The organism is Lactobacillus sp. UCMA15818 (assembly GCF_030400225.1).
Lineage (GTDB): Bacteria > Bacillota > Bacilli > Lactobacillales > Lactobacillaceae > Liquorilactobacillus.
Genome location: NZ_VJYB01000003.1, coordinates 115343 through 173013, shown reverse-complemented (window position 1 = coordinate 173013; position 57671 = coordinate 115343). Strand labels below are relative to the sequence as shown.

General features: G+C 35.4%; 55 protein-coding genes, 2 tRNA genes and 1 pseudogene (2 of these 58 running past the window's edge). 14 read left to right on the top strand and 44 right to left on the bottom strand.

Going from position 1 to position 57671, the window contains the following annotated elements; genetic code table 11:
- Positions 1 to 1002, bottom strand: the 5' portion of a protein-coding gene (mnmG, locus tag FFX44_RS06185; RefSeq protein ID WP_289978962.1) for a tRNA uridine-5-carboxymethylaminomethyl(34) synthesis enzyme MnmG. The gene continues 903 nt to the left of window position 1, outside the view; only the first 1002 of its 1905 coding nucleotides appear in the window; it begins with the start codon at positions 1000 to 1002; the stop codon falls past the left edge of the window.
- Between the two features lie 28 nt (positions 1003 to 1030).
- Positions 1031 to 2425, bottom strand: coding sequence for a tRNA uridine-5-carboxymethylaminomethyl(34) synthesis GTPase MnmE (gene mnmE / locus FFX44_RS06180; RefSeq protein WP_289978960.1), 1395 nt, complete (start codon positions 2423 to 2425; stop codon positions 1031 to 1033).
- A gap of 599 nt (positions 2426 to 3024) precedes the next feature.
- Between mnmE and FFX44_RS06175 the strand changes: the two genes are divergently transcribed.
- The 4 genes and pseudogenes from FFX44_RS06175 to FFX44_RS06160 form a co-directional block, all read left to right on the top strand.
- Entirely contained in the window at positions 3025 to 4071 is a 1047-nt protein-coding gene (locus tag FFX44_RS06175) for a branched-chain amino acid aminotransferase (RefSeq protein WP_289978959.1), read from the top strand.
- A 41-nt stretch (positions 4072 to 4112) separates the two neighbouring features.
- Positions 4113 to 5198, top strand: a complete 1086-nt coding sequence (locus tag FFX44_RS06170; RefSeq protein ID WP_289978954.1) for a PTS sugar transporter subunit IIC — start codon at positions 4113 to 4115, stop codon at positions 5196 to 5198.
- Positions 5199 to 5227: 29 nt separating this feature from the next.
- Entirely contained in the window at positions 5228 to 6145 is a 918-nt protein-coding gene (locus FFX44_RS06165; RefSeq protein WP_289978953.1) for an L-lactate dehydrogenase, read from the top strand.
- 370 nt (positions 6146 to 6515) lie between these two features.
- Positions 6516 to 6668: pseudogene (locus FFX44_RS06160) on the top strand (transposase); the annotation flags it as partial.
- A gap of 141 nt (positions 6669 to 6809) precedes the next feature.
- Here the strand turns inward: FFX44_RS06160 and FFX44_RS06155 are convergent.
- The 5 genes from FFX44_RS06155 to FFX44_RS06135 form a co-directional block, all read right to left on the bottom strand.
- Complete coding sequence (locus tag FFX44_RS06155) at positions 6810 to 7268, bottom strand: universal stress protein (protein ID WP_289978949.1); 459 nt, start codon at positions 7266 to 7268, stop codon at positions 6810 to 6812.
- 103 nt (positions 7269 to 7371) lie between these two features.
- Positions 7372 to 8325: a type II CAAX endopeptidase family protein gene (locus FFX44_RS06150; RefSeq protein WP_289978947.1), complete on the bottom strand. Its 954-nt coding sequence runs from the start codon at positions 8323 to 8325 to the stop codon at positions 7372 to 7374.
- 121 nt (positions 8326 to 8446) lie between these two features.
- Positions 8447 to 9181, bottom strand: a complete 735-nt coding sequence (locus FFX44_RS06145) for a deoxynucleoside kinase (protein ID WP_289978946.1) — start codon at positions 9179 to 9181, stop codon at positions 8447 to 8449.
- A 146-nt stretch (positions 9182 to 9327) separates the two neighbouring features.
- Entirely contained in the window at positions 9328 to 10464 is a 1137-nt protein-coding gene (locus FFX44_RS06140; RefSeq protein WP_289978944.1) for a DUF3114 domain-containing protein, read from the bottom strand.
- A gap of 31 nt (positions 10465 to 10495) precedes the next feature.
- Positions 10496 to 11083 carry a maltose acetyltransferase domain-containing protein gene (locus FFX44_RS06135; RefSeq protein WP_289978942.1) on the bottom strand — a complete coding sequence of 196 codons (588 nt, stop codon included), beginning with the start codon at positions 11081 to 11083 and terminating at the stop codon, positions 10496 to 10498.
- Between the two features lie 59 nt (positions 11084 to 11142).
- On the opposite strand from FFX44_RS06135, the gene FFX44_RS06130 reads away from it, so the two are divergent.
- The gene (locus FFX44_RS06130; protein WP_289978940.1) at positions 11143 to 11721 is read left to right on the top strand and encodes a sugar O-acetyltransferase; all 579 of its coding nucleotides are present in this window, start codon (positions 11143 to 11145) and stop codon (positions 11719 to 11721) included.
- On the opposite strand, the gene pepI is transcribed toward FFX44_RS06130, so the two are convergent.
- Together pepI and FFX44_RS06120 are read right to left on the bottom strand one after the other, a co-directional pair.
- Positions 11718 to 12611, bottom strand: a complete 894-nt coding sequence (pepI, locus tag FFX44_RS06125) for a proline iminopeptidase (RefSeq protein WP_289979063.1) — start codon at positions 12609 to 12611, stop codon at positions 11718 to 11720. The two genes, FFX44_RS06130 and pepI, sit on opposite strands and share 4 nt — an antisense overlap.
- 394 nt (positions 12612 to 13005) lie before the next feature.
- Positions 13006 to 13425, bottom strand: coding sequence for a MarR family transcriptional regulator (locus FFX44_RS06120; RefSeq protein WP_289978938.1), 420 nt, complete (start codon positions 13423 to 13425; stop codon positions 13006 to 13008).
- A gap of 130 nt (positions 13426 to 13555) precedes the next feature.
- Between FFX44_RS06120 and FFX44_RS06115 the strand changes: the two genes are divergently transcribed.
- Together FFX44_RS06115 and FFX44_RS06110 are read left to right on the top strand one after the other, a co-directional pair.
- Complete coding sequence (locus FFX44_RS06115) at positions 13556 to 14518, top strand: MFS transporter (RefSeq protein ID WP_289978934.1); 963 nt, start codon at positions 13556 to 13558, stop codon at positions 14516 to 14518.
- A 60-nt stretch (positions 14519 to 14578) separates the two neighbouring features.
- Entirely contained in the window at positions 14579 to 14860 is a 282-nt protein-coding gene (locus FFX44_RS06110) for a hypothetical protein (RefSeq protein ID WP_289978932.1), read from the top strand.
- 370 nt (positions 14861 to 15230) lie between these two features.
- Here the strand turns inward: FFX44_RS06110 and FFX44_RS06105 are convergent, their stop codons facing one another.
- From FFX44_RS06105 to yycF, 9 genes are all read right to left on the bottom strand, one after another.
- Entirely contained in the window at positions 15231 to 16700 is a 1470-nt protein-coding gene (locus tag FFX44_RS06105) for a hypothetical protein (protein WP_289978929.1), read from the bottom strand.
- Entirely contained in the window at positions 16700 to 17896 is a 1197-nt protein-coding gene (locus FFX44_RS06100; RefSeq protein ID WP_289978927.1) for a hypothetical protein, read from the bottom strand. The genes FFX44_RS06105 and FFX44_RS06100 overlap by 1 nt, the downstream gene beginning before the upstream one ends.
- Positions 17897 to 18065: 169 nt before the next feature.
- A complete protein-coding gene (gene rlmH / locus FFX44_RS06095) occupies positions 18066 to 18545 on the bottom strand; it encodes a 23S rRNA (pseudouridine(1915)-N(3))-methyltransferase RlmH (RefSeq protein WP_289978923.1) in 480 nt (159 codons plus the stop codon).
- Positions 18546 to 18986: 441 nt separating this feature from the next.
- Positions 18987 to 20309 (bottom strand): trypsin-like peptidase domain-containing protein, encoded by a 1323-nt coding sequence (locus FFX44_RS06090; protein ID WP_289978919.1) that lies wholly within the window; start codon positions 20307 to 20309, stop codon positions 18987 to 18989.
- A gap of 145 nt (positions 20310 to 20454) precedes the next feature.
- Positions 20455 to 21273, bottom strand: coding sequence for an MBL fold metallo-hydrolase (locus FFX44_RS06085; RefSeq protein WP_289978917.1), 819 nt, complete (start codon positions 21271 to 21273; stop codon positions 20455 to 20457).
- A gap of 35 nt (positions 21274 to 21308) precedes the next feature.
- Positions 21309 to 22118 (bottom strand): two-component system regulatory protein YycI, encoded by an 810-nt coding sequence (locus tag FFX44_RS06080; RefSeq protein ID WP_289978915.1) that lies wholly within the window; start codon positions 22116 to 22118, stop codon positions 21309 to 21311.
- Between the two features lie 19 nt (positions 22119 to 22137).
- Positions 22138 to 23490: a two-component system activity regulator YycH gene (gene yycH / locus FFX44_RS06075; RefSeq protein WP_289978912.1), complete on the bottom strand. Its 1353-nt coding sequence runs from the start codon at positions 23488 to 23490 to the stop codon at positions 22138 to 22140.
- Complete coding sequence (gene walK, locus FFX44_RS06070) at positions 23480 to 25339, bottom strand: cell wall metabolism sensor histidine kinase WalK (protein WP_289978911.1); 1860 nt, start codon at positions 25337 to 25339, stop codon at positions 23480 to 23482. Before walK ends, yycH begins: the two co-directional genes overlap by 11 nt.
- Positions 25340 to 25362: 23 nt before the next feature.
- Positions 25363 to 26073 (bottom strand): response regulator YycF, encoded by a 711-nt coding sequence (gene yycF, locus FFX44_RS06065; RefSeq protein ID WP_289978909.1) that lies wholly within the window; start codon positions 26071 to 26073, stop codon positions 25363 to 25365.
- Between the two features lie 205 nt (positions 26074 to 26278).
- Here yycF and FFX44_RS06060 point away from each other — a divergent pair, with 205 nt between their 5' ends.
- The 3 genes from FFX44_RS06060 to FFX44_RS06050 all read left to right on the top strand — a co-directional run bounded on the left by FFX44_RS06060 (position 26279) and on the right by FFX44_RS06050 (position 27842).
- Positions 26279 to 27118 carry a pyridoxamine kinase gene (locus FFX44_RS06060; RefSeq protein ID WP_289978907.1) on the top strand — a complete coding sequence of 280 codons (840 nt, stop codon included), beginning with the start codon at positions 26279 to 26281 and terminating at the stop codon, positions 27116 to 27118.
- Between the two features lie 11 nt (positions 27119 to 27129).
- Positions 27130 to 27681, top strand: a complete 552-nt coding sequence (locus tag FFX44_RS06055) for an ECF transporter S component (protein ID WP_289978904.1) — start codon at positions 27130 to 27132, stop codon at positions 27679 to 27681.
- Between the two features lie 88 nt (positions 27682 to 27769).
- Positions 27770 to 27842, top strand: a tRNA-Lys gene (locus FFX44_RS06050).
- Between the two features lie 378 nt (positions 27843 to 28220).
- Here FFX44_RS06050 and FFX44_RS06045 read toward each other — a convergent pair.
- From FFX44_RS06045 to FFX44_RS06000, 10 genes are all read right to left on the bottom strand, one after another.
- Positions 28221 to 29477, bottom strand: a complete 1257-nt coding sequence (locus FFX44_RS06045) for a polysaccharide biosynthesis C-terminal domain-containing protein (RefSeq protein ID WP_289978902.1) — start codon at positions 29475 to 29477, stop codon at positions 28221 to 28223.
- A 58-nt stretch (positions 29478 to 29535) separates the two neighbouring features.
- Positions 29536 to 29790 carry a hypothetical protein gene (locus tag FFX44_RS06040; protein ID WP_289978899.1) on the bottom strand — a complete coding sequence of 85 codons (255 nt, stop codon included), beginning with the start codon at positions 29788 to 29790 and terminating at the stop codon, positions 29536 to 29538.
- A 165-nt stretch (positions 29791 to 29955) separates the two neighbouring features.
- On the bottom strand, positions 29956 to 31026 hold the full coding sequence (locus FFX44_RS06035; protein WP_289978897.1) for a dipeptide epimerase: 1071 nt from the start codon (positions 31024 to 31026) through the stop codon (positions 29956 to 29958).
- A 16-nt stretch (positions 31027 to 31042) separates the two neighbouring features.
- Positions 31043 to 32050 (bottom strand): serine hydrolase domain-containing protein, encoded by a 1008-nt coding sequence (locus tag FFX44_RS06030; RefSeq protein WP_289978894.1) that lies wholly within the window; start codon positions 32048 to 32050, stop codon positions 31043 to 31045.
- An 11-nt stretch (positions 32051 to 32061) separates the two neighbouring features.
- A complete protein-coding gene (gene murQ, locus FFX44_RS06025) occupies positions 32062 to 32952 on the bottom strand; it encodes an N-acetylmuramic acid 6-phosphate etherase (protein ID WP_289978892.1) in 891 nt (296 codons plus the stop codon).
- Between the two features lie 319 nt (positions 32953 to 33271).
- Complete coding sequence (locus FFX44_RS06020) at positions 33272 to 33679, bottom strand: PTS sugar transporter subunit IIA (protein WP_289978890.1); 408 nt, start codon at positions 33677 to 33679, stop codon at positions 33272 to 33274.
- A 32-nt stretch (positions 33680 to 33711) separates the two neighbouring features.
- A complete protein-coding gene (locus tag FFX44_RS06015) occupies positions 33712 to 34527 on the bottom strand; it encodes a PTS system mannose/fructose/sorbose family transporter subunit IID (RefSeq protein ID WP_289978889.1) in 816 nt (271 codons plus the stop codon).
- Complete coding sequence (locus tag FFX44_RS06010; protein ID WP_289978887.1) at positions 34511 to 35434, bottom strand: PTS sugar transporter subunit IIC; 924 nt, start codon at positions 35432 to 35434, stop codon at positions 34511 to 34513. Before FFX44_RS06010 ends, FFX44_RS06015 begins: the two co-directional genes overlap by 17 nt.
- A 29-nt stretch (positions 35435 to 35463) precedes the next feature.
- Positions 35464 to 35946, bottom strand: a complete 483-nt coding sequence (locus tag FFX44_RS06005; RefSeq protein WP_289978886.1) for a PTS sugar transporter subunit IIB — start codon at positions 35944 to 35946, stop codon at positions 35464 to 35466.
- A 243-nt stretch (positions 35947 to 36189) separates the two neighbouring features.
- On the bottom strand, positions 36190 to 37056 hold the full coding sequence (locus FFX44_RS06000) for a MurR/RpiR family transcriptional regulator (RefSeq protein ID WP_289978883.1): 867 nt from the start codon (positions 37054 to 37056) through the stop codon (positions 36190 to 36192).
- A gap of 615 nt (positions 37057 to 37671) precedes the next feature.
- Here FFX44_RS06000 and FFX44_RS05995 point away from each other — a divergent pair.
- Positions 37672 to 38169, top strand: a complete 498-nt coding sequence (locus tag FFX44_RS05995; protein WP_289978882.1) for a GtrA family protein — start codon at positions 37672 to 37674, stop codon at positions 38167 to 38169.
- 393 nt (positions 38170 to 38562) lie between these two features.
- Here FFX44_RS05995 and FFX44_RS05990 read toward each other — a convergent pair.
- Positions 38563 to 38634: transfer RNA gene (locus FFX44_RS05990), tRNA-Asn, on the bottom strand.
- A 279-nt stretch (positions 38635 to 38913) separates the two neighbouring features.
- On the opposite strand from FFX44_RS05990, the gene FFX44_RS05985 reads away from it, so the two are divergent.
- Positions 38914 to 39414 (top strand): acyl-CoA thioesterase, encoded by a 501-nt coding sequence (locus FFX44_RS05985; protein WP_289978880.1) that lies wholly within the window; start codon positions 38914 to 38916, stop codon positions 39412 to 39414.
- 14 nt (positions 39415 to 39428) lie between these two features.
- Here the strand turns inward: FFX44_RS05985 and FFX44_RS05980 are convergent, their stop codons facing one another.
- The 3 genes from FFX44_RS05980 to FFX44_RS05970 all read right to left on the bottom strand — a co-directional run bounded on the left by FFX44_RS05980 (position 39429) and on the right by FFX44_RS05970 (position 41950).
- On the bottom strand, positions 39429 to 39551 hold the full coding sequence (locus FFX44_RS05980) for a hypothetical protein (protein WP_289978876.1): 123 nt from the start codon (positions 39549 to 39551) through the stop codon (positions 39429 to 39431).
- 254 nt (positions 39552 to 39805) lie between these two features.
- Positions 39806 to 41098: an adenylosuccinate synthase gene (locus FFX44_RS05975; RefSeq protein WP_289978872.1), complete on the bottom strand. Its 1293-nt coding sequence runs from the start codon at positions 41096 to 41098 to the stop codon at positions 39806 to 39808.
- Positions 41099 to 41374: 276 nt separating this feature from the next.
- The gene (locus FFX44_RS05970) at positions 41375 to 41950 is read right to left on the bottom strand and encodes a TetR/AcrR family transcriptional regulator (RefSeq protein ID WP_289978869.1); all 576 of its coding nucleotides are present in this window, start codon (positions 41948 to 41950) and stop codon (positions 41375 to 41377) included.
- A 267-nt stretch (positions 41951 to 42217) separates the two neighbouring features.
- Here FFX44_RS05970 and FFX44_RS05965 point away from each other — a divergent pair, with 267 nt between their 5' ends.
- Both FFX44_RS05965 and FFX44_RS05960 read left to right on the top strand, forming a co-directional pair.
- Entirely contained in the window at positions 42218 to 43339 is a 1122-nt protein-coding gene (locus FFX44_RS05965; RefSeq protein ID WP_289978866.1) for a Xaa-Pro peptidase family protein, read from the top strand.
- A gap of 12 nt (positions 43340 to 43351) precedes the next feature.
- Entirely contained in the window at positions 43352 to 44221 is an 870-nt protein-coding gene (locus tag FFX44_RS05960; RefSeq protein WP_289978865.1) for a YitT family protein, read from the top strand.
- A gap of 181 nt (positions 44222 to 44402) precedes the next feature.
- Here the strand turns inward: FFX44_RS05960 and dnaB are convergent, their stop codons facing one another.
- From dnaB to dnaN, 12 genes are all read right to left on the bottom strand, one after another.
- Entirely contained in the window at positions 44403 to 45788 is a 1386-nt protein-coding gene (gene dnaB, locus FFX44_RS05955; RefSeq protein ID WP_289978863.1) for a replicative DNA helicase, read from the bottom strand.
- A gap of 32 nt (positions 45789 to 45820) precedes the next feature.
- On the bottom strand, positions 45821 to 46270 hold the full coding sequence (gene rplI, locus FFX44_RS05950) for a 50S ribosomal protein L9 (RefSeq protein ID WP_289978862.1): 450 nt from the start codon (positions 46268 to 46270) through the stop codon (positions 45821 to 45823).
- A gap of 24 nt (positions 46271 to 46294) precedes the next feature.
- Positions 46295 to 48298: a DHH family phosphoesterase gene (locus FFX44_RS05945; protein ID WP_289978860.1), complete on the bottom strand. Its 2004-nt coding sequence runs from the start codon at positions 48296 to 48298 to the stop codon at positions 46295 to 46297.
- Between the two features lie 261 nt (positions 48299 to 48559).
- Positions 48560 to 49318 carry a nicotinamide riboside transporter PnuC gene (pnuC, locus tag FFX44_RS05940; protein ID WP_289978859.1) on the bottom strand — a complete coding sequence of 253 codons (759 nt, stop codon included), beginning with the start codon at positions 49316 to 49318 and terminating at the stop codon, positions 48560 to 48562.
- Positions 49319 to 49607: 289 nt separating this feature from the next.
- The gene (rpsR, locus tag FFX44_RS05935) at positions 49608 to 49844 is read right to left on the bottom strand and encodes a 30S ribosomal protein S18 (RefSeq protein ID WP_289978857.1); all 237 of its coding nucleotides are present in this window, start codon (positions 49842 to 49844) and stop codon (positions 49608 to 49610) included.
- Between the two features lie 19 nt (positions 49845 to 49863).
- Positions 49864 to 50394, bottom strand: a complete 531-nt coding sequence (gene ssb / locus FFX44_RS05930) for a single-stranded DNA-binding protein (RefSeq protein WP_289978855.1) — start codon at positions 50392 to 50394, stop codon at positions 49864 to 49866.
- A gap of 35 nt (positions 50395 to 50429) precedes the next feature.
- The gene (gene rpsF / locus FFX44_RS05925) at positions 50430 to 50717 is read right to left on the bottom strand and encodes a 30S ribosomal protein S6 (RefSeq protein ID WP_289978853.1); all 288 of its coding nucleotides are present in this window, start codon (positions 50715 to 50717) and stop codon (positions 50430 to 50432) included.
- 184 nt (positions 50718 to 50901) lie between these two features.
- Positions 50902 to 53373 carry a DNA gyrase subunit A gene (gene gyrA, locus FFX44_RS05920; protein WP_289978850.1) on the bottom strand — a complete coding sequence of 824 codons (2472 nt, stop codon included), beginning with the start codon at positions 53371 to 53373 and terminating at the stop codon, positions 50902 to 50904.
- 42 nt (positions 53374 to 53415) lie between these two features.
- On the bottom strand, positions 53416 to 55365 hold the full coding sequence (gene gyrB, locus FFX44_RS05915) for a DNA topoisomerase (ATP-hydrolyzing) subunit B (protein ID WP_289978847.1): 1950 nt from the start codon (positions 55363 to 55365) through the stop codon (positions 53416 to 53418).
- Between the two features lie 39 nt (positions 55366 to 55404).
- Positions 55405 to 56529, bottom strand: a complete 1125-nt coding sequence (recF, locus tag FFX44_RS05910) for a DNA replication/repair protein RecF (RefSeq protein WP_289978844.1) — start codon at positions 56527 to 56529, stop codon at positions 55405 to 55407.
- A gap of 3 nt (positions 56530 to 56532) precedes the next feature.
- Positions 56533 to 56760 carry a S4 domain-containing protein YaaA gene (yaaA, locus tag FFX44_RS05905; protein WP_289978842.1) on the bottom strand — a complete coding sequence of 76 codons (228 nt, stop codon included), beginning with the start codon at positions 56758 to 56760 and terminating at the stop codon, positions 56533 to 56535.
- Between the two features lie 248 nt (positions 56761 to 57008).
- A protein-coding gene (gene dnaN, locus FFX44_RS05900) for a DNA polymerase III subunit beta (RefSeq protein ID WP_289978838.1) crosses the window boundary here: on the bottom strand, positions 57009 to 57671 show its 3' portion. It continues 477 nt past the right edge of the window; only the last 663 of its 1140 coding nucleotides appear in the window; its start codon lies beyond the right edge, outside the window; its stop codon occupies positions 57009 to 57011.

The window sequence follows — 57671 nt, the reverse complement described above, 5'->3', positions numbered from 1 at the left end:
AGAATGCACCATTTGCTGTTGAATTTCTTCTGGCATTGAAGTCGACAAACCTTGAACATAAAACTCATCGGTATTGCGTCCTTCTGGTTCAATAAACAATTGATGCCGCGGTTTATCAGCAAATCTCACAATCTTATCTTCAATCGATGGACAATACCTTGGTCCAACTCCCTCAATCACGCCTGAAAACATCGGCGCACGATCAAGATTTGCTCGAATCAACTCATGTGTTTTCTCATTAGTATATGTTAACCAGCATGATAACTGATCCTTTGCATTCAAGTAATCATCATCAGAAGTCTCAAAACTAAAATGATTTGGTTCCTTGTCACCCGGCTGTTCTTCAGTTACTCCATATTCAATCGTATTTCCATCAACTCGTGGTGGAGTTCCCGTCTTAAAGCGTTTCAGTTCAAATCCTAATTTTTCCAAATTACCTGATAGTTTCATCGAAGGCTGTGTATTATTAGGACCAGAGGAATACATTAATTCACCTATAATAATCTTTCCACGAGCTGCTGTTCCAGTCGTCAATACGACACTTTTAGCACCATATCGTGCGCCTGTATTAGTAATTACACCTCTAACAACACCATCTTCAACAATTAAGTTATCAACAATTCCCTGACGTAATGTTAGATTTGGTTCCTTTTCGATAGTGTGCTTCATTTCGATTGAGTATGCACGTTTATCAGCCTGTGCTCTCAATGCCCTTACAGCTGGACCTTTACCAGTATTCAGCATTCTCATCTGTACATACGTCTTATCAATATTACGACCCATTTCACCGCCAAGTGCATCTAATTCCCGCACAACAATCCCTTTGGCTGGTCCGCCTATAGAAGGGTTGCATGGCATAAATGCCACCATCTCAAGATTGATTGTTACTAAGAGAGTTTCATTCCCCATCCGGGCTGCAGCCAATGCAGCTTCACAGCCTGCATGCCCCGCTCCAACTACGATTACATCATAGTCTTTGCTAGCATATTGCTTTACGTCCATTACGATCTCCTATCTTCCATCTAATTATTTATTTTCCTAAACAAAATTGACTGAATAATTGCGTCAATAGTTCGTCTTGATAACTATCTCCTGTAATCTCGCCCAATAAATCCCAGCAATTAGTCATATCAATTTGAATTAAGTCTACTGGCATATTAGCTTCGATTCCGCTTAAAACAGAATCTAATGAGTCTCTTGCTTGATTTAAGAGACCAATATGTCTTGCATTTGTAACCATGATCGTTGTCTGACTATTCTCAATTCCGCCAAAGAACAATTTTGCAATTTTTTCTTCTAGCTTGTTAATTCCTTCATTCTTCAAAACGGAGATATTCAGCAACTCATCTTTACCTACTTCCTTCGTAAGCTGTGTAAAGTCTATTTTTGAAGGCAAATCCACCTTATTTAGTAAAACGATTCTTTTCTTATCTTTAGTTAAGTCTATTAATTGTTGATCTTCAACAGTTAATGGTTCACTTTGATTCAACACCAACATCACTAAATCTGCTTGCTCAATTGCCCTTTTAGAACGTTCAACTCCAATTTTTTCTACTTTATCTGAGGTCTCACGAATCCCTGCAGTATCAACTAATTTAAGTGGAACTCCTCTAACATTTACATATTCTTCAATCACATCGCGTGTTGTTCCCGCGACATCTGTCACAATCGCTTTGTCTTCATGCAGTAAGTGATTTAACAAACTAGACTTGCCAACATTAGGTTTACCAATAATCGCCGTTGCCAATCCTTCACGTAAGACCTTGCCTTGTTTAGCGGTTTGTAATAGTTGTTCTATCCGTGCTTTTGTATCTTGTGCCTTTTCTTTTAGTAACCTTGTTGTTATCTCTTCAACATCGTCATATTCCGGATAATCAATATTGACCTCGACCTGTGCTAGGACATCTAATATGTCTTGACGTAAATTCCTGATTAGCTGTGAAAGATTCCCATCCAATTGGTTCAATGCAACTTTCATTGATCTATCCGTCTTAGCTCTGATAAGATCCATCACTGCTTCTGCTTGTGAAAGATCAATTCTGCCATGTAAAAAAGCACGTTTGGTGAATTCACCCGGTTCAGCCAACCGAGCACCATTGCTTAATAGTAGCTGTAGAATTTCGTTAGTTGCAACGATTCCTCCATGACAATTGATTTCTACAACATTTTCCCGTGTAAATGTTTTGGGTGCCCTCATTACTGAAACCATAACTTCATCAATTTCTTGCTTAGTTCTCGGATTAATAATATGACCATAATTTATGGTATGACTCTCAACTTTAGTTAATTCTTTCCCAGAAAATATACTTTGTGCAATCTGTAATGCTTCTTCTCCACTTAAACGCACAATTGAAATTGCACCTTCACCAGGTGGAGTTGAAATCGCTGCAATCGTATCATATTCTGTAATCGTATTTGCTGCCAACTCTCCACTACCTCCTTTTAGACAATAAAAAAAGCGCCACTCCACGCCTTGAAAACGTGGATAAAGCACTTTGACTACTTCATCAATTAAGATAAGAATGATTGCCTATAATATACTTTCAATTATTGAAAAAGTCAATAAGACAATCTTTTTCTCATCTTATGGAAAGATTTTAATCTCACCTTTTCCACATGATTTGTATGTTTTATTAAACAATTCTGGCATTAAAAATAATAAAATTACATTTTTATTAAAAAAGAGGTTGCTTTTTTAATGACAATAGTTATAATAAGAAATATCAATTATGAAGTCACGTTATAGCAATCAATTATTGAGAGGAGTTGAGCAACATGTCACGTACAATCACTGTTTGTAGTAATACCGCCCAGTATCTAGTGAGCCTAGTCATTATTAGCACGCGCGATGTGTTGCTTAATGTCTCGGCTGATTAGATTGTTCAGACATTAAGTCCATCGCGCTAGGATAACTAGGCGATGGATTTTTTTAAGCACCCACCGCCGAATTATATTCTTGGCGGTGAGTGCTTTTTGTTTTAACTTCAAACGGCTCTCATGATTCAAAAATAAGGAGGAATTAAAATGTCACTTTCAACAACACCAAAAGCAAAGGACCCATCTGAATTAGACTGGAGCAATCTTGGTTTTACTTATATGAACTTGCCTTATCGTTATCGCGCTTACTGGCGCGATGGTGAATGGCGTGATGCTGGTCTTACAGATGAAGCTACAATTACCATTAATGAAGGATCAACATGTCTGCACTATGGTCAAGAGGTTTTTGAAGGACTTAAGGCTTATCGCTGTAAAGATGGGAGTATCAATCTTTTCCGCCCAGATCAAAATGCCCAAAGAATGCAGAACAGTTGTGAAAGACTAATGATGCCTAAGGTTCCTACTGAAATGTTTGTCGCAGCATTAAAGGAAGTTGTGAAAGCCAATGAAAAATATATTCCTCCATATGGCACAGGTGCTACACTCTATCTTCGCCCATACCTTGTCGGTGTTGGTGGCAATATTGGTGTTCATCCCGCTGAAGAATATATTTTTTCAATCTTTGCCATGCCCGTTGGAAACTACTTCAAGGGTGGCTTGACACCTACAAACTTTATTGCTTCTGAATATGACCGTGCTGCCCATAAAGGAACTGGGGCAAGTAAGGTTGGCGGTAACTACGCAGCTAGTCTCTTCCCTGGTCAGCTTGCACATAATGCTGGTTTCTCGGATTGTATCTATCTTGATCCAATTGATCACCAGAAAATTGAAGAAGTTGGTTCAGCTAACTTCTTTGGAATCACTAAAGATGGTAAATTTGTAACACCTAAGTCACCATCCATCTTACCAAGTGTAACTAAGTTCTCGTTGCTGTACCTCGCTGAACATAACTTTGGTATGAAAACAGAACAAGGTGATATTTACATTGACCAACTTGATCATCTTGCTGAAGCCGGTGCTTGCGGAACTGCTGCAGTTATCTCACCTATTGGTGGTTTCCAATACGGTGATAACTTCCATGTATTCTATAGTAAAACAGAAGTCGGCCCTGTCACTCGCAAACTATATGATGAATTAATTGGTATCCAATTCGGTGATATTACAGCACCTGAAGGTTGGATTGAAAAAGTTTAGGACAGTATTAGGACAAAAAAAGGAATAGGAGTTGTTCAACAATGGAGAACACAGGTGCTACAAAATCAACGACAACAGTTAAGGACTATGTATATCGAATCTCAGCTGCCGTTTCCAATGCCATCTTAGTCACATTAGGGATCGGACTGTTGCTGCAGACAATTGCCTCGTTTATTCACTGGAATGCCTTATATCAGGTCGGTGTTATTGCTAATGATTTATTAGCCCCCGCTCTTGGTGTTGCAATTGCATCTCAATTAGAGACAAGCTCGCTCGTCATTTTTAGTGCAATGATTTCTTCAACAATTGGTGCAAATGCGGTGCACTTTACTTCAACAGCTGTCAATGGAACAACTGCAACCGGCACATCTTTAATGCAAGCTGCCGGAAGTGCAACTTTTGCAACAGGTCAGCCAGTCAGTGCTGTCTTAGCTGGATTGATTGCCGCCTTAATTGGTAAATATCTATCTGGTAAGACACCTTTAGATATGATGCTTGTTCCTTTCACTGCAACCTTGGTAGGAGGAATTTGCGGGTTAGGCCTGGCTGCTGTCACTACTCCATTGTTGTTAAACGCCAGTGCATTCATTGCTGAGACAATGCAAGTAAATCCATTAGTAGGCTCAATTTCAATTTCTGTAGTCTGGGCACTCTTCTTAATGACCCCAGCGTCATCAGCAGCTTTAGCAATCGCTTTAACATTGGATCCAATTTCGTCAGCTGCTGCTTTGATTGGAACAACATCACAATTTGTTGCCTTTACAGCAATGTCATTTCGCCAAAATAACTTAGGAGCTAATATTGCGCAAGGAGTTATGACACCAAAAGTACAATTTCCAAATCTTTTGATTAACCCATATCTATTAGTCCCTTCGCTGCTCTCAGCTGTTGTCTGTGCCCCAATTGCAACGATTATGTTTGGCTTCCGCTCAACCTATAAACTGGCCGGTTTAGGATTAAATTCCTTTATTGCACCCTTGGCCTATGCCGCACAAGGATGGAGCCAATTCGCAATCTACATGTTTACAGGGGTTGTCTTACCTATGGTTATTTCACTGGTGGCATATGGAATGATGAAAAAAGCTGGTTTTATCAAAGAAAATCAATTACACTTGGAGATCGTTTAACTAATTCTAATTAGCAAGGGATGTAAAAAATGAGTAGAAAATATGCAATCATCGGTGTAGGACATGTTGGAGCTGCAATCGCATTCTCACTTGTAATTCAAGGCTTTGCCGATGAATTGATTCTAATAGATAAAAATAAGAAAAAAGCAAGAGCAGAACAACTTGATCTTCAAGATGCAACAGCACGACTAGGCAGCAGACCCAAAATTAAAATTCAAGATTATTCAGAACTAGCAGATACAGATATTCTTTTTGTTACTGCAGGAAATATTCATGCACTTGACAATGCAAGCGGTAATAGATGGGCCGAATTCGAATATACTCGTGAAATTGTAAAAGATATTGCACCTAAAATTAAAAAAAGTGGATTTAGCGGCATCTTAATTGATACGATGAATCCTTGTGATGCAATTACTCAATATCTTCAAAAAGAAATCGGATTGCCTGGTTCACGTGTACTTGGAACAGGGACTTTCCTAGATACTGCTCGTATGCAGCGTGTTGTATCAGAGAAATTTAATGTTGATCCTAAAAATGTATCTGGTTTTGTATATGGTGAACATGGTGAATCTCAATTTGTAGCATGGTCAACAGTCAGTGTTAATGGACTTCCGCTTGAGACCCTTGCTCCAAAAATGAATCTAGACTTAGACACACTTGAGGATACCGCACGATCAGGCGGTTGGGCTGTTCATTCAGGTAAAGGCTATACTAGCTTCGCAATTGCAACCTGTGCAATTAAACTTAGTCGCGCAGTCCTTGATGATGCACAACTAATGTGTCCTTGTTCATCTTACAATGTCAAATATGACTCATATTTAGGTCAACCAGGAATAATCGGAAAAAATGGAGTTGAAGAACTCATTGATATTCCTCTCCAACCTGAAGAAGAACAAAAACTAGCAACTTCTGCAGCTACTATTAAAGAAAAGTTTGCTACAATGTAATTTTCGTAATAAATAGAAGGAGCGCGCCATAAGTCAGGAAAATTTGAGTATTAACTCGAAATTACGAACATAGCGAGTACTTTGTTATGAGTAATCCGAAGTTAGACGGAGAGTTTTGACTTACGAAACACGTTTATACGGAATAAATAGAGGCGCTGAATCAAAATTTGACAGCTCTACAATATTAGGTGTTGATGGAAGTTCATCAACACCTAATTTTCATGTACAATAAAAGAACAAGTTCCCAAATGCACCACCAAATACCGACCAAAGTAAAAGTAAAGGAAAATGAGAAAACGTGTTCCAAGACTATTCTATCGAAAATATACTTCAAATCCAAGGCCCAAATATCAAATGCATGATGGCAAGTAACTATTCAAATGGCCCACTAGAAGGCATTAATTGCAAAATCAAACAAATTAAACGCATGGCATACGGCTACAGAAATTGGTCACATTTTTACACCCAGATTAGAATTGAATTTACGATTCGAATAAAAAAAAGAAAACCAATTCGAAAATGAATTGATTTTCTTATAAAAGTTTCTCATCAACAGCGATTGACAAAGAACCAAAGTTTATTTAACCCAGCACCTCTATTTGTATTCTAGAACACAATTTTAAGATTATCTTCAGAATCTCTTTATTATTTTTGCTCCGAAAAACTAGTTACGAGCCATAAGCACATCACATGATGCATTCCTAATAACATAAGACGCAACTGACCCAATCACTAGTCGCTCAAAGAAATTCTTTCCTGTCGAGCCAACCAGAATCAAATCATTACCATATTCAGGCTGAAAATCATGCGCAATCACAAGTTTTGGATTTCCAAAACGTAAGTGAACATGTACAGCTTCTTCATTAAGCCCATTTTCTTTAACTAACTTTTGTTTCAAACTAAACATGTATTCCTCATTAGCTTGTTCAATTCGGTAAACTTCACTGCCATCTAAAGCAATTCCAGCTCCACCATATTCTAAGGAATTCAAGTCAAGCACACGTAAAACATCTAATGTGGATCCTTCATTATTCTTCACTGTTTCTATCGCCTTAGCTAAAGCAACTTCGGAACCTTTAGAACCATCTATTGCTACCAAAACTCGTTTATAATTTTGCATCATCTCAACCACCCGCCTTTGGGGAAAAATATTTCTAATATCATGATAGCCCTTGAATTTATAAACTTCAAGTAATCACACAAAAGTTGTGATTAAATTAACATCTTTATATTTTATCTAATCCCAAGCAAGAAATAATAAAAATTATAATAGTGATTAAAATTAAGCTTTTCCCTGTGAACGCAAGCTTCAATTCTTTTCCAGTTGGTTTATTGCTTCTATACCATTTACGTATTGCCCCTTTGTAAAACCATAGAATTACCATTCCGATAACTCCACCAGTCCAAATCAGAGTACTACTGACAATATCCGCTTGCCTGTCATTGAAATTCTGTAAAAAATAATTGAGAGTATCTCCTAACACAAAGTTATTAAAAATGTGCAGTAAAATTGACCATTTGATACCATAGGTCAGCGCCACGTATCCTAAAATCAGCCCTACAACAAATGCAAATGGAGTTTGAAGAAAATTACTGTGGTACAGTCCAAACATGTAAGCCGAAATTATAATTGCAAATCCTTGACCATATTTCTCTAAATTACGTAACAAAAAGCCCCTAAAAACAATCTCTTCAGTAACGGGACCAAGAAATCCAGCATATAACAACATCGAAATTGTTTTACTGGTTCCTGTAGCTTCTTTTAGTTGTTCCGTTGAAGTGTAGCCTATCAGGTTGACAAGGTGTTCAAAAAGAGAACCATAGACACTTAGAACAACTTGACCAGTCATTACTACTGCGACAAGCGCAAGAAAGATTCCACCTGTCATCTTTCTTGTACTTACTGCAAAGGTTTGTTTCCTTATGCTAGGAGTCATACTTACAAAAATCACGAAAAGTCCTAACCCAATTGCAACTAAATATGGTAATCCACTATTACTAAGAAAATCATTAACTGCAGCTTTACTTTCTTTTCTCATAGAAGATAATATAAGTGATGAAACAAGTGCTGCAAATTGAAAAACTATGAAATAAACAAAAATTATCGTAGTGACCTGGCGTACATCTTTTTTTAATGTCTTATCTGTGATATCACTCTTTTTATATTCCAAGAATTTCACCTTACCATTTCTGGTTCTAGATTATTATGCAGATTGAAAGGTTATCTCATCTATTACTTTAACGTGTTTCATGTTTCATTCTCTTTTTTACTCTAACGGTGTGTTTCAGAAATAAGTTGCCTTAAACCAGCTTCTGATGTTCCTCATGAAAATTCTGTAACTGCTCATCTGTAAGCTTACCCAACTTATACAACTCTTTTTCGATTAATTCCAATATGGTAATTCTATCACTAACATTACCAACAAAATCGAATTGATCACCCTCTACAACTAGCAACGGTGAGATAGTGTATGACTCAACCCACTCATCGTAATATTTCAAAAGTCGTTTGTAATAATCAACTAAAGAAGGATCATTTTCCACTAGTTCATAATCACGACCTCTTTTAGTAATTCTTTTAATCATTGTTTCATATGAAACATGAATTGTAATCATCAAATCTGGTGATTTCTTTTTTGCAGCAAAAGGTAATTCCTCCATCATATTGGCCAGTAAGCTCTGATATATTTGATATTCCACTTCTGTTGCATTACCCATTTCAGTATTCATCTTCATAAATAGCTCGTCTTCATAGATTGAGCGATCTAAAATATTATTGTCATCTTGCATGGCTTCCTTAATCATTTTAAATCTCTTATTAAGAAAATATGTTTGTAGAAGATATGCATAGGGGTTAGTTGCTTCATTATCCCCTTCTGCCCTTTTTTGAGCTGCAATTTCATTTCCCTTATAAAATAATGGTAGAACAGGATTATCCTCAACTGGTTCAAAAAAAGCCTTCGTCCCGAGTTCTTTTGCTAATATTTCAGTCATACTTGACTTACCCGATCCAATAATCCCCGATAATGTAATCAAAATGATTTATACACCCTTTCTTTGTTAACTTCATTCTATTTCCAAAAAACGACCAATTAATATCATACTAGCTTTTTAAGAAAAAATAAAGAATTGCTTTTAAACTAATAATCGCAAAAAGTTCAATAATATCAGTACATAATGTTTCAAAAATCTTTTTTGCTTTTTTTTAAGAAACAGTAAAAGCCGGGATTCCTTTTAGGATAAATACTGCGACAATATGCAACAAATTTATAATAAACCTTTTCTTTTTCCCTTACTGAATTCCAAGCATAATAATCCCTATAACCTTTTTTTACGATATCTGCATACTGGCCCGCATATCGACCGCTACCATCCTTTTTATAATAGGATTCTTCAAACTTCCAGTAATAGGAAGTACTTTGTTTTTTGGTCAATCTCCTGCGAGTTAACGAATCACGCGGATGACTAACATCTAAGTTATTGTGGCTATCTCTATCAACAAAAAAAGCAAGTTTTCTACCGCCTATTGGTATTCCATAATTAAAGGACTCTGTATTGACGATATTGAATTCCTTAAAAGAAGTTTTATTTTGTTCTGCTTCATTAGCCAAAAAACCATATCCAATCCACTCACTAACAAAGTTACCTGATTCTAAATTAATTATAAATTCAGACATTCTTGTCCTACTAGTAACCTGCACTTTCATGTTTTGTGGATACTTGAAGCAACCATCACTACGAAATCTATTGTGAAAATTGGCATCTGATCTATAATCCAGCTTAATAAAATAAAATTTTTTCCCATATTTGAGCAATTTTTCATAATCAGTCGTTCCCTTAAAAAAGGAACGGATATATTGAATATTATTGAAATCTAAATAACTTCGAAAAAGATGAACTTTATTTGCAAGTTCACCCAAATCATTTGTCATACTATATTCCTTTAAAGTTTTCCCGGGAAATACTTTTTGAACAAGCCTACGAAAATAGCGTAAAAAGTTGCTATGCGGAGGCATGGCAGAATCTAAATAAAAATCTCCATTTAACTGTAAAAAGCCAGTGTGATCAATGTTTGCACCTAATTGCCACAAGACCAATTCAATCTTTTGGTGCGCTGTTAACTTTGATTTTCTGAGCATTTTAGTATATAAATTTGAACCAACAGCGTGCAAATTACAGTTTATTGTTCCAAAGTCATCGCTGGCACTATTCAGCATTACTTGCCACTGCAGCTTCCTATTTATATATTTAATAACCGGTTTATCCCATCCGCTGTGTATCAAATCACTTAAAATTTTATTGATGTCCGCATGATTCACTATCTTTTGCCTCCACTCACGTCGCCTGAAATTACAACACAAGAGATTCACACGGATTACCATTTGCAACCGTATTAGCAAGTATATTATGAGTTACTACACTTCCTGCTCTGATAATCGCTCCTTCACCAATCTCAACGCCTGGTGTCACAATCACATTATCTTCAATGATAACATTATCTGTGATTAATATTGGCTGCTCACTGCACCAATGTGCTGCACGTAATTCAGGATTTTCAGCATGATTAGATGTGTAGATTCCAACTTGTGCACCAATTGAAACATTGTCTCCAATTTCAACTTTGTTACAATCGATAACTTTAAAATCCCTTCCCGCGCTGAAGTGGCTTCCTACAGTTAGATTGAATCCAAACTCACACGTAAATCCTAAGTTAATCTCGGCATGATGTCCCAAATGAGCAAAAAGGGCCTTCATTATTTCTATCTTTTTTCGTCCATTCCTAAGTTCATTATCATATTTCCTACATTCAAAATATGCATGATTCCTTGCTTTGGAAATTAAGGGATCATAGTCGTAATAGAGCTCTCCAGAATTCGTAATTTGTTTAACATACTCTATTTCAAAATTTGTTAATGCACTATGTTCGCTTAAATCCATCTGGTTATCCTCCTTATTTGGTCTATAATTAAATTATATACTATACTTGAGGTGAAAAAATGGACATTGAAAAAGTTAAAAGGCTAACAATCAATGAAAATACATTTAGTGCATCTACTCCAGAAATTACAGCCGCTTCCAGACATGCTTTTGAACAATGTTGTGCCTTCAATCAACTAGTTATTACTAAAAACAGTTATGACTTTGCAATACTTGAACAACTCTTTAAAAACATTGGTGCTGATGCCTACATCGAACCTAACTTTATGTGTACATTTGGTTTTAATATCTCTATAGGAGACAATTTTTTTGCAAATCATGATGTTACAATGCTTGATTTCGCAACAATTACAATTGGTGCGAATGTTAATGTTGCTCCAAAAGTTGGCTTTTATACCGCTAGTTATCTTGAGGATCCTACAGAAAGAATAGCAAAAAAAATGATTGCAAGACCCATTACACTTGAAGATGGTGTTTGGATTGGCGGCTCTGCAATCATTCTTGGTGGTACAACAATTGGAAGAAATTCAATCATTGGTGCTGGAAGTGTTGTAACACATGACATCCCCGCAAACGTGATTGCTGTAGGAAATCCCGCTAAAATCCTGCGTCCAATTAAACTAACTAATCATTTTTAATCATTTCTTTTGAGCCATTCTGTAAGAATCTCCGCATATTTTTTATTCTCTTCTATGAATGGCATGTGCCGCGAAGCTGCAAAGAGATGCCATTCTGAGTTTGCCAAGGCATCAGCCATTGTTTTTGAAACTACTGGTGTACTTAAATCATTAATTCCGCTCATTATTAACGCAGGTATTTTTATCTTTGATAATTTCTCTGTATACTCATAATCACTCAAATTACCTTGTGGTGTATATTCATTTGGTCCCCATGCGGTTATATAAGATTCGATGCCACTTTTTTTAGGACGCTTTAGCACTTCTACCTGACTTTCTTTTGGATCATCACTGGCATATAACTTCATAAAATGTGCATTCGCTCTAAGATACAAAAGATCTTTAAAGTCTTGCTGTTCTTCCGCCTGCCTGATAGCCTCCTGCTCATTACTTGGTAAATATTTTATAAGCCTATGAAGTTCCCTAGTCCATAATTCAGCTGAAGAAAGCGTACTGGATAGGACCACGCTTTTAACTGCACTTGCATCCCTATCACAAAGATACATGATTGCTAGCATTCCACCCCATGACTGGCCTAAAAGATGAACCTCTTTCAATCCTAAAAAAGTAATGAGATTCTCTAATTCATCAAGCCATGTGCTGGCCTTATAAAGATCTCGTTTATCATCTGGAATTGAAGAATTTCCGCAACCTAACTGATCATACATTATTAATTGTCTTTGACTCGTTTCTGCAATCTCATCGAGCATTTCAAAATAATTATGTGTTGAACCTGGTCCACCATGTAGCAAAATCAATGGTGGATTTGTCGTTTTTTCTCCTACTACTCTGTAATACGTTTGGTACTTGCGAAAAGGAATAAATCCTTCATTTACATGTTTATTCTTTATTCTGACCACTCACTAACTTATTATTCTTTTATTAGATATATATTACACTTTTCACAGTTCTTTTGCACAAAAATGAACTGAGTCATAAATAACGTAATTTCATTTGAATTCGTTTTATGTTGTTCTGAATAAGTGTGGTATTAAACCAACTCCCAAGCCTTTAACTTTTTAAAAAGCCTCTCCGTATAGGCACTATCTAACCAGATTGCCCATCAGAACATGCATGCTTAGCATAATATTTTATTATCATCTAACTACATCATTTGTGATACGGACTACTGTATCACTTTTACCAGCGGTTTTTTAACTTGCTGAACCGCATTACTTGTGATACGGAGATATATATCATATCTAATCGCTATCCATTTCATCACTCATTACTGACATCCACTAGTTACCCTTTTTTACTCTCAAGAAGGTTCAATAATTTAGAAAGTTGCGCTGAATCTTTCAAATGTACTTCATCAACAACGTCATTTAGCTCATGAAAGATTGCATTGATTTGTTTAGCTACTACTTCACCCTGAGGCAACAAAAACAATTGCCGTTGATGTGAATCATCTGGATCAACATGTCGGATAATCAGCTCTTGCTTTTCAAGCTTTTTAATCATATTCGTCAATGTTGCTGGTTGAACATTCAAGTAATTAGCCAAGTTAACAAGATTAGTACCTGGAACATCACTTACATAGTGCAATAGCCGAGCATGTTCCATTCTGATGCCAATATCGGCTAGACAATATTGGATAATTTGACCCTCCATCTGGCCGATTTGATAAATCAATTCTGCAGTTGTTACCTTGTGTTGATACATTCTTTTTCACCGACTTTCACGTTATAGTTAAAACTTAGAATAATTGACTTATAAAAAAGCAAGCGTTGTAATATATCATTGCGCCGAGATTGTAATTACAATCTATATCACAAAACTTTGGAGGCCACTAATGTCATCAACTAAAACTTACCACGTAAAAACAATCCTGCTCATATTTATGCTAGGCACATTCATCTCCATTCTCAACCAAAATTTACTGTTTACTGCGTTTCCAGATATTATGGCGACTTTTTCGGTTGACAACAACACGATCCAATGTCTGACCACTACATATATGCTAGTGAATGGTGTCTGGATGCCTGTCACTGCCTACCTAATTAGTCGTTTTAGTTCACGTCAATTAACATTTTTTGCTTTAAGTACTTTTACCTTTGGAACCCTATTGTCAGCACTTGCACCAAATTTCACACTATTATTAATTTCTCGGCTCATACAAGCAATTGGTGCTGGTATTCTCATTCCGCTAATGCAAGTAGTCCTATTCACGATTGTTCCTAAGGAAAAACACGGAACTGTCATGGGTATTATTGGCCTGACAACAGGATTTGCACCTTTAATTGGACCAAGTATCACTGGCATTATCTTTAGTCGCCTCTCTTGGAGATACCTTTTTTGGCTAGTTTTCCCTATTGGCCTCATACTAGTCGTCGCAACTGTACTAGGAATGCAAAACGTTGGAACTTCTGATCGTACACGTAAACTGGATTATCAATTAGTAGCCTATTCCACACTTGGGTTTGGTTGGCTACTTTATGGCACTGGTGTTCTTAATCAACAACCTGAATTAGGCGGAATATTTGTTACACTTGGTATTTTATTTATTATTGATTTTATCTATAATCAATCATCTTTAGACACTCCCATGCTCGACTTTCGTGTCTTTAAGAATCGCCAATTTTCGTTATCACTCATACTAGTCGTCTTATCTTTTGTCACATTAATCGGACCCCAAGCCATAATTCCATCGCTGGTACAGACTGCAATGCATCTTACCGCGCTAACCTCGGCACTTGTCTTGATGCCTGGGGCCATTGCCAGTGGGGTTACCTCACTTATTTCGGGACGCCTATAATACGATCACGTAGGTGGGAAGATTCTCGCTATTATTGGTAGTCTAACTGTATCAGTTTCAATGATTCCTCTTCTATTTCTAACCACATATAGCTCTCTAAGCATGATGGCAGTTTATCTAGTGTTTAAAATGATTGGCAATGCCTTAGTGATGACACCACTAACAACTGAGGCATTAAATGTGTTACCTGATAACCTACTGAAACACGGCACCGCCATGGTCAACACGCTTCGACAGGTTGGCGTTCAATTGGTACAGGTCTCTTGGTTACGATTCAAACATTTTTCAGTTCACACTCAGTCTTCATTGGTGCCCGTGCATTTTTCATTGGAATTATTATGATGGGTATAATTCGACTCATAATTGACTTGATGTTGAAGCCAACTGAACAACTAAAGAGCTAATCATAGATAATATTTGAACTAACTCCGTACATTCTGAATCGAAGTTAACAACTCATTGAATAGAAAAAAGCCGGTGCTCCTATGTAAAAGAACACCGACTTCTCGTTAATATGTGGTTGCTTGACAACGGCCTACTTGAGGGAAATTACAACAAGGTAAAGATTCTAAAACGAGTAAATTAGAGTTTCAGAGAACTTCTTTAATTTCAAATTACGGATTCATCTGATTTTCAATGTACAAGAAACAAAGAAAACCTATTTAAAGGTAAACAAACCGTAACTACAAAAACGAATCACTCAGCGCCTAAATTAGTCTCGTTTATTAACGTCTCTAGAATTAAATTGGGTTTCAAATATTTTCTTTTGCAACACTATCTCTTTAACGTTATCTAACTCATACTTGTTTATAGATGCAATTATTACTTGGTTCTCTTTAAAGTAATCATTTAGAATGCTAATTACATCAGATATATTTCTATTGGTAACTTCGCGACCACTCGGAGAATCTAAAATAATTGGCAAGCTAAGCCCCGTATGTTCCTCAATGATTTTTATATATGCCATCTTAAACGAGAAAACAACTTTATAATAAATTGTACCGCTTATAGATTTCAGATCTCTTGTAAAAATATATTTTTTATCTTTAACTACATCAGATATTCCTAATTTTTCAGCAAATATATTAACCCATTTTCTTGTATCATCAATCAATTCATTACTATCTGTGAACTTGGCCTCAATATCAAAATTTAACTTTGATATTGATTTTTTTAACTCTTCTTCTCTAACCTCTAAAACAGAATCATTAATATTAATCTTCGCAATATCATTCAATGTTCTATCTACTACATCAATATCACTAAACAAGTTCGAAGTATGGTCTTCTAATTTATTTGCTATTTCCGAAATTTCAATTTGTACTTTTTCCAAATCTTCCTGTAACACCGCTGATCTTTGCTTCAAAAAATCAAGATTATCTCTAAAATTAAATAGATTTTCTTTATTAACAATAATGGATTTGCCTTCAACCTTGACCATAATATTTAATGAAATTAAATATTCAGCTAATCCTTGTTCATTAGAAATATTTCTCTTAATATTTTTTATTTTTTGCTTAATGGCACCCTCTCTTAATTTTAAATTTTTATAGCGACCATTTAATTCAATATCATCCGGTTCTCTTAATGATTCAATATCACTACTCTTATATTCATCTGTACTTTTACTTAAATCTCTTAATTGTCTAGTTCGCGTTAACATCTTCTTTTGACTTTCCAAACGAACCAGATTACCATCTAAATCTTCTCCATTTTTAGACAGGCCAATTAAAAGATCTCTTATATTAAACCTAATATTACCAATAACTTTTCCTCGATTAAGAAGAGTCCATCCTTTGTCTTGATCCATATACACTGCACCCAGTATATTTTTTAAAACACGGATAGAATCAATTCCCCAAATATATGAAAACCAAGAATCATTGTTTCCAGTCAATGTACATGATGAAATAAATTTATCATTCTTGTATATTTCTATATAATCATTTGACCTTTTAACAAAATAAAGTTTCTCGTCTCTCTCAAAAAAAACTTGCGTATCCACTTTATTGAACTTTAGTCCATAAGTTCCAGGAATAGGGTAGCCTAGACCGTATAACAATAGCCGTAACAACGTACTTTTGCCAACACTATTATCATCACTATATATTAGTGTTTTATCAAAGAAATTTATTTCCTTAGTATTGCCTTCGTAGGTAATAAATAATTTTCGAAAACGCATTATAAATTCACCCTCTCTTTTACCTTTTCAATAACTCTCTTCCCATTAAGTATTCGTAACATAATCATTTTTATCCCATATTCCTGAACTGATTGATCGTTATCTAAGGGGAAAATTTCTGTATATTTCATCCACTTGTCTTCAATAAATTTTTTAACTTCTCTTTGCTTTGGAAAAGCACCTTTTGCATACGCATTTAATCCTGCTATGATTTTGTTAATAACATCAATATCTTCTACTTGCTGCTTAATAAAACCGTCTTCATATACCTCTAGTTCATCTTTAATTCCAGCGGGTAAATCATCGTAAAAATATTCTGGAACTTCATCTATAATTTCAAAAATCATTCTCCAAACTAAAATTCCCTTAGTTATCTTTTCATGTTTTTCTTTAGACTCCTTAGAACCCGCGTTAGCTAAATATCGGTCTACTAGCATAGACTTAATATTATGCACCTTAGATTGACTTAAGTTAAGTTTTAAGCCACCAAACAAGTTGCCGATAACTCCTTCTAGAACAGAATAATTTTGTTCATCTTGATCATCAGAACTAACCAATATAGTCACTAAATAAAGTTTATTCAAATCAAAATAATCCGTCGTATTTAAGTACTCACCTTTAGCCAATTGTTCCTTCGCAAGCTCTATTCTACCCTGAACAAAATTTTGTGCATCATCTGGTAAAGAATTGTACGATCTAATAAATGGCTTATCCATTCGTGGTAGCCAAAAAGCATTTAAAATAGCCTTACTCAATCCCAACGGATTCATGAAGTTAGCCACATATACAAGTTTTGAGTATTTTCCAGTAGTGATATTACTGGTATTAATAAGCGTATTCATTGCCAAAGCAGCCTTATAGTCATCTTTTGCATCAATAGGATTACTCTGAACTGCCTTAACTTGTATATACTCCGGATTTCTATCATAGAATCGTAGCTCTATGTCTTCCGTTTCGCCTTCAATTTCCACTGACTTTAATTCCTTTATATTGTGCAAGGATAAAACAATTCCAACAATGACCTGAAAACGCCATCCAAAAGCAGACGCAGATGCATCAGTATTTTTTGTTTTACTTTCTGCTGGAATATTCTTGGGACGTGGCTTTTTCTTAGAGTCTTCAGCTATTTTATCAGAAAATAATTCCAATTGATTCACATCAACATTATTCTCTTCGTTATCTTTTTTTCTAGTCATATTATCACTCACCAAGCTTAAATTTTATCACCGTAATCATATTGTTTTATATTGATTGAATAACTCAGAAAATGGATTCTAACAATCCACTGCTAAGCTCATATTTGAACATTAATATTTAGTATAAGCACAGATACTATACAAAATTGATTCCAATAAATTAACTCTATCATTTATGATACGGACTCCCAATATTAATCATAAATGCACGATAAATCTGCTCTGTCAAAACTAATCTCATTAACTGATGCGGTAATGTAAATCGCCCAAAAGAAATTTGCGCGTTTGATCTATCCATAACATCTTTACTCACTCCCAGAGACCCCCCTATAACAAAAGTAATATCACTATTCCCATAAGTAGCCAACTTGCTTAATTCTGCTGAAAACCCCTCTGAGCTTCTCTCCTTGCCTTCAATGGCTAAAACAAATACGTATTCCTTATGCTTAATTTTATCTAATATCCGATTACCCTCAAGCATCTTCACTTGTTCCATTTCAGCAATGCTCAATTTTTCAGGAGCTTTCTCATCATTGACTTCGATGAGCTCAAACTTACAAAATTTGCCTAGGCGCTTAACATACTCTGCAATTCCCTGTTTCAAGTACTTCTCTTTCAGTTTCCCAACAACAACAACCTTTATGTTCATAACTCTCCACCTTTTCACATCTTATCCACAAAGTTATCCACTTATCCACAGTTCCATAATCAATATACTGGGCCGAACATATTTTCGTCACAATATTTATTTAAATTGAATTTGTCAACCTTTAGTATATTATCCACAAGAAAATTTCAATTCTACTCTATTAACTATATGCTATAAAGACTATTAACTCAACGTTTATATCTACTATAAAATAATTCATCAAAAGATATCAACAGCTTAATGCACAGCCTGTGGATAACTATAAAGAGAGAAAACTCCTTATTCTATACTATCTTTTTTAGTTTTTAACAACTATCTCCAAAGTTTCACACATTTTTATCCACATTGTATAATTAACACTTATTTCTTACACAAAAAAAGTATTTACCTTCCTCATTTCAAGGATAAATACTTTTTTGAGTAAATTATGAATTATATTTATTAATTTCCAGAATTTGAAGATGTCGTCGTATTTGAATCATTTGCCTCAAGTGTTAATTTAATGTTTGCGGTCTTTAGTGTACCATCATGGTAATACTGAATTTGCACCGTATCGCCTAATTTGTGAGCATAAAGAGCAGTCCGTAAGCTAGATAATCCCTTAACTTTCTTACCACCTAGCGATGTAATAACATCATATTTTTGTATTCCTGCAACCTTGGCAGGTGAATTGCTGGAAACCTTAATAACAACTACACCACCAGTTACACTGCTTGGCAACTTAAGTGTTGATTTTTGTTCACTGTCAGAAACATAACTCAGATTAATCAATGATATTCCAAGAGCGGGACGTTTAATTTTACCATCTTTAACAAGTAGATTAATTATCTTTACAACTTCATTACTTGGAATTGCAAAACCCATTCCTTCTACAGACGTCGAAGAACTTGAAGAACTCGTACTAGTACCAGTACTTGTCAGCTTCATTGAGTTTATTCCTACAACTTGACCCGCTAGATTGACTAATGGTCCACCTGAATTACCAGGATTAATAGCAGCATCCGTTTGGATTACAGTTGTCTGCCCTGTGCTCGTGCCATTACTGTCAGTTGTCTCGATTGTTCTCTTTTTAGCAGAGATAATTCCTTGCGTAAGTGATGTTGCATACGTTGAGCCCAACGGGGAACCGATTGCCAGTGCCGTTTGTCCTACATTAATACTATTTGAATTACCAAATGTTGCAACTTGAGTAACATCTGACGCATTTATCTTTAAAACTGCCAAGTCAGTAACTGAATCATGTCCTACTACTGTGGCTGATAATTTTTTCCCACTATTAAGCAATACTTTGACTTTGTCAGCACCTGAGATAACATGATTATTAGTTACAATAAACGCTGTATTCCCTGTCTTCTTATAAATTACACCAGAACCCTCACTTTCTGAGGTAGTTTCCCCTGATGAGCTCTCACCGAATAAATCATTCAGGGAGCTAGAAGAGCTACTACTCGTTGTATATGCCTCAACGGAGACAACTGCATTTTTTATCTTATTGAAGGCTTTTGTTGATTGTGTACTTACATTTACCTTAATATTGCTAATTTTTGCAGTTCCTTTTGAATTTTCACCAGTGACTGTTGTACTTTCATAGGCTTGATATGCAGCATATCCACCAAATGCAATTCCGCCACCTAGAAAACCACCAACTAATGCGATTAAAAAAATTCTCCCAATCCGAGGCTGCTTAGATGATTGCTTTTTCTGAGAAGAATCATCCTTGATTACTTTATCATCATTCGTTTCTCTCTCTTCGTTATTATCCATACGAGCAATTGCACTGTCTCACAAAGAACAGCACACTCCTCCCTTCTCAGTTTAGAATACCAACATCTTATTACATTTTATCAATAAATTTTGAAAAAACCGTGAAATAAATACTATGTTTATTTAAAATAAACTATTTCTGAAATTAGATTATCACTAATCCTGTTGCCTTTTCCGGATCCGTATCATAGATCCCAAAATCTTCATTAACACCCAAATCTTGTTGTTTCATTGCAGATTCTACAGTTAAGTGTGCCAATTCCTTTACATTATTGTCCTTACTTAAGTGTCCCAAATATATTTGCTTAGTCCGATTACCGAGTACATCTATCAATGTTGCTGCACCATCATCATTTGATAAATGTCCACGATCACTCAAAATTCGTTGTTTTAAGGACCAAGGGTAAGCTCCCATTCGCAGCATTTCGGTATCATGGTTGCATTCGATCAAGTACCCATCAGCATTCTTAATGATCCCCTCAGTACGTTCGGAAACATACCCTGTATCAGTTAAAATTACAAATGAATGTCCATTATGATGGAATTGATAGAACTGTGGCTCTGCAGCATCATGAGACACTCCAAAACTCTCAACATCAAGGTCAACAAAATTTTTTGTTTCCCCCATCCCGAACAAATGCTTTTGGTCATTGGGGATATTACCTATTTTATTAGACATTGCATCCCAAGTACCCTTATTGGCATATACATCCAAGTCATATTTTCTTGCTAAGACACCAACACCTTTACAATGATCAGTATGCTCATGTGTAACGAACAAACTATCAACATCAGCAATATTTCTACCAATCGATGTCATTAGATTCGCAATTTTTTTACCACTTAATCCAGCATCAACTAAAATCTTTCGCTTTGGAGTTTCGATATAAGTGACATTTCCACTACTTCCGCTAGCCAAAACACTTATCTTCATATCATCTTTTCCTTGAGCCACTAAATCCATACTCCTATCCTTCTATCTTTTAAACACTTTTCATTTTAATTTATACTATCTGATTCGTCCATTATTGCACCTGAAAAAGCATTTATTCTTCGGTATTGCGTATTACCAGTTGAGTTACTCTTAACCGCTATTACCCATGTTGGGATATATACAATATTGTTATTAACCGACAGTAACTTCGTATACCCCAACTTCACCCACTCAACAGAGCTGTTATTTATTATTTTGTTATATTGATATAACCAGATAACTGCTCTTTCTTGACTGATTATTGGTCGCTCTTGCAAAACCTCTATATCGCTAAGTACTCCCTGTGAATATCCGGTCACATAACCATTCCTTATATTAAATCTTATTTGTCCGTTTGTCATATAAACAGGCGTTCCATGAATAATTTGAGTATAAACTACAGTATTTTTGGTAGAAAGATTTTCATTATATCTATACTTCTGCCCCTTCACAATCTTTGTTTCATCACTAACAATACTATTAAGTGTAGTTTGCGGCCTACTAGTTTTTTTGATTTTTATCGGATCTCCAAATAATCCTACTATTTTATGATTCGTATACGATACGGTTTGACCTTGCAGCGAACTAATACTTTCTTGGAGATTATTTCTAGTAGAACTCGAAATATAAAAACCTTCCCCTTTTTTATTGGAAAGTTCCCCATAAGTAATCTGATCTCCCTTAATGCTCTTTAACACTGAGGAAAGCGAATTTTCATTTGTAGACTTTGTTGTCGAAATAACAGCATCATCTTTTTGTGAATAGGATACGAACAAAAAGATATCCAGCACTATAAAAGCTATAAAGAAAATTGCTTCGATTCTCTTGAAGTTCATATCTTCACGTCCCTTCTAGTTAATTTGCAGATAACAGACTTTCTAGCTCGCTCCAATGTCCATCTGCATAGACATAATAAACAGGTATCATATCAACAACAAGCTTAGATGATTGATTTTTTTGCCACTTATAAGCAACTCGAATATCCTTTATTTTATTTAGCGTATACCCTTTATTCTCTAATTCTCGCAAAACAGTGTAGGTGGAAGGTAGATTTTCCTTATACTGGCTGGATGGCACAGGCACTTGTAAACTATTCAACGAAAAATTATATTCTTTGCCACCAGTACTCATCAGCTTAATCTTATAAGTACCATAATTATCATCACTAATAATTGGGAATCCGGCAATATAGCTTCGATATGTGACTGTTCCATCGTCAGAGTTGGCTTCATCAAAGCGCAGGTTATCTGGTGCAACTCCAATTTTATTCAGCTGATTTAAACTTTCTGTTAAGTGTGTGTAATAATTCAATTTTTGTGTCCTTATTTTTCCACTACCTGCATCATCGTAATAGTCTAAAGCAGAATAGTTTTCATATTGAACTGCACTCGTTGTATCATTCAATGTCAGTCGATTATCTGAGCCGTCTAAATAGATTGTCTTGTTCTTTTGTAATTTAGTCGTAATTGAGGTTTGTCCACTTGGATTCAATAACTCACTTACATATGAACTGATGTTTGTCTTGTTATAAAGATAGCTGTACTTGGGAAACTGCACCGAATTGACATAGAAATTGATTATTTTATTGTTGAGTTGATAATAATCGATTTCTACCTTATTTTTTTCGAGACTATTGCTCTTCAAATATGTTTGTATCTTTTTTACAGACTTCATATTATTGACAACAACCTTGCAAACAGCCCTTGTTTGATCATTCATCAGATAAAGGTAGCTTCCATTTTTTACGGGAATCATAATTCTATTAAATTTGAAATTCTGAATACCTTTTATTTTCTGTGAAAAGACTTTGTTAAAAATCTTTACGGTTATTGGACTATTGTAGTTTAACAATAAAACATTGTTTTGTTTTAAAAATGTTAGATAATCCGTCTCACTCTTATATGACTTTATTGAAGTTGAACCACTATTCCAGTTCTTCATAATTTTCGAAACTTTGCCAATCAAGTAGTCTTCCGAACTTGGAAGTTGATATTGCAAATCATTTACATTATAAGTGGCTTGCAACGGCAAAAAAATGTCACTTAAAGTCTTCTTGCTGACACTTGTCGTATTTTCCCCTGTATCGGTAGTTTCCTTAGAATCATGCTGTAGCATTGCAGGATTAAACCAGATAAGTGCTGAAAACAAGATACTGATTATAATCGTAATTATCAGCCCTGTATGCAATAAAATTCTTCTAACCTTCATCCCACAATTCCCCCTCATATTCTTCATACGGCAGCGAAATATAGAAGGTTGAACCTTTGCCTTCAATACTATCAACCCAAATCTTTCCACCATGCATTTCAATAACTTCTTTTGAAATTGCGAGTCCTAATCCAGTCCCGCCTTGAGCACGTGAACGCGCTTTATCAACGCGGAAGAAGCGATCAAAAATATGAACTACATCTTTCTTAGGAATACCCAATCCTTGATCAGAAATACTCAAAATAACATGATTGTGGGTCTCTAAAAGACGGCAAGTAATTACCCCTCCATCAGGTGAATACTTAATAGCATTATTTATAATATTATCGACAACTTGCATAAACTTATCGGTATCAATTTCAACCCACAATTCTCTTTTGGTAAAATCTCGCCTAATCGAAGAGCTTTTCTTTCCTTCTTCATGTGCATCGTTAGATTTCAACATCATATCAAATCTATCCAAAATATAGTTATACAGTTCATTCAAATTAACAAGTTCCAATTCGAGCTTAGATGTTCCCGAATCCATTCTAGAAAGGCTCAATAAGTCATTAATCATTCTTATCATCCGCTGCGTCTCATCTTGGGTGACTTTCAAAAATGAAGGTGCAACTTCTGGATCTTTCCATGCTCCATCATTCAATGCTTCAATATAGCTCCGTACACTTGTCAATGGTGTCCGCAACTCATGTGAGACATTCGAAACAAATTCTCTTCGCTCACGATCAATTCGCTGTTGTTCCGTAATATCATGTAATACACAGACTAATCCGCTAATGAACCCTGATTCTCGCTGAATTAAAGAAAAATAAGCATTCAAAATTTCATCATGATCGCCATCAGATAAGTCAATGATAATTTCATCTTGATTCTCAAGTAGGTCACGTAATGTATATTTATCCCGAATTCCCAAAATATCCAATACTGATTGGCCATCAGCTATATTCGGATCAATATTCAGTGCTTGTGAAGCCATCTCATTCATTATAATAACATTGCCACGTCGATCGGTCGCTAAAACACCATCAGACATGTGTGATAAGACACTGTCCAACCTCCGACGCTCTGCTTCAGACGATTCCTGTGCTTCCTCAACTCTGACTGATAGGTTGTTAACAGCTTGTGCTAGCTGCCCTAGTTCATCGGAACCATAAATTTTGACTTGCCCTGAATAGTCCCCGCGCGCAATTCTTGTCGTTTGTTTCTTCATCTCGTCAATTGGGCGCGTTATTGCACTAGAAATAAAAATCGCTAAAATCAGTCCCAGCCCAGTTGCTATCAGCGCTGCAGTAGCAAAAATAAGCGTAACTTTATTGATCGAACTGTATACAGACTCCAAACTCGCACGCAAATAAACTGCACCTACTAATGTATTGGTGTTTCCAGTTGTACTAAAAAGTGGCGTAATTGAGACATAGTAACGCTTGTTGTCTGTTCTGTCATATGCTGATTTTGCATACGAACGTTCATTATATAAAACTTGTTTAATATCATTATCGGTTGTCTTTTGGCCTATCGAATCTTGACTATTTACATCGCTATCACCACGGATTGTTCCTTTTGTATCAACAACTTGAATCTTTGTAATATTTGCATTATCTACATCTTCCAATATATCCTTGATATTCGAATTAGACTTAGTCGTGTCACTACGAGAAAGACTGCTAATTAAGGAGCTATCAATATAACTTGATAATTCAACCTGCTGTTTGAATGACTTCAAGTTATCCTTCTTTAATTGTTGCACAAAATAAGCACCTACTATTTGAAATGTTATCAATAATAACAGAGCAAAAACTAGTGCTATTTTAAAATGGATGGATTGGAAAAAATGTAGTTTTTTATTCATTATTACTCCACTAAAAATCTTATTTATTCTGTTTCTGGATTGCGCAGATAATAGCCCACTCCGCGTCGTGTCACTAACCAAATTGGCCGGCTAGGATTATCCTCGATTTTTTCTCTTAATCTTCGAACCGTTACGTCTACCGTTCGGACATCTCCAAAATAATCATATCCCCAGACAGTCTGTAAAAGATGTTCTCTAGTCATAACTTGTCCAATGTGCTTAGCCAAATAATAAAGTAGTTCAAACTCTCTGTGTGTCAATTCGATTTTTTCATCTCTTTTTGAAACCATATACGCTTCTGGGTGGATTATTAAATCACCAATAGTAATTTCATTATTCTTTTCTTCTTCATTCTGTGCAGAAGCTGAAACTGCTGTCTGCCTTCTCAAGTTAGCCTTAACACGAGCAACTAATTCACGATTAGAAAATGGTTTCGTAACATAATCATCGGCCCCTAATTCTAGCCCTAAAACCTTATCGATTTCTGCATCTTTAGCTGTAACCATTATAATCGGCATATCATATTTTTTACGAACTTCTCGTGCTACTTCTAGTCCGTCCATCTTGGGCAACATAATATCTAACAAAATTAAATCTGGTATTATCTCTTCAACTTGTTCAACGGCTTCTTGTCCATCAAATGCCGTATAAACGTCAAAGCCTTCCTTCGTTAAATTAAACTTAACTATATCGGAAATTGGTTTCTCATCATCAACTACTAAAATCTTCTTCACTTTGAAGCTCCTTTCCTAAATCCACTTTATGTGGTTTAGAATTTCTAGGTGTTCCTCTGTGGAATGCTTCCGTTATCAAACAGGGTACAACCCTTTATATTATAACCTATCGTTGGATTGATGCCAAACACGCATCAGAAATGTTATCACAACTTTAATTCGTGCTATAATATCGTTAATTTATTTGCATAGACAAGGAGTTAAAATGGAAAAAACAATCTTAATCTCACAAGACCTCTCCTGTGCTGGACAGGTATCTATGGCTGTCGCACTACCGATTTTGGGAGCGCTTGGCTTTAGTCCCACAATTCTGCCAACTGCTATTCTCTCAACACATACAGGAGGGTTTGGTAATAACACTTACTTAGATCTCAGTTCAGAAATGGAAAAAATTATTGCACACTGGGAAACCATCCCACTTTCTTTTTCTGCTATATATTTAGGCTATTTGGGTAATAAGCCTCTCGATATTCTTCTAAACAACATTGACAGCTTAGCTACCGATTCTTTTTTACTCTTAGATCCCGTAATGGGTGATCACGGAAAATTATATCGCGGCTTTAATTCAAATTATGTTCATCAAATGCAGCACTTGGTACAAAAAGCCAATCTCATTACTCCAAATGTAACAGAAGCACAATTGTTGCTGGGTAAAGAATGTACAACAACTACACTTTCTTCAGCCGCAGCACTCAAACTGGCAACTGAACTTAATAAGAAGTACAAAAACAAACAAATCCTTCTAACAGGAGTTCCCAAAACTGATGAAAAGATTGGAATTGTAGGAATAGATAATATTTCCCAGGAAATATGGCAGCTCGAAACACCCAAAATTGGTTCGAGCTTTTTTGGAACAGGAGACATCTTCGCAAGTGTCTTACTCGGTGCATTATTACGTGATAACACATTGAAAGCGGCCACAAAAATTGCAATGGACTTCATCAGCAATACAATCCAAAAAAATATGCAATTCAACTGCTATAATTCACGTTTTGGTCTTGATTATTCACTTGAATTGCCTGTATTATTAAAACAATTAAATTAGGAGGTTAGAAAATGCAAAAAAATAAAAACTCACTCAGAATGATTATCCTGACAGGTTTATTTGCCGCTATTATATATTTAGGCATTTTTATCTTAAGGATACCTATTCCTGCAATGGTTGGACGACCATTCATTCATTTCGGAAACACACTCGCCGCTTTAGCTATTTTATTTTTAGGACCAAGAAACGGAATTATTGCGGGAATTATCGGTCTTGGCGGCTTTGATGTACTAAATGGTTATGCTTTAACATCTTGGTTGACTGTTCTTGAAGTAATTGTAGTTGGTTTGACCATTGAAGCTGTTTTTAAGTATCTTCATCATAATGACAGCAAGCGTAACATTATTATTGTTGCGATTACTGCTGGTGCTATGAAAATTATCACTTCTTACTGTACTTCAATTATTGAGTCTCTAATGGTTGGAACTGTATTTAAAACGGCTATCGTTGCATCTTTCTTAAGCCTTCCAGCAACAGTTATCAACTCTATCTCGACTGCAATCTGTGTACCTATATTATACTTCTTATTGCGTAAGGCTTTTGCAGCTGTTAACAAAGACTAAGCAACCATGCTATTATACATTTTTTGAATTTTCTATTGCATATTCTTCTCACCCATGGTAATATATTTCTTGTTGATAAAGAATATATGGGTGGCTAGCTCAGCTGGCAGAGCAACGGACTCTTAATCCGTGGGTCCAGGGTTCGATCCCCTGGCCACCCATCAGACAGTACGTAACCAGTAATGAAGGCTTGTAAAATAGCGTTGTTGCTGGTTTTTTGTTTTATATATTTATATTCAATCTGAATAACTAATAAAAATAGAGAACTACAAAATATCTTCTGACGACAAGCAGGGGGCTAGGTCAAATAAATTTTGTTTCAGTCTCTATTTATTAAATAAACGTGTTTCGCAAGTCAAAGTTCTCACTTTTATGGTACACGCCTTTTTATGTGTGCTGAGTTTTCGTCCAAAAAAACGTTTGATTGGAAAGCACCACATAAATTTACTTTTGTAAAATATTGAAATTTGTTTGACGATTTACTAAAAAAAAGACTCCCTATTCGCTATGAAGTCTTTCACGTGTGTTCAGCTAATTAATCAACTAAAAATTTTATTCCAAAAACCAAATTTCTTTGAAATTACAAAATAAATTAATCCTGCGCCCACACCAAATATCGCACTATATAGCAAGGCCATTATTTTGGTTTGCGGTGTATAAATACCAGAAATAAAAATTTGTGCCATTATAGTAACAACAAGAAAAATCACATTCAATAAAATATTAGGTATGAATTCTCTAAAATTAACGGTAAACTCTATTCTTATTTTTCTGTAAACCAATATACAAATAACTACAAAGGCAATGTTTGTTGCCATGATAGCGCCCATACCCTGCAATATAGAAACTAATGGAAATTGGAGACCAAGCTTAATTATCAAGCCTACCACCAGATATGACATCGCTTTCTTACTGTAGCGTAGTGCTTGAAGTACCGTTAGTCCATTGACCGCAACCGCCATAATCAAGCTCTGCCAAATATTATAAGCTAAAAATTCCGCCCCAGCCTTGCTAAAGAAGAAAAAAATTCCATTTGCCTCAAATGATAACGCACTAAATATTGTGGAAACAGGAAAAACAATAAAAATCAGATAATTAATATTATCTGTAAGATAGCGCCTTACATCTTTCTTTTGTCCTCCTGCATTAACTGTTGCAAGCAGAGGCAGACTACTTCCAGCAATTGCGGCTGCTAACGCTATGATTACCGAAGTTAATTTAGATGGGTTGGCTGAAAATGCAGTATATACTTGTTGTGTATACTCTGCTGATAAACCTAGAGCACCTTGCATTATCTGTTTAAAAAACAGCTGATCAATTATTTGACATAAATTTATTCCTGCTCCAACAACCACAAAAGGAATTGATTCATACGCAATTGCTATAAATATTTTCCTTACATTAGTTACTGTGGAAGTCTTGCTATTTCTTAGCTTCATTCTATATTCCGGTAATTTAGCTTTGTAATGCGCAATCAAATATATATAACTTGCCAGCGCACCTGCAAAAGCAGCAAATACACTTGCATAAACTGCCATAACATAACTTGTATGAAATATGTATATTAAAACATAGCTGGACGCCAAGATAAAAATAACTCTAAAAATTTGTTCCCACAATTGAGAAATACCAAAAGGTTTAAGGTCTTGATTGCCTTGAAACCAGCCACGAATTACACTCATAGCCGGTAAAATTACGATTGCTGGAATCATGCTTCTGATCGCAATCACTGAATCTCTTTGTGAAACAACCGGACTATTTTTGGCAAAAATTGGGGCTGCTATATATAAAATCAATGCACACACTACTCCTGAAATACACATTAAACCCAAACCCAATTTAAAAATCTTTTGACTATTTTGTAAATTCATCCTTACCATTATACATTGCAACTTTACGCGCAATTGCTGAAGGAAATCCTGCCATTCCAAGCGATAAAAAAATCGCATATATATTATAAGTTGAGTTAAACAACGCCTGTGCAGCATTAATATTTTCTTTCGAACCCATCATGGCTAACCATGGAATCAAATAAAGCACACCCAATGCCCTAGAAAATACACTTCCAAAAGATAGCCAAAAAGAACCTGCTAATAATTTCTTATTCATAATTACACCTTAAGATTTTTTTCATCACTACCATTAGTTAACGCTCTTCTCTTCAATTTCACAAGTTTCTTTTATGCTCTTTATAAATAATTAAAAAAGCAGACGACAAAAAAAGTCCGTTGCCTTCCACCTATTGTAGTGTTTCACATGAAACATCTGTCCCTCTTAGAATCCCAATCCATATTTTTCAGTCACCCTCAGCATATTCTTTTTATTTTCAAAACCACCCTTGCGCTCACTCTTACTCATAAAAGCCGAATCTAAATCAATATATTTAATATTTCTATGTGCTGTAGCAAAAGCAACTGCAGCCGCTATACTTTCTCTTGCCTCAATCATACAGCCAATCATGCATTGAACCCCAGCCGTCTCGCATAATTGATTAATTTTTTCAGCTTGACTAATCCCACCTGTCTTCATTAATTTAATATTAACTAAATCACAAGCATGTTTTTCGAGCAATTCGTGTGCATCTTCAAAAGTATGAACACTCTCGTCTGCCATGACTGGTAACTTGGAACGCTGTGTAATTTGCTGCATTCCCAAGTAATCATCAGCCTTGACTGGTTGTTCAATAAAATCAATATTAATGCTGTGTTTAGTCCACGTATCAACTGCAACTAGTGTTTCTCTAACAGTCCATGCCTGATTAATATCAATTCGCATTGAAACTGAGCTCGGAATTACTTTTGCAATGTCTAAAATCAACTGGACATCTTCTTCAAAATCATGATCACCCAACTTGATTTTTAAGGCATCAAAACCCCGACTGACTAATTCATATGACTCCGTTAACATTTCATCGAGTGGTGCAAGACTGACCGTATAATCTGTGTATAGATTTCGCGGACTTCCTCCCAATAACTTCGAGAGTGGCACCTCAAATAGTTGCGCTCTTAAGTCGTATAAAGCTATTTCAAATGCAGCTTTTGCAGGAGCATTATCCGCAATTGACTCCCTGACAGTTCGTAAAATATAATTCCAGTCAGCTATATTTAAACCCATTATTTTGGGCTTAATTACATTTCTCATCGCATGGTACATACTTTCTAATGTATCTCCTGTCACCTTATCATTTGGTGTAGCAGAGCCTATACCAATAAATCCATTTTTTAGAATTATTCTTACCCGCACAGCAATTACATAATTCACTTCATGCAGTGCAGTCACAAAAGGTCGGTGCAGGTCTTCTTTGACCAGTTCAAATTCTATTTGCGTGATACTGGCTTCATGCATCAACTCCACCACACTCCTAATATTCATTATAAAACAGCCTAGTTACTGCTTTACGAATCTCAATCCATTCTTCTCTTTTTCTAGTCGGATAGATTCTGTTAGTTAAACAAACAAATGAGCGTCTGTTCCTTAAATCAAGTGCGATTGAAGTTCCAGTAAACCCCGTATGCCATAACTTTGTAGGATCATCATTCCAAGTTTGCCAACCTAGTGTTCGTCCTCCACTAGAATACTGCTCTAACAAATTAAAACTTCGCACACTTAAAATTTCCTTTCCTTCGAAAACACCTCTCTTTATATACATTGAAGCAAAGTTACCTAGATCTTCTAATGTCGAAAAAATACCGGCGTGCCCACTAACACCACCCAATAAATAAGCTTTATAATCATGGACATCCCCTTGAATAATCCCACCTCTTTGTGGATCATTCTCAGTTGGAACAAAATTAGCTAGCGGTCTCTTTAACAAATTATATCCTGTATTTTTCATCTTCAACGGTCTAAAAACATGTTCATCCAGGCTATTGCTCAATTCTCCATCTATCTGTGCAATTATCCATCCTAAAATAATGAACCCCAAATCTGAATAAACAATTTTACTACCCGGCGAATTAGCCAAGCTTGCTTCTCTTATCTTCTCTGTAAGTTCTTCCTTTGTCAGAGATCTTGTATCCACAATATCAGCTGGTAGCCCACTATTATGCAATAACAAACTAGCAATCGTCAATTGTGGATTTTTGAATCGTCCTAGTATCTCACCCACCTCTGTCTCTGGATTGATCACACCTCTGTCAATCAACTGCAGAATTCTAGTAGTTGTCCCTACAACCTTGGTTAATGAAGCTAAATCATAAATCATCTTGCTGGTTATAGCAACCTCATACTTATCTTTTCCTTGTGTACCCAAATAAAGCTCTGATTTATTTTTTTCATCAGCAACTGCATATGACGCTCCATAAATGTATCGACTATCTATAGCTTTTTCTATACGTTCTGTAATTAATTTCACACTCTCGTCTTTCATTTTTTTCCTCTTTACCTTAGAGCTTCAATCACTTTATTATCATTCTTCACCAAGAGCTTTTGCGCATCTTTATAGCTTATATCTTTTTCTTGCATAACGATTGCTATTGGAACATTTTGCTTAGCTTCTTCTAACTTTTGCCGTGCATCACCATCACTGCATCCGGTTGTTTCTGCAATAATTCTAACGGCTCGGTCAACCAATTTTTTATTAGTCGGCAAAACATTTACCATCAAATTCTGGTACACCTTGCCATTTTTAACCATTACCCCCGTTGATATTGTATTCAACACCATTTTCTGTGCACTTCCAGCTTTCATCCTTGTGGACCCCGTCACAACTTCTGGTCCAACTACTGGAGCAATCGTATATTGTGCATGTTCTTCCATTTCACTATGCGAAACACAAACTAATGCTACACTCAAAGCACCAATTTTATTAGCATAATCTAATGCACCAATTGCATACGGTGTTCGTCCACTCGCCGCAATTGCAATTACGCTATCGTCTGAATTGAGATTTATCTTTTTCAAATCTTGATTTGCTAATTCAATCGAATCTTCCGCACCCTCTACTGCTTGGTATACAGCCTGTGTTCCACCAGCAATCAAACCAATCGCTTGGTTTGGTTTTAAGCCATAGGTTGGTACCAACTCGACCGCATCCAATATTCCAAGGCGCCCTGAAGTTCCTGCCCCACAATAGATTAGTCTACCACCCTTATTAAATCTTTTACTGCTTTCCTCAACTACTTGTGCAATTACTTGATTCTGAGACTTCACGGCTTCTGCAACTTTTTGATTCTCCATATTCATGAGTTTAACCATCTCTAATACAGGTAAATTATCAAGCTCCATTGTTCTGGGATTACGCAATTCTGTTTCTAATTCGTTTATCTTCATAAAATATCACCATTTCTCACTAATTAATTTTATACTAGTTAGCACCTATTACAGTAATTAATACATTTAAAAAGAGTTAGAATCGTGTGACATAAATCTGTAAATTTTGAGTACCAACTAGAAATTACGAACATAGTGAGAACTTTACTATAAGTAATTAGAAGTTAGACGAATAATTTCGACTTATGAAACACGGTTGTCCGAAATCAATAAGAAGGCCAGATCAAAATTTATTTGACCCAGCCCTCTCCATAATTAACTATATAAGCCAAATTTCACAACTTACGTACAATTTTTTATATACACAGTCACAGTTAACTCAATCTTCGTCACTTTGGTCTTCTGCTAACTTTTCTTTAACGTTAGTAACTCCAGCGGTTGCCATCGAAATCAGTTGTGCAACATTAAGTTGTCCTAACATTTTTTGATTACCATATTCAATAACCATTGGTAAATTTATTCCTGTGATCACTTCTAATTTTGGATACTTTGCCAATAGTGTAACTGATACATTTGAAGGAGTTCCACCCAAAAGGTCTAAGCCTAAAACGATATCATCATCATCTGTTTTCTCAATTTCCTCGCTCAGCTCCCTATCTAAGTCTTTAGGTCCCATTTCTTTAGTCAGACTAAAAGCTGCAACATTATCAATCTTTCCAATGATTAGTTCTGCACTAGCTAAAATTGCTCCAGCAAGTGGTCCATGACTAGCTAAAATCAGCTTCACAAAATTCCCTCCCTCGACAAACTAATAATTACTTATCCTTTACCTAAGACCCCTAAAGCTGAACAAATAACCGCCACAATAATAACTATAAAAATGGCTTTAGTTGATGTCATTTTCTTTCGTCCAAGTAACCAATAAATTAATCCAACAAGTAAACCTGGAACAAGCTTAGGCAAAATCATATCTATTTCATTTTGCAAAGTTACAGTTACCTTGCCAATGTGAGCAACGAAAGGAACCTGAATGTTAATCAATGTTGCAACTAGTGCACCGACCACATATACACCCAATAAAGTTGCAGCATCTGTCAAAGCATTCAGTTGTCCTTGCATTTTAGTTACTAACGTTGTCCCTTCACGATAAGCAAGCGGTAATTGTACCCAGCGAATATACATAATAATGAAGTTTGCTATTAACCATATTATCAATCCAAAAGGATTCCCCTGAACTGCCATATTTGCGGCAATTGCACCTAAAATTGCAGGGAGCAGTGAGGCAAAGATTGAGTCACCAATAGCTGCTAATGGTCCCATCAACCCTGTCTTCAATCCAGAGACTGTCTCTAAAGATTTAACGCCCTCCTTTGATTCAATCGCTAAATCAATCCCCTGTATAATCATATTTACTGATGGGTTTGTATTAAAGAACTGATTATGCGTCTTCATTGCTTTTTTCAACTCTGGCGTATGATCACCATATAACTTGCGCAACTGCGGCAACATTATAAAAAGATATCCTGAACCCTGCATTTTCTCATAGTTCCAACCCAGCTGGTTGAAGAATAAGTTACGTCTATTTATCTGATTAAAATCCTTTTTAGTTAATTTATAATTAGTCTTCATCGCCATAGATTTCACCATCCTCACTATTATTCAATTCTTCTTTCGATGAGTTTTTATACGAACTTACTAGTTCTGTCAGTTTTTGTTTATCGGTATTCTTTTTGTATTCATTTATTGCGAATGCTAACCCAATTAACGCAATCGCAACCATTGATACAGAATTAAATGATCCCGCAAAACCCTTTGATACAGTAGCCATCGTTGTTCCCAGAGATTGAACATTTGTATACAGCGTACTGAATAATGCAGTTAATGTAAATCCAAGAATTAAGTACGCAATATGTTTCTTGACTGGCAAGTACCGCAATAAAATAGCAAATCCAACAGCTGGTAACAATGCTCCAGCTGTGGCTAATCCATTGCTGAGCCATTGTAGATGTGTATCCAAAACCTTAACTGCTGTCGACACGAAGTTACCGCCAAATTGTAAGGCTAAGAATACGGGAATGCCACGCGATAATATCCATGGGAAGACCCCATACAAATAATTTCGCTCAATAGCTGAATAATTTTCTTCATCAATCAATCGATCAATTCGATGCTGGAAGAACGTGTTAGTAAAGCGGCCTAGAATATCTGTTTGAATCATTAACGAGGCCACTGGAACACCAATTGCCGCCACTGCAGTCGAGGCATTCATACCTGCACTAATTGAAAATGCGGTAGCTAAAATCGTTCCCGAATTGGCATCAATTTTCGATGAACCACCAAATGTCCCAACACCTAAGACCGTCAATTGTAAGCTACCACCAATAATTAACCCTTTGGTAACATCACCCATAATTGCACCAGCAATCAAACCAGCCCACACTGGCTGAGAAAGAGAAGAGACAATCGTTAGGTCATCCCATATTTGATACATTGAATAAAGTGTCAGTAGTAAAACCTGCCAAAACATAATACTTCCATGCATAATTGATTACCCTCTTCCAAAATATTTATTCAAAATTTCTTTAATAAGTCCATCAAGTTTAAAATAGGATCACTTGGTACCATTTGCGCAGTTATGCCTATTCCCAACTTATGTAATTCATTAAAAGCATCAACATCTGACTGTACAACATTAATAGAATTTGTTATCGCTTTTGTTTCATCAGACTGTGACATATTCCCCACGTTAATGGCTGTTATGGGAACACCTTCCTGTACCATGTTGACCAACACACGAGGATGCCTTACAAGGATAAATACCTTTTGCGAGTCATATCTACCTTCATTAATATTATTAATTGCCTTTTGTTCATTTAAAATACTCAGGTTGACCCCCGCTGGCTTTGCTAATTTAATCCCGGCCTTGGCGACATCTGAACTCGCAACTTCATCATCAATTACCATGATTCTTGTTGCACCTACAACATTCGTCCACATATTTGCTACTTGTCCATGTAATAATCTTCCATCGATTCTTATTGCAATAATTGCCATTAAATCCTCATCCTTTCAAATATTTTTCCATTGTTACCCTGTTTATAATTACAAAACAAAAAACCTGACTTCTCAAAATGAATGAGGCAACAAATTATTTTGGATAATTATTAACTAAAAATCAATAATTATTAAAAATAATTATATCACTTAAAACATTGTTTGAAATAAGGTTTCATGAATAGTGTGTTAATCAATTGTTTTTTGAAATTTTATTTTACTAAATCTAGCGAAAGCGTTCTTTTATCTTCGATAATTAAGCTCATCTTTATACTTGACAACAATATCATACGACTTATTAAGCAAATCAACATTGACATCAAAATTCCGACTAACAAAATAATAAAAAATAATATCGACCGCAGTAAATTGTGCAAGTAATGAACTCGTTGCAGCTATTCTCTTTTTGCTTTCCCTTGGAAATGCTGTATGGATACATGTTTTTACGTAATTATCTAATCTGCTAGCTCCCCTTCTCGTTAAAGAAACAAGTGGAAAATTTCTTTCACTTGCATATATTGCCGCATTTATTACTTCTGGTGACTCACCTGAATTCGACACTAACCAAACTAGCGTATCTGCTTGATTGCTGATTAACTTTGGCAGCAGTGAATTCAAATTATTCTCAGCTACTGCTAAATATCCTAATCTACTCCATTTCTGCGCAATATTTTCAGCTACAAGTTCAGAGGCACCTACACCAAAAATAATCATTTGTTTGCATTTATCCAGCAACTTAAAGAATTCCCGTATCTCTTTCTCATCAATTTGTTCCATCGTTTCACTAATTGACCTTTGAGCATTTGCCAATAGCTTTTGCTTTATTGATACCAGCGTTTCATTTGCAGAGATATCTCCATAACTTTTATTCTCTAGACTTCTTCTAGATAGATTTGCAGATAATTCGACCTTTAATGCAGTGAAACTTTCTACGTTCAAATCTTTCACAAGTCTAACAACAGTTGCAGAGCTTGAGTCTGCAGCCTGAGCTAGCTGTGCAACTGTCATTTTTATTACTTTATTTGGATTTTGTAAAATATATTCTGCAACTTTTTTCTTTGATTTTGAAAGTTGTGACAAAGAATTTAATATCTCATCTTCAATAATCATAATCCCATCTCCAATGTATTTCTAGCTTTCGGCTCTGCATCACACATGCTTTTAGTCTTGGTTTATATTATATTACTTTTAATTTTTTCAGCAATTATTTCCAAGAATCTTAAATTTCCCGGGAAATATCACCATTACATATTCACATTAATAACAAGTGCTCGCTTTACTGTGCTATGAATCCTTCGAAAATTTTATTTACTCTTACAAAGCTAATTATAAAGACTAGCACATCTTATAAGTTCATTCAGCCTTTTGTCGTATGTATCAGTAACGTTTTCTTTTTATTAGCTATATAATGAGGTCGGAACAGAAAGACAGGCGAAGTAATATGCACAAAGCAACAAATATAAACATTTTAGATAATATGTTGAAATTGGGTACATAAAATCGTTTTTAGCCTTGTTTTGCTATTCAAACATGGCATTTTAAAATAAAATTTGCGTTCCTTATACAGCAGCACTTACTACCATAACAAATACAACATTCATAAAAAATATCCATACAATACGATGTATTAAAACATGAATATTGTTAACCATTGAATTAAATCATTCTGTAGTATGGGTTACCAAGTATAAGAGTCAGTATTTAAAATTTATTTGGGAGGAAAACATGAAAAAATTAGCTTATCCGGAAAATGAAAATGACTATAAAAAAGCATTAGATCAAATAGTATTAGAAAAAGAAGAAGAAATAACTACTGTTAAGAAACAGGATAGAGAAGAGGCACACCGTTATATTGTATGGGGTGTTATAACCGTTCTAATTAATATATCTATATTTTATTTACTTGCACACTCATTGGAAATAGAATATCAGATATCCAATTTTATTGCTTGGTTTATAAGCGTACAATTTTCTTTTTGGTTTGATAAAGTACTGGTATTCAAACATAAGTCAGAACATACAATGAAAGATATGAATAAATTTTATGGCACTAGAATCTTAACTTTTTTAATTGAAACACTAATTCTATGGTTGGGAATATCAGTGTTTGGATTTCATGAAGTCATTACTAAAATTGTCGGTCACGGTTTTGCTGTTATAGGAAACTACTTTCTTTCAAAACTAGTCATTTTTAAAAAAATAACTAGTGAAGATAGCATCTAAACTCTTTTACAGTGGAACAAAGTCATATTGCTCGTTTATGACTGATATCCCTTGGTCGATTATTCATAAGCTCCAAGGTAGACTTTGTGCTTATGAACATATCTATCCAGTAGTGATTCAATCGTTAGTTAGTGACAGTGTCATACTGCAATCCTTGCTCTGAAGAACTGAACTTGCTCCTGTACTGCTTGCTATTAGACAGCAAGATCAGTATAGGGGCATTTTTGTATGGAACAATACTTCAAGTAAATCCAAGTCACTTTGATATAGTAAGCACATGGCCGTATTCTTTTTCCCGTTGATAAATTCCAAATATAGTAATCTATTAACAGCGTTTTTTACATACTAAATAAAAAAAGCATCTTGCAAAATTAGCAAGACACTTTAAGTTAGCTGCTCAGGTAGGATTCGAACCTACGACCTCTTGATTAACAGTCAATTATTCTACCACTGAACTACTGAGCAATAATTATTAACATGTATACATTTATATCATATTCTACTTAAGAAGTAAATATATTTTTGCCAAAAAATTAAATTTTCGTTAGACAAAGACTAATTATCTTTCAAAATAAAGGTTGTACTATACACACATTTATTGTTAGTTCCTATCCAAAAACTGAAATCTACAAACACTACCTCAACGCTTGACCAGCAAATACAATTTCTTAGTTATTACGCTCTTGAATTATTTTCTAAATTGAGTGAAGATGTTATTATATTAAATTAAAAGAGGTTATTTCATTGACTAACAAATCTTCCATATACTGTTCTCAGACTACTACAATAACGGAGCACCGTATCTTAACAAATGATTTAAATGAGCACAAAACTGTCTTTGGAGGCCGTCTTCTTGAGCTTCTTGATGGTACGGCATCAATATCAGCTGCAAGGACTGCCCACAGTAGTACAGTCACTGCCGCCATCAACCAATTCAACTTTATTGCTCCATTAAAACTAGATGATGCCTTGACTATCAAAAGCTATGTAAGCGGTGTTGGAAACAGTTCAATTGAAGTTTTTGCTAAAATCATCGGCGAGCATCTAAATTCTGGTGAACGCTTCTTAGCAGCGACTTCCTTTTTAACATTTGTTCTTGCTAATAAAGAAATAAATCTCCCCACCCTCATACCGCAATCTCCGGAGGAAATTACGCTTTGTAATTCATACTCTCAGCGCCGTGCTGAATACAAAAAAAATTCACGCGCTTTTGAAACAATCACTGCTTCTCTTTCACTAGATTAGCCAAAACAAAAATATCAAACATCTAATTCTTGCTTCTTTACGACTTGAATTAGGAAAGCGACAGCCTCTTCATATGTACAAGCTCGTTGTTTCATTACTTCTTTAACTGCCGACTCTGTATCAACTTTATAAAACATTTCTATGACCTCTCAATCAACCTGATATTCACCACTCTTAATATTCTATACCGTTTAAAACAAAAAAACGAGAACAAAGTATTACCTTCTAAAATAATTTTAACTGCTTTTTATCTAGTATAAGTAGTTGATAATTAATCTTCAAAACTCAGCTTATAGAATTCATCAACAAAATAAAAAACAACAGCCTATGGCAGTGTTTTATCTGCACTCAAGGCTTTTGCTTTTTTATTAATCTATCTATTTACTTTAAATTATATCTTTGCCCAAATATTATCTAATACATTTGTTTGTTCACGATCTGGTCCAACTGAAAAAGTTGAAATTTTTACACCAACTAATTCTTCAATACGGTGAATATATTTTCTTACATTTTCAGGTAGATCTTCAAGTCGCTTACAATGTGTAATATCCTCGCTCCACCCTGGCAATGTTTCATATACTGGCTTGCACTGGGCTAATTGTTTCAAGCTCGCTGGATAATGATAAATCCGTTTTCCATCTAGTTCATATGCTGTACAAATTTTTACCTCATCCAACCCCGTCAAAACATCAACACAGTTCAAACAAAGATTAGTTAATCCCGACACACGTTTGGCATGCCGCATTACAACGCTATCAAACCATCCGATCCTACGAGGCCTCTTTGTAACAGTCCCATACTCATGCCCAGCTTCACGAATAAAGTCACCAGTATCATTAACTAGCTCTGTCGGAAATGGACCATCACCGACACGAGAAGTATATGCCTTGCACACTCCGACAACTTTATCAATCTTTGAAGGACCAACTCCACTACCGATTGTTACTCCACCAGCAACAGGATTTGAGGATGTTACAAATGGATATGTGCCCTGATCAATATCTAGCATCACTCCTTGCGCACCTTCAAACAATACACGCTTTCCACTGTCTAAAGCATCATTCAAGACAACCGATGTATCAGTAACACTATCTTTAAATTGTTGTCCATATTCATAATATTCTTCAAATATATCTTCAAACTTTAAAGGTTCAACTTCATAAAACTTAACAAATTCTCGATTCTTTTCTTCAAGATTATGCCGCAATTTTTCCTCAAAGATTTCTTTATCCAAGAGATCGGCGACCCGAATGCCTACACGTGCTGCTTTATCCATATAAGCTGGACCAATTCCCTTATTTGTTGTCCCTATCTTTTGATCCTTCTTTGCCTTTTCCTGCAAACCATCCAAAAGAATATGGTAAGGTAAGATAACATGTGCACGATCAGAAATACGCAAATTAGACGTTGAAATTCCACGTTCTTTTAAATATCCTAATTCTTCAATCAATGACTTAGGATTTAATACAACACCATTACCTATCACACTAATTTTTGACTCATAGAATATCCCTGATGGAATCAACCGCAATTTATATGTTTCACCATTGAAAACAATCGTATGACCTGCATTATCCCCGCCTTGGTATCTTGCTATAACTTCTGCATTACGACTCAGAAAATCTGTAATCTTTCCTTTTCCTTCATCGCCCCACTGACTACCTACAACAACTACTGATGACATTTTTTTCACCTCATAAAATGATTTGAATATCTTACTTGTGTACCATCAACCTCGATAATTGTATCAGTAGAAGCCCTACATTTCAAGTAAATTCCGAATATTATTAATATTATACTTTACTGATTACATTAATACCGAACTTTGGAATTTGGATATTTAACTTAGGGACTTTTTAGGTTGTAATAATTCTTTTTTTGCATAATCCTAATTAGATTTCCTTCTTAAATATATAAATCCAAAAATTGCCGTTTGATAATTCAAACAAGTAATCTCACTTTAGACATTTGCAAGCATTGTTCGTTGTAATACATCAATAAAGTGGGCTTGTTGTTCTAATAGGTCTAAGTTATCATGGTTCATTAAAATAAAAGACAGTGAGGCTAACGTAATTTCTGTATAAATTTTTGCTAAAAATTCATTAGAAAACTTTTTATTTTCATGATTAGCTGCTAGATATGTTGATGCTTCATTGATTAAAATATTTCGTAGTTTACTTTCAAGGCAATCATCCCCTTTAGATTCTTTCAATAGAACAGATAATTGTTGATTGTGTGCAGACACACTTTGTGTAATGTGTGTAAGTATCTGTAGTGCATTATCATCCTTTGTACTGACAAGATTAAGCCGTTTATGGACTTCTAGCTCGAATTGCTCAGCATATTCATCGATTAGTGCCTGAAGTAAAGTGTATTTGTCTTCATAATGAGCATAGAACGTTGATTTGCTTATCAGTGCCTTATTACAAATTTCTTTAATTGTTATTTTTGAACAGTCTTTTTGGATTAACAAATCAATGAACGTGCTTTTTATTAGCCGTTCAGTTTTAATAATGCGTTTATCAGAATTATACATAGCTTCTTCCTTCCGTAAAATTGGATAGCATAGTTTATTTTAATGATCTTCTAACTCATAACAATAATTATGAACTGTTTAATGAAAATAAACCATCTGTCTTTTAATCACATAGATATTATCGTACTAAAGACTATAAAGAGTATGAAAAGCTACCCTTGACTTTACTTTGTCAGTTGTTTTTTCATACAAACGCCGTTATTATTACGTCAAAGTTCATAAGAAAAGTGCCATATAAATTATAATATATTACAGGAGGACAACAAAATGAATTCTTTAACCACAGAATTACAACAAAGAATTTCGATATTACAAAATAAATTACGAGCAGCGCACCTAGAAGCATATGTCATAACTGATCAAGAAGATATCTGGTACTTCACTAACATTAGTTATAAACCAGAACAACGGCCATTTATATTGATTATGTACCCTGATAAAAAACCTTTATTTGTTGTTCCTAAACTCGAAGTGGACCATTTCACAGTACCATACTTTGACTATGACTTAGATAATTACTTCGATGTAACTTCAAAGCCTGCTGATAACTGGTACGAGGTATTAATTAAACATCTGAAAAAACTTTCTCATGTTGGAATTGAGGGTAATAGCCAATTATTAATGACTCATTTTACTTCAGAAATTAATTGGATAGTTAAGTTCATTGTGCAAAATCAGCGTATGATTAAAAGCGAATATGAATTGGATAAATTGCAATATGTAGCTGATATTTGTAGCAGAGTCGTAAAACAGACATTAAGAATTGCGAAAACAGGAACTAAAATTGCAGATACTTATAGGCTTGCTATGCAAGTGGGTGCCGAGGAAATGACCAAACATTTTAGCTTGGAAAATCGAACTATTAATGCTGTTTGGCCAGCAGAATATAGTTTTATGCCCCATAGTATTCCAGATCTTAATGCGACAATTGGAGCTGGTCCTAATATTGATATTGCGCTCTTTGTATTACAAGGATATGCATCTGAGTGTGAGCGTACCTTTTTTACAGTGGAACCTACTACGGAGCAGCAAACACGCTTCACACAAATGATGACAGCCAGAAGTATTTTCCTTAATAATTTAAAACCAGGAAATAAGGCAAGTGATATTGAAAAAGTTGTTGATGCATATTTTGCAGAGCAAGGACTATCAGACAATATTTTACATCGCCCAGGTCATGGTATCGGATTAAATAATCATGAGTGGCCAACGCTTTCACTGGGGAATGATTCTATTCTACAGAAAAATATGGTTGTTTCTGTTGAACCAGCAATTTATTTCCAAAATCAGGGGGGCTATCGACATTCGGATACAGCAGTAATTACAAAAGATGGGTATCGCCTAATGACACAGGCGCCTACCACTTTATCAGAGTTAATTCTAAAATAAAGTTGGTTTGTTATGAAAAGAAAAAAATATTTCATTGATAATTCATATTTAAATTGGTTGTTTAAATTTATGATTGCAAGTTTATACGGCTTATTATCAGCCTTGGGTATCAATCTATTTTTGAACTCGGCACATTCGTATTCTATCGGAATTCCAGGAATTGCTCAATTGCTAAACGGTATTTTGGTAATGAGTCATATTGATTTGAGTATCGCGACACTAATTATCTTATTGAATATCCCACTCGTGATTTTTTCATGGTTCATTTTTGGTAGTAGTTATACGTTTTTTTCCTTGGTAGCAGTAATTTCGAATGTACTTTTTTTGCACCTTATCCCGGAGACGAGTGTTATTACTGAGAGGCTGACCAATACATTAGTAGGTAGCGTAATTATTGGAATTGGAATCGGATTCTGTTTTCGAAGTGGCTTTTCTACAGGAGGAACCGATGTTATTGTGAGCTTTATCCAACAAAAATTCCACCGAAATATTGGGTTTGTGAATACTATCATTAACACTGTGGTACTTGGATTTACAGCAATTTTTTTTGGTATTTCTGGTGCAACTTACAGTTTAATCGGGATGGTTATTACGAGCTTTATCATGGATAAAATATATATTCAGCAAAATGACGTTACTCTAGTTGTTCTGACAAAAAAATCTGAATCAATAATAGAAAGTTTACATGATTATACACATGGTGCTACGCTATTTTCCGGAAAGGGAATTTATACGAATCAAAAAACCGATATGTTAGTTATGATCATTCAAAAAAGTGATATTTCCTTTTTAAAACATGTGATACTACTTGTAGATAAAAATGCCTTTATCAATGTTCAAACAACTGAAGTATTAAATGGAAATTATATTAGACGCTTCTAAAATAATTACTCTAGTATTTTGTAAGTATAACAAAGGAACTTTACTGAAATTTATATTTTGGCAAAGTTCCTTTATTAGTTCGCATTTCCGTAAATAATTCAGATTGCACAAATAATAAAAAAAGATAGCCTCAAATTAATTGGCAATCTTCTCATCATTCATATAATTTATCTGCTTGTTATTATCCTTGAGTTGGAATATAAGAGACAGATGAAAACTTATTATACGACTTTACAAATAACAGTTTAACCGTACCACGGGCTCCAGAACGGTTTTTTTCAATAATAACCTCAACCTCACCCACATCTTGTACAGCCTCATCTTGCCGTTCATCTTCGTCTCCATCTGATCCCGAACGCTCATAGTAGTCATCACGATATAAAAAGGCAACAATATCTGCATCCTGTTCAATCGAACCTGACTCTCTTATATCAGATAAGACAGGTCTCTTATCTTGTCGTTGTTCAACGCCACGTGACAACTGTGATAAAGCGATGATTGGTACGGATAATTCCTTAGCCAATTTCTTTAATTGCCGTGAAATCTCTGAGACTTCTTGTTGCCGACTTTCTTTATTTGAACCTTCAATTAGCTGCAAATAATCGACTACAATTAATCCTAGTTTGCCTTTCTCCTTCGCTAGTCTTCGACATTTTGCCCGAATTTCTGCCATTTTAATACCTGGAGTATCATCAATATAGATAGCAGCTTGTGATAACGAACCCATAGCTACAACTAATTTTTGCCACTCATCATCCTCAAGCTGCCCTGTTCTTAGGTGATTAGCATTGATACTCCCCTCGGCACACAACATTCTATTAACTAATGATTCAGCGCTCATTTCTAGTGAAAAAATAGCTACTGTACTATCCGTCTTTGTTCCAATATTTTGTGCAATATTTAGTGCGAAAGCAGTCTTACCAACGGCTGGTCGAGCAGCCAAAATAATTAGGTTATCTGGTTGTAATCCAGCAGTCATCTTATCAAGATCAGGATATCCTGTTGGCAAACCTGTTACTTCTTCATCTTGTTGATAAAGCCTATCAATTTCTTCCATAGTACTATTCAGTACATCATTGATGGGCTTAAACCCAGTTCGATTCCTGCGTTCAGATACTTCCATAATTTGACGCTCAGCATCATCTAATAATGATGGAACATCCTCATCTTGCGAATAAGTTTGCGTAACAATATTAGTCGCAGTTGCTATCAATCTCCGCAGTAATGCCTTCTCTTCAACAATTCTTGCGTAATACACAATATTTGCGGCAGTTGGAACGGCTGCAGCAAGTTCTGCAATATATGCAACTCCACCAACATCATCAACTTGTTGATTAGAAGTTAAATAGTTATTAATTGTAATAACATCGATAACTTCATCTTGGTTATTCAAATCAATCATTGCTTGAAAGATAATTTGATGTGCTCTTTTGTAAAAGTCTTCTGCTTGCAGGTATTCCATTGCTTCTATAAGCGCCTCTGAACGCAAAAAGACCGCCCCTAAAACAGCTTGCTCAGCTCCAACATTTTGAGGAGGCAAATGATCAATCAACTCTTCATTGTTCATAATCCATTCACCCTTTACCTGCTAAAATTAATTTATTGTTCTGTAATGTGTACTCTAATTTTTGCTGTAACTTTGTTGTGTAACTTAACTGGAATATTGGAATATCCAAGCGTTTTGATTGGCTCGCTCAGCTCCATTTTTCTTTTATCAATCTTCAAAGAATATTGCTGGTTAAGTGCCTGAGCTACCTGTTTACTTGTAATTGAACCAAATAAACGTCCATCTTCACCAGCCTTAGCTTTCATTTCGACAATCATTTCACCGGACTCTAATTTCAGCTTTAATTCTTGTGCTTCTACAAAAATTTCAGTTTCGCGTTTCTCTTCCGCTTTTTGTTGTCCCTTAAGCTGACTCATTGCTTGGACAGTTGCTGATTTAGCTTTGTTTCCCTTAATCAAGAAATTTGCATAACCATCTGGAACTTCTTTTATTTCACCGCGCTTGCCTTTGCCCCTTACATCCTGTAAAAAAATAACTTTCATAACTTACCCCTCCAAAGATTAATACTAACTGTTCTCTTCAATTGCCCGTTGTAGCTCTTCCTTTGCGACATCAATTGTGACATCCTCTAATTGTGTTGCAGCATTGGAAAGGTGTCCACCACCGCCAAGTTCTTCCATCACAACTTGGACATTTGCCTTGCCATTACTTCGTGCGGATATCCCTATCTTCCCGTCAGAACGTCTAGTAACGACATATGATGCTTCCACACCACTAACACTCAGCAATGCATCAGCGGCCTGTGCAGCAATCACTGAATCATATATCTTATCCTTTTCTCCGACACAAAGTGCAACTCTGTTACCGATAAATTCTACACGATCGATCAAGTGATTCCTTTGTAAGAAATTATCAACATTTTCTTTCATAAAATGCTGTGCCATCGCTGAATCAGCACCCACTGAACGCAAGTAGCTAGCTGCATCAAATGTTCTCGTTCCCGTACGTAAAGTAAATGATTTTGTATCGATTATTATTCCGGTCAACATTGCTGTGGCCTCTATCTTATTAATTGGTTCACTATCACGTGACTGATACTCAAACATTTCCGTGATTAACTCACATGTTGAAGATGCATATGGTTCAATATAAACTAAGATTGGATTCTCTGGAAATTCCTCACCACGTCTATGATGATCAATTACCATCATTCGATTGGCTAACTTTTTATATAGTTCCTGACTAGTCGAAATTGAAGGTTTTGAATGATCAACCATTATCAATAGACTTTGCTTTGTTGCTTTTTCAAGAGCCTCTTCAACTGAAATAACAGTTCCTTTTATTTCAGGATATTGCGAAAGTTCATCCATTAATCTAGTTACATCAGAATGTAGTTTCTCGTTATCCAAAACTATCCAACATTTTTTTTGATTCATAGCAGCTATTCTTCGTAACCCTAAACACGCACCAATCGAATCCATGTCAGGATACTTATGCCCCATCACAAAAACCTGATCTGTTTGACTCATAAGTTCTTGCAAAGCTTGAGCTATCATTCTAGCCCTAACCCTAGTTCGCTTCTCCATTGGATTTGTTTTTCCACCATAAAAGCGTGCCTGTTGTTCAGGAGTCTTAACTACAACTTGGTCTCCACCTCGTCCCAGAGCAAGATCTAAGTTATTTTGTGCCGTTTTCGAAAGAAGTGCCAAATCATCTTCACCGTAAGAAATCCCCATACTCAAAGTTAGAGGGAGGTTTTGTTTAGATGTTCTCTCACGAATTCTATCCAAAATCTTAAACTTATCCTCTTCTAATTTTTCTAAGACGCTTGCGTATGCCAAGATAAAGAAATGATCATCATCTATTCTCTTCAAGTACATTTGATACTTCTTTGCCCAATTAGAAAGTTCGTTTGTTACATAATTACTAATATTTGAGACACTCTTATCATTCATTGTCTGAGTCACTTCATCATAGTTATCAATAAAAATTTGTCCAATTACCACGTCAGTATCTTTATCATGCTGTTCGATCTTTGCATAACGTGTAATATCCATCAGATATACTGCATGGATATCATTTTCAATTAACAATTGGAAACGATACTCACGCCATGAAACTTCGACAGGCTTTTTTTCTGCACCATATTTCCCAACTACCGCTGCCAATTCTTTATCCACTGCAGATAAAGCTTTACCTAGTACTTCCTCCTGACCGAAATACTTCTGCAAGTAAGGATTGACCCACTCGATTTCATTTTCTCCGTTCAAAAACATAATTCCAACTGGCATCTTTATTAAAGATTCTTGTTCTCCTCTTTTTATCCGGTACGACAAGTCAGAAATATATTCAGTGGTGTCTTCAGTGATTGCTTTTAAAACAAAAAAAGAAACAATAATAGTTATTAAAACAAGCGTAGCTATGAAGATCCCTAAGACCCAGCTGACTACAAATGACATTGCTACACAAACTAAAGATATCATTAATAGGAATATCGCAATAATACGCAATTTTTCATTTTTCATGAATGACGGGAAATGCAAAAAATCCCTTGAAAAAAACTGTTTCAAAATATTCTCCTCATTCCTACAAGTATTTTCAGTGTTAAATTAAATTTTATACAAAAATCTTAATAATCGAAAAAACACAGTCTGTTCCGTAGACTTTGACTTTGTTCCTTATTTTATCACAAACACAACTGAGATACATACTCCAGCAAAAATGAAATTACTATACCAACTAATTATTGATTCCAAATTAAAAAAGCCAGATCAAAATTTAACTTTTGATCCAGCTCCTATCTCTTTTACTTTAAAAATACTTCATTTAATTTATTCTGTAGCTTTGAACCAACCACGTTTACTAAAGAATGCATACATGTCATTCAAGAAAAACACTCCGTAACTGAAAATCAGTGCAAAATTACCATCACCTTGTAACATCGTTTGCATCCATAATGCAATTGTGAAAACAGAACTTATGGTCCATACGAAGTACTGCTCGCGTTTCCGATTTAATTCCAACAAAGAACCAGTGATTGCCATAGCTAAGTTCAAGCTATCCAAGAAGACACGCGGATCATTTGTCATGCTAAAAATATAATAGATAACGCCCCATGCCACGATAAAGAATAGAATATAATAAATCCAATCTTTAATATTCTCAAATTTTTCAGCTTGAATATTATCATTCCATTTCGGATCAAGAATACAAAAAATATCTAGAAAAATTAGATATCCGATTTGTTCCCAAGCTGTTGCATAATTTCCGGCCATAAAACCAACACTTGCTATACAGACCGCACTTAACGCTCCAGCCCAACCTTGAATTCCTGAACGGTTAGAAATACCTATAACACAGGCAACTGATAAATTTCCCCCAATAAACGATAAAAGCGATTGTGTAGGGGCAACACTAAATGATTGCAATAATGAAAATACTTGTAATACAAAATTAAATAAAAGTAGCCCATAGCTAAATCTACCCCAGCCTTTACACTGATTTAACAACCAACTAAAATAATTTTTCCTAAAAACATTCTTAGAATACTCTGGTAAATTTGATAATACAGCTATATAACGATTAAACATATTTCCATCCCTTTTTAATAGTTTTAAAATCCTTTTGTTCTTATCTCTTAAATTGTTTACAGTCAAAAAGCGACTAAAGTTACAGCTTTTTTAGTATTCTGAAATCGACTGCTGCAGATTACGATTTCTTCGTTAAAAAAGAGCCAAGAATAGTTTACCATATTCTCGGCTCCATTCATACAACATATTGAGAAAATTTAAGTAAAGCATACTATATATTGTTAAAAATATAATTTAAATGCCTTTTTATCGCAAAAAAAAAGATGCGGATTAGCCACATCTTTAATTTTTAATCTTCTGTTACAAATGGTAAAAGACCCATAATACGAGCGCGCTTGATTGCAATTGTCAAACGACGTTGGTTCTTTGCACTAGTTCCAGAAACTCGACGAGGTAAAATTTTACCACGTTCGGAAACAAAGCGTTTCAAAAGATCAGTATCTTTATAATCAATATACTCAATATGGTTTGCTGCAATAAAATCTACCTTACGGCGACGGCGGCCACCTCTACGTTGTTGTGCCATTGTTTTCCCTCCTTGCTATCTAAAATGGCAAGTCATCATCCGAGATATCAATCTGTTGCCCATTACTGGCAAACGGATCAGCATCATTTGTATTTGTATTTGTATTACTACTGGATGAATTATTACTATTCATCATACTACCAAATGGATTATCTCCTGAATTTGACTTTGTTCCTTGCGAAGGACTAGAACTTTGTGAGTTACTATTACTTTGCTGACGCTCAGATTGTGAACGTGATTCAAGTAATGAGAAGCTATCAACAATAACTTCTGTAACATAGACCCTATTTCCTTGTTGATTTTCATAAGATCTAGTTTGAATACGTCCCTCTACACCTATCAAAGATCCTTTATGTGTAAAGTTTGCAAAATTTTCTGCAGCTTTACGCCAAATTACACAATTAATAAAATCTGCCTCACGCTCACCTTGTTGGTTTGTGAATTGGCGATTTACAGCGATAGTAAATGTTGCAACAGCAGCACCGCTAGAGGTATAACGCAAATCAGGATCTCTTGTTAATCGACCTACAAGTATAGCTCTATTAATCAAAGTTCTACTCCCCCTTTAACTATTTATTTTCTTAATTAAGCTTCGCGTTTAACGATCATATGACGTAAGATTGCATCATTAATCTTTGCAAGACGATCAAATTCGTCGATTGCTACGGCATCATCAGCTTTAGTATTTACAATATGATATGTTCCTTCTGTAAAACCACCGATTTCGTATGCAAAACGACGCTTAGACCAGTCTTTTGAATCTACAATTTCAGCACCGTTATCTTTTAAAATACTGTCGAAACGATCAACCAATGTAGCTTTAGCAGCTTCATCAATTGCTGGGCTGATAATATAAGTAATTTCGTATGTCATGACTGTTTACACCTCCTTATGGACTGTTGGTTCTTAATTCTGTTAAGAACAAGGAAAGTAATCTAATGCTATTTCTAGTTAGATACTAACGAACAAACATTATATCATTTTCAATATAATATTACAAGGCATCTAAATTCTTATCACTGCCTATATTTTTAAATACGCAAAATCTCTAATTCTGTCAAAGATTATTTTTTTCATCCTGTCCTTCTTCATCAAGCTCTTCCGGTGCAACTTTTGCCATCGTTGAAACAAATGCACCTTCTTCAATCTTGATCAGATGCACACCTAGAGTTGCTCTCCCAGTTTCAGAGACACTATCAATATTAAATCTGATCGTAACTCCCTTGTTTGTAATTAACATAATGTCTTCAGTACCAATAACTGTTGTTAAGCCCGCAACTGGTCCATTTTTTTCAGTAACATTAGATGTTTTTATTCCTTTGCCTCCTCGACCCTTTATTGGGTACTCTGAAGCTGATGTCTGTTTGCCGAAGCCATTCTCACTAATTACGAAGACGTGACTATCTGGATATAAAATATCTGCTCCAACCACATAATCTTCATCTCTTAAGCGAATTCCTCTGACACCTGCTGCCAATCTTCCCATTGATCTGACATCCTTCTCGGAGAAACTAACCGCATATCCTAGATGTGTTCCAATTATGATGTTTTTGTTTCCATCGGTAATCAAGACACTAATTAACTCATCGTTTTCCTTCAACGTAATTGCTTTTAATCCGTTACTTCTAATGTTTGAAAATTCACTAACCAACGTACGTTTCGAAATTCCTAGACGTGTGGTAAAAAACAAATACATTTTCTTTTTCTTCATATCACGCGAAATATTTATGACCGCCTGAACCTTTTCTCCCGAATCTATACCAAGCAAATTGATAACCGGTATTCCTTTTGCTGTACGTCCATATTCAGGAATTTCATAACCCTTCATCTGGTAGACTTTCCCCATATTTGTGAAGAATAAAAGCTCATCGTGTGTAGAAGTATTAACTAAGTGCTCAATGAAGTCATCATCATGAACTCCCATTCCTTGGACGCCTCGACCACCTCGACGTTGAGCCTTAAATTCACTTGTTGCTAAGCGTTTAATATAACCGTTATGAGTGAGGGCTATCACAACATCTTCTTCTTCGATTAAATCTTCATCTTCAATGCTGAGTACTTCTCCCACCAATAATTCGGTTCTACGTTCATCACCATATTTTTCTTGTATTTCCAGTAACTCCTGATAGATAATCTCATCAATTCGTTCAGTATGTGCAAGAATATCCTTATAATCCGCGATAGCTTCAAGCAACTTGTTGTACTCATCTTCTATCTTCTCACGTTCCAAGCCCGTTAGACGAACCAAGCGCATATCTAAAATAGCTTGAGCTTGCTTATCAGATAGCTGATAGCCTTCAATCAACTTTCCCTTAGCAATTTCACCACTCTTAGAACTACGAATAATATTGATGATTTCATCAATGTGATCAAGTGCTATTCTCAAACCCTCTAAAATATGTGCCCTTGCTTGAGCTTTCTTTAACTCAAACTCTGTTCTACGTCTGATAACGATTTCTTGGTGTTCAAGATAGTACTTTAAAATTTGCTTCAAGCTAAGAATTTTAGGTGTCCCTTTTACAATCGCCAGCATATTAAATCCAAATGTAGTCTGCATTAATGTTAATTTGTATAAATTATTCAAAACAACAGATGCACTCATATCGCGTCTAATATCTATTGAGACACGCATACCTTCTCGATCAGATTCATCACGAATATCCGTAATTCCTTCAATTTTTTTATCACGTGCCAACTCAGCAATTCTTTCGATTAGTTTCGCTTTGTTAACCATATATGGCAATTCATTAATAATTATTTGTTCACGACCATTTGTTGATTCCTCAATCTCAACTTTAGCCCTAATTGTAACAGTTCCCTTACCAGTTTCATAAGCTTTGCGAATTCCAGATTTGCCTAAAACAATCCCTCCTGTAGGGAAATCGGGACCTTTAATTACCTCCATTAAATCAGCCGTTGTTGCTTCAGGATTTTTCATTAAAATATGTAATCCAGAAATTACTTCCGCCAAGTTATGAGGTGGAATATTAGTAGTCATCCCTACCGCAATTCCTGTTGCTCCATTGACAAGTAAATTTGGAAACCTTGCTGGAAGTACAACAGGTTCCCTTTCTGATCCATCATAGTTTTCTGTAAAATCAATGGTATTTTTATTAATATCACGTAGCATTTCTGTAGCTATCTTACTCATACGTGCTTCCGTATAACGCATTGCGGCAGCGCCATCACCATCGACAGATCCAAAATTACCGTGTCCGTCAACGAGCATGTACCTATAACTAAATTCTTGTGCCATCCTGACCATTGATTCATAAATTGCAGAATCTCCATGTGGATGATACTTTCCCATAACATCTCCTACAATTCTTGCAGACTTTTTATATGGTTTATCAGGAGTTACCCCTAACTCATTCATCCCATATAAAATTCTGCGATGGACTGGTTTCAATCCATCACGTACATCTGGCAACGCACGGGCAACAATTACACTCATTGCATATTCCATAAAAGACTTTCGCATAATTCCAGATAAATCGGAATCTTTAATTCTATTTGGAAGATCTACCAACGTCTATCCCTCCTAATTTCTCAAATATTTCCTCGGAAATATCTATACATCCAAGTTATCAACAAAGGTTGCATTCGCTTCAATAAATTCACGTCTTGGCTCAACCTTGTCACCCATCAACATTTCAAATACTCCATTTGCTTCTTCCGCGTCCTCAAGTCTAACTCTTAGCAAACGTCTATTTTCTGGATCCATGGTTGTTTCCCATAGTTGCTCAGCATCCATTTCACCCAAACCTTTATATCGTTGAATAGTTGGTTTTGGTGATGGTTGCAACTGTCCTAAGACCTCATCAAGTTCAGTATCAGTGTCAATATACCTAATCAATTTTCCTTGTCGTACTTGGTATAGTGGTGGCTGGGCAATATAAACGAATCCTTTATCAATCATCGGTCTCATAAATCTGTAGAAGAGTGTTAATAACAACGTACGGATATGCGCACCATCAACATCGGCATCTGTCATTATTATTAATTTATGATAGTTAGCTTTTTCAACATTGAATTCCTGACCAAAGCCCGTTCCCAAAGCTGTAAATAGTGATCTAATTTCTTCATTGGCTAATATTCTATCCAATGTTGCCTTTTCAACATTCAAAATCTTACCCCTGATAGGTAAAATTGCTTGGGTTAATCTTGAACGCCCTTGTTTTGCTGAACCACCAGCAGAGTCTCCCTCGACGATAAATAATTCTGAGATTTCAGGATCTTTGCTTGTATTATCAGCTAACTTTCCAGGTAAATTACTAATTTCCAGACCATTCTTTTTTCTAGTTACTTCACGTGCACGTTTTGCTGCAATTCTTGCTTTAGATGCTAGTAAACCCTTATCTACAACTTTTCTAGCGATTGTTGGATTCTCCATCATGAATTTAGAAAAATGTTCAGCAAACATTCTATCCGTGACTGTTCTTGCATCTGAATTACCTAATTTTGTTTTTGTTTGTCCTTCAAATTGTGGATCTGGATGCTTAATGCTGACGACTGCTGTTATACCTTCACGCACATCTTCACCAGAAAGGTTGTCTTCATTTTCTTTTATCCTTCCGCTCTTATGTGCATAATCATTAATCACTCTAGTCAGTGCAGTCTTAAATCCAGCTTCATGAGTTCCACCTTCATATGTGTGAATATTATTAGCAAATGTCATTAAATTAGAATGAAAATCATCAGTATATTGCAGAGCGACTTCAACCGTTATTCCCTTTTGCTCGCCTTCTACATAAATAGGCTCTTCAAATAAGACTTCCTTTCCTTTATTAAGAAATTCAACATAATGCTTAATCCCACCGATATAATGAAATTCTTTTGTTTTGGGCCTTTCATCGCGATTATCTGTAATCGTAATTTTTAGTCCTTTGTTTAGAAATGCAAGTTCTCTTATTCTTGTAGTTAATATTTTGATATCATAAACGGTCGTCTCTACAAAGATATCTGGATCTGGTAGGAAATGAACCTTTGTCCCATGCTCATGTTCACCACATTCGCCAATGATTTTCATCTCGTGACTTACTTTTCCACGTTTAAAATCGATTGCATAAATCTTACCATTTTTCTTAACTTCAACATTAAGATTTGTAGATAAAGCATTTACGACGGAAGCTCCAACACCATGAAGTCCACCTGAAACTTTGTAACCACCACCGCCAAATTTTCCACCAGCATGTAGAATTGTAAAGACCGTTTCAAGCGCTGGTCTGCCTGTTTTTGTCTGAATATCTACTGGTATCCCTCTACCATTATCTGTGACAGTTATACTGTTATCCTTCTCAATAGTTACATTAATTTCATCTGCAAATCCTGCCAACGCCTCATCAATACCATTATCAATGATTTCCCATACTAGATGATGCAGTCCTTGTGAACTTGTTGTTCCGATATACATTCCCGGACGCTTTCTCACAGCTTCAAGTCCTTCAAGCACTTGAATCTGACTCGCATCATATTCTTGCGCGCGTGCTTCTTTGGCTTCTATTATTTCCTTATCTGTCAACTTTAATCCCCTCCAACTTTTAATCCATAAAAAATATTATTATTTATATTCTTCCGCTTCTATAGTTCCAGCACTTATTCTAAATATTTTAGGATCTTTTATTAATCTTTTTGTCACTTCACTCATACTAGGTGTTGTTAAGAATGTCTGAACTCTTTCTTGGATTGCTCGTAATAATTGTGTTTGTCGAGCTCCATCGAGTTCCGACAAAACGTCATCCAACAATAAAATCGGATATTCACCTGTTTCATTTTTCATTAAATCAATTTCTGCTAATTTTACAGCTAACGCAGTCGTTCTTTGCTGTCCTTGCGAGCCAAAAATCTGAACATTTTTTTTATTGATTAAAAATTGAACATCATCTCTATGCGGTCCGTACAGTGTCGACCCTTGAAATATTTCTTTGTTTTGATTATTCTGATAAATTTTTTTTAAGTCAATGTATAATTGCTTAACATCTTTTTCATAAATATTTTCAACGCTAGTATTATACTTGAAGTTAAGTTCTTCTTTTTGCTCCGTTATCTGTGCTTGAACATCTTGAGCATATTTCTCAAGTTCACTTAAAAAAGTAATTCGTTTTGCAATAATCTCTGCTCCAAATGCTGCAATCTGATCAGAAAGGACCTCCAGTAAGACTAAATCTTTGGTCTGCTTTAATTGAAGTTGTTTTAAATAATGATTTCTTTGTTTTAAAAGTACGCGATACTGGCTCAAATTATATAAATAATGCGGATCAATTTGTCCGAATTCCATATCAATAAATTTTCGTCTAACTGCTGGTGCCCCCTTGACGAGCGCTAGGTCTTCAGGAGCAAATAAAATAACATTCATTTGACCAATATATTGCGACAACTTTGCTTGCTCCAGATGATTTACTTTTGCTTTTTTACCCTTTTTACCTAAAAAAAGTTCGAGCTTCAGTTTGCTTATCTTTCGTTCCAATGTTCCTTGAATTGAGGCTTCTTCTTTGGTGAAATTCACTAATTCACGCTCATTATTTGTCCGATGACTCCTTGCCATTGCTAAAACATAGATTGCCTCAAGCAGATTTGTTTTTCCCTGCGCATTTTCACCAATCAATATATTAATTTGCGGTGAAAACTCCAAACTAATATCATAATAGTTGCGAAAATTTTTCAGTGTTAATTCTTTTAAATACATAGGCTACCTAGCCTGTTTCGAACGCATTAAAAATTTCCCTATTGTGGGGATATTTACTTGATCACCCGCATAAAGTTTTCGACCTCTTCGATTATCCTGTTCACCATTAACCCAAACTTCATTTTCTTGCAAAAACCATTTTGCTTGTCCGCCAGAATCAATTATTGCAGCAATTTTTAGCATTTGCCCCAAAGTAATATACTCAGTTTTTAGAAGAATCTCATTATCCAACAACTTTCACCAACTTCCTCATTTAACTTCAATTATAAACTTTTTTAAAGCAAATAACAATCATACAAGGGCCTATTATCCGATATAAGCTATTTTAAGGTCTGTTAATATAAAGAGACTAGACACAGTTTAAAACCCACAGATTTGTATTTTTTGGCCTTTTAAGACTATTTTAAACAAAATAAAAAGAAATGAGCCGTAAACTCATTTCTTTTCTGTAATTTAGTATGAAAATTTATTCACCTTTTCTAATATGTTCTAACAGGAGTAATTAACTGGATAAAATGTTCTTGATCTTCACTAGGTACTAATGTGAACGGTCGTAAAGGAGCCGTAAATGAAATTGTAATTGTACTTTGTCCAAAAGATCTCAAAGCATCTTTCATGTAATCAGGATTGAATGAGATCTCAATATTATTTCCTGTTAATTTTTGAAATTTTAATTCTTCCTCAACATTACCTATTTCAGGTGAATTACTATAGATTGTTGCCTGTTGCTTTTCAGTATCTAATGCTAATTTTACAATATTATTTTGACCTGCATGAGATAGTAGTGAAGCTCTTTCGATTGATGCAAGAAATTCGCTTGTATTAAAACCAATTTCAGTTTCGGAATCTTTTGGAAGCAAGCGATCTGTATCAGGATAATTTCCTTCAAGTAATCTTGAATAAAAAATTGTGTTGTTGAACTCAAATAATATTTGATTTTCAGAGATTCTTACTTCAACTTGAGTTACATCTTCCCCAATCATTTTTGATAGTTCACTAAGAGACTTTCCTGGAACAATGATGTTATACGATACATCATCTGCAACTGTTATTGTAATTTTGCGTTGACTAAGGCGGTGACTATCTGTTGCAACTGCAGATAACTGGTTGTTTTTGATGGTTAAATGAACTCCTGTAAGAAT

Excerpts from the sequence above, each read along its gene's own strand:
- recF (WP_289978844.1), bottom strand. The coding sequence starts at position 56,529 with ATGTATTTAAAAGAATTAACACTGAAAAATTTTCGCAACTATTATGAT.
- FFX44_RS06100 (WP_289978927.1), bottom strand. The coding sequence starts at position 17,896 with ATGACTAGAAAAAAAGATAACGAAGAGAATAATGTTGATGTGAATCAA.
- pnuC (WP_289978859.1), bottom strand. The coding sequence starts at position 49,318 with ATGTTTAATCGTTATATAGCTGTATTATCAAATTTACCAGAGTATTCT.
- FFX44_RS06110 (WP_289978932.1), top strand. The coding sequence starts at position 14,579 with ATGATTCCTCTTCTATTTCTAACCACATATAGCTCTCTAAGCATGATG.
- FFX44_RS06060 (WP_289978907.1), top strand. The coding sequence starts at position 26,279 with ATGGAAAAAACAATCTTAATCTCACAAGACCTCTCCTGTGCTGGACAG.
- FFX44_RS05960 (WP_289978865.1), top strand. The coding sequence starts at position 43,352 with ATGAAAAGAAAAAAATATTTCATTGATAATTCATATTTAAATTGGTTG.
- FFX44_RS06010 (WP_289978887.1), bottom strand. The coding sequence starts at position 35,434 with ATGCATGGAAGTATTATGTTTTGGCAGGTTTTACTACTGACACTTTAT.
- dnaB (WP_289978863.1), bottom strand. The coding sequence starts at position 45,788 with ATGAACAATGAAGAGTTGATTGATCATTTGCCTCCTCAAAATGTTGGA.
- FFX44_RS06035 (WP_289978897.1), bottom strand. The coding sequence starts at position 31,026 with ATGCATGAAGCCAGTATCACGCAAATAGAATTTGAACTGGTCAAAGAA.
- rlmH (WP_289978923.1), bottom strand. The coding sequence starts at position 18,545 with ATGAACATAAAGGTTGTTGTTGTTGGGAAACTGAAAGAGAAGTACTTG.
- FFX44_RS05975 (WP_289978872.1), bottom strand. The coding sequence starts at position 41,098 with ATGTCATCAGTAGTTGTTGTAGGTAGTCAGTGGGGCGATGAAGGAAAA.
- rpsF (WP_289978853.1), bottom strand. The coding sequence starts at position 50,717 with ATGACATACGAAATTACTTATATTATCAGCCCAGCAATTGATGAAGCT.
- FFX44_RS06030 (WP_289978894.1), bottom strand. The coding sequence starts at position 32,050 with ATGAAAGACGAGAGTGTGAAATTAATTACAGAACGTATAGAAAAAGCT.
- FFX44_RS06015 (WP_289978889.1), bottom strand. The coding sequence starts at position 34,527 with ATGGCGATGAAGACTAATTATAAATTAACTAAAAAGGATTTTAATCAG.
- FFX44_RS05970 (WP_289978869.1), bottom strand. The coding sequence starts at position 41,950 with ATGTATAATTCTGATAAACGCATTATTAAAACTGAACGGCTAATAAAA.
- yycH (WP_289978912.1), bottom strand. The coding sequence starts at position 23,490 with ATGAAGGTTAGAAGAATTTTATTGCATACAGGGCTGATAATTACGATT.
- FFX44_RS06085 (WP_289978917.1), bottom strand. The coding sequence starts at position 21,273 with ATGGATTTAGTGGCTCAAGGAAAAGATGATATGAAGATAAGTGTTTTG.
- FFX44_RS06090 (WP_289978919.1), bottom strand. The coding sequence starts at position 20,309 with ATGGATAATAACGAAGAGAGAGAAACGAATGATGATAAAGTAATCAAG.
- FFX44_RS06170 (WP_289978954.1), top strand. The coding sequence starts at position 4,113 with ATGGAGAACACAGGTGCTACAAAATCAACGACAACAGTTAAGGACTAT.
- FFX44_RS06005 (WP_289978886.1), bottom strand. The coding sequence starts at position 35,946 with ATGGCAATTATTGCAATAAGAATCGATGGAAGATTATTACATGGACAA.
- FFX44_RS06000 (WP_289978883.1), bottom strand. The coding sequence starts at position 37,056 with ATGATTATTGAAGATGAGATATTAAATTCTTTGTCACAACTTTCAAAA.
- FFX44_RS05980 (WP_289978876.1), bottom strand. The coding sequence starts at position 39,551 with ATGTTTTATAAAGTTGATACAGAGTCGGCAGTTAAAGAAGTAATGAAA.
- FFX44_RS06175 (WP_289978959.1), top strand. The coding sequence starts at position 3,025 with ATGTCACTTTCAACAACACCAAAAGCAAAGGACCCATCTGAATTAGAC.
- FFX44_RS06040 (WP_289978899.1), bottom strand. The coding sequence starts at position 29,790 with ATGAATAAGAAATTATTAGCAGGTTCTTTTTGGCTATCTTTTGGAAGT.
- walK (WP_289978911.1), bottom strand. The coding sequence starts at position 25,339 with ATGAATAAAAAACTACATTTTTTCCAATCCATCCATTTTAAAATAGCA.
- FFX44_RS06135 (WP_289978942.1), bottom strand. The coding sequence starts at position 11,083 with ATGGATTTAAGCGAACATAGTGCATTAACAAATTTTGAAATAGAGTAT.
- murQ (WP_289978892.1), bottom strand. The coding sequence starts at position 32,952 with ATGAAGATAAACGAATTAGAAACAGAATTGCGTAATCCCAGAACAATG.
- FFX44_RS05965 (WP_289978866.1), top strand. The coding sequence starts at position 42,218 with ATGAATTCTTTAACCACAGAATTACAACAAAGAATTTCGATATTACAA.
- rplI (WP_289978862.1), bottom strand. The coding sequence starts at position 46,270 with ATGAAAGTTATTTTTTTACAGGATGTAAGGGGCAAAGGCAAGCGCGGT.
- FFX44_RS06165 (WP_289978953.1), top strand. The coding sequence starts at position 5,228 with ATGAGTAGAAAATATGCAATCATCGGTGTAGGACATGTTGGAGCTGCA.
- FFX44_RS06120 (WP_289978938.1), bottom strand. The coding sequence starts at position 13,425 with ATGTATCAACACAAGGTAACAACTGCAGAATTGATTTATCAAATCGGC.
- FFX44_RS06055 (WP_289978904.1), top strand. The coding sequence starts at position 27,130 with ATGCAAAAAAATAAAAACTCACTCAGAATGATTATCCTGACAGGTTTA.
- FFX44_RS06105 (WP_289978929.1), bottom strand. The coding sequence starts at position 16,700 with ATGCGTTTTCGAAAATTATTTATTACCTACGAAGGCAATACTAAGGAA.
- rpsR (WP_289978857.1), bottom strand. The coding sequence starts at position 49,844 with ATGGCACAACAACGTAGAGGTGGCCGCCGTCGCCGTAAGGTAGATTTT.
- FFX44_RS06130 (WP_289978940.1), top strand. The coding sequence starts at position 11,143 with ATGGACATTGAAAAAGTTAAAAGGCTAACAATCAATGAAAATACATTT.
- FFX44_RS05995 (WP_289978882.1), top strand. The coding sequence starts at position 37,672 with ATGAAAAAATTAGCTTATCCGGAAAATGAAAATGACTATAAAAAAGCA.
- FFX44_RS06080 (WP_289978915.1), bottom strand. The coding sequence starts at position 22,118 with ATGAACTTCAAGAGAATCGAAGCAATTTTCTTTATAGCTTTTATAGTG.
- FFX44_RS06115 (WP_289978934.1), top strand. The coding sequence starts at position 13,556 with ATGTCATCAACTAAAACTTACCACGTAAAAACAATCCTGCTCATATTT.
- FFX44_RS06155 (WP_289978949.1), bottom strand. The coding sequence starts at position 7,268 with ATGATGCAAAATTATAAACGAGTTTTGGTAGCAATAGATGGTTCTAAA.